51 protein-coding genes (2 of these 51 cut by a window edge) are annotated in these 57,671 nt (G+C 46.1%); 29 read left to right on the top strand and 22 right to left on the bottom strand.

Annotation, left to right across the window (positions count from 1 at the left end; all coding sequences use genetic code 11):
* The 15 genes from G493_RS0108730 to G493_RS28505 form a co-directional block, all read left to right on the top strand.
* Positions 1 to 818 carry the 3' portion of a beta-ketoacyl-[acyl-carrier-protein] synthase family protein gene (locus G493_RS0108730; RefSeq protein WP_028580067.1) on the top strand. The gene continues 430 nt to the left of window position 1, outside the view, so 818 of the gene's 1,248 nt are visible here — the last part of the coding sequence; its start codon lies off the left edge, out of view; its stop codon occupies positions 816 to 818.
* Positions 796 to 1,584: a lysophospholipid acyltransferase family protein gene (locus tag G493_RS28515; RefSeq protein ID WP_051309150.1), complete on the top strand. Its 789-nt coding sequence runs from the start codon at positions 796 to 798 to the stop codon at positions 1,582 to 1,584. The genes G493_RS0108730 and G493_RS28515 overlap by 23 nt, the downstream gene beginning before the upstream one ends.
* Positions 1,581 to 3,068 (top strand): B12-binding domain-containing radical SAM protein, encoded by a 1,488-nt coding sequence (locus G493_RS0108720; protein ID WP_028580066.1) that lies wholly within the window; start codon positions 1,581 to 1,583, stop codon positions 3,066 to 3,068. The genes G493_RS28515 and G493_RS0108720 overlap by 4 nt, the downstream gene beginning before the upstream one ends.
* 173 nt (positions 3,069 to 3,241) lie before the next feature.
* The gene (locus tag G493_RS0108715) at positions 3,242 to 4,267 is read left to right on the top strand and encodes a radical SAM/SPASM domain-containing protein (RefSeq protein ID WP_028580065.1); all 1,026 of its coding nucleotides are present in this window, start codon (positions 3,242 to 3,244) and stop codon (positions 4,265 to 4,267) included.
* 39 nt (positions 4,268 to 4,306) lie between these two features.
* Positions 4,307 to 5,278, top strand: a complete 972-nt coding sequence (locus tag G493_RS0108710) for a DUF2157 domain-containing protein (protein WP_028580064.1) — start codon at positions 4,307 to 4,309, stop codon at positions 5,276 to 5,278.
* A complete protein-coding gene (locus G493_RS0108705) occupies positions 5,275 to 6,333 on the top strand; it encodes a DUF4401 domain-containing protein (RefSeq protein WP_028580063.1) in 1,059 nt (352 codons plus the stop codon). The genes G493_RS0108710 and G493_RS0108705 overlap by 4 nt, the downstream gene beginning before the upstream one ends.
* A 1-nt stretch (position 6,334) precedes the next feature.
* A complete protein-coding gene (locus tag G493_RS0108700; RefSeq protein WP_028580062.1) occupies positions 6,335 to 6,856 on the top strand; it encodes a GDYXXLXY domain-containing protein in 522 nt (173 codons plus the stop codon).
* Positions 6,857 to 7,077: 221 nt separating this feature from the next.
* Positions 7,078 to 7,392, top strand: coding sequence for a 3-hydroxyacyl-ACP dehydratase FabZ family protein (locus G493_RS28510; protein ID WP_035274024.1), 315 nt, complete (start codon positions 7,078 to 7,080; stop codon positions 7,390 to 7,392).
* Positions 7,393 to 7,463: 71 nt separating this feature from the next.
* Complete coding sequence (locus tag G493_RS0108690; RefSeq protein WP_028580061.1) at positions 7,464 to 7,730, top strand: acyl carrier protein; 267 nt, start codon at positions 7,464 to 7,466, stop codon at positions 7,728 to 7,730.
* Positions 7,731 to 8,786 (top strand): radical SAM protein, encoded by a 1,056-nt coding sequence (locus tag G493_RS0108685; protein WP_028580060.1) that lies wholly within the window; start codon positions 7,731 to 7,733, stop codon positions 8,784 to 8,786.
* Positions 8,787 to 8,792: 6 nt separating this feature from the next.
* Complete coding sequence (locus G493_RS0108680) at positions 8,793 to 9,791, top strand: radical SAM protein (protein WP_028580059.1); 999 nt, start codon at positions 8,793 to 8,795, stop codon at positions 9,789 to 9,791.
* Positions 9,792 to 9,802: 11 nt separating this feature from the next.
* The gene (locus G493_RS0108675) at positions 9,803 to 11,053 is read left to right on the top strand and encodes a beta-ketoacyl-[acyl-carrier-protein] synthase family protein (protein WP_028580058.1); all 1,251 of its coding nucleotides are present in this window, start codon (positions 9,803 to 9,805) and stop codon (positions 11,051 to 11,053) included.
* A 13-nt stretch (positions 11,054 to 11,066) separates the two neighbouring features.
* Positions 11,067 to 12,332: a beta-ketoacyl-[acyl-carrier-protein] synthase family protein gene (locus G493_RS0108670; protein ID WP_028580057.1), complete on the top strand. Its 1,266-nt coding sequence runs from the start codon at positions 11,067 to 11,069 to the stop codon at positions 12,330 to 12,332.
* Complete coding sequence (locus G493_RS0108665) at positions 12,332 to 12,808, top strand: acyl-CoA thioesterase (protein WP_028580056.1); 477 nt, start codon at positions 12,332 to 12,334, stop codon at positions 12,806 to 12,808. The genes G493_RS0108670 and G493_RS0108665 overlap by 1 nt, the downstream gene beginning before the upstream one ends.
* Positions 12,808 to 13,626 carry a polyketide synthase dehydratase domain-containing protein gene (locus tag G493_RS28505; protein WP_051309149.1) on the top strand — a complete coding sequence of 273 codons (819 nt, stop codon included), beginning with the start codon at positions 12,808 to 12,810 and terminating at the stop codon, positions 13,624 to 13,626. Before G493_RS0108665 ends, G493_RS28505 begins: the two co-directional genes overlap by 1 nt.
* On the opposite strand, the gene G493_RS0108655 is transcribed toward G493_RS28505, so the two are convergent.
* A complete protein-coding gene (locus tag G493_RS0108655) occupies positions 13,627 to 13,980 on the bottom strand; it encodes a hypothetical protein (protein WP_035274021.1) in 354 nt (117 codons plus the stop codon). It abuts the gene before it with no gap.
* A gap of 127 nt (positions 13,981 to 14,107) precedes the next feature.
* On the opposite strand from G493_RS0108655, the gene G493_RS0108650 reads away from it, so the two are divergent.
* The 9 genes from G493_RS0108650 (at position 14,108) to G493_RS0108610 (ending at position 23,525) form a co-directional block, all read left to right on the top strand.
* Positions 14,108 to 14,830, top strand: coding sequence for a glycosyltransferase family 25 protein (locus G493_RS0108650; RefSeq protein WP_028580054.1), 723 nt, complete (start codon positions 14,108 to 14,110; stop codon positions 14,828 to 14,830).
* An 8-nt stretch (positions 14,831 to 14,838) separates the two neighbouring features.
* Positions 14,839 to 17,883, top strand: a complete 3,045-nt coding sequence (locus tag G493_RS0108645; RefSeq protein WP_051309148.1) for an MMPL family transporter — start codon at positions 14,839 to 14,841, stop codon at positions 17,881 to 17,883.
* Positions 17,884 to 17,887: 4 nt separating this feature from the next.
* Positions 17,888 to 18,694: a polysaccharide deacetylase family protein gene (locus G493_RS28500; protein ID WP_051309147.1), complete on the top strand. Its 807-nt coding sequence runs from the start codon at positions 17,888 to 17,890 to the stop codon at positions 18,692 to 18,694.
* Positions 18,695 to 18,957: 263 nt separating this feature from the next.
* Positions 18,958 to 19,608 (top strand): acyloxyacyl hydrolase, encoded by a 651-nt coding sequence (locus G493_RS28495; RefSeq protein ID WP_051309146.1) that lies wholly within the window; start codon positions 18,958 to 18,960, stop codon positions 19,606 to 19,608.
* An 82-nt stretch (positions 19,609 to 19,690) separates the two neighbouring features.
* Positions 19,691 to 20,122, top strand: a complete 432-nt coding sequence (locus tag G493_RS31980) for a hypothetical protein (RefSeq protein ID WP_051309145.1) — start codon at positions 19,691 to 19,693, stop codon at positions 20,120 to 20,122.
* Positions 20,109 to 21,122, top strand: coding sequence for a BtrH N-terminal domain-containing protein (locus G493_RS0108625; RefSeq protein ID WP_028580052.1), 1,014 nt, complete (start codon positions 20,109 to 20,111; stop codon positions 21,120 to 21,122). Before G493_RS31980 ends, G493_RS0108625 begins: the two co-directional genes overlap by 14 nt.
* Before the next feature lies 1 nt (position 21,123).
* Positions 21,124 to 21,903 carry an ABC transporter ATP-binding protein gene (locus G493_RS0108620; protein ID WP_051309158.1) on the top strand — a complete coding sequence of 260 codons (780 nt, stop codon included), beginning with the start codon at positions 21,124 to 21,126 and terminating at the stop codon, positions 21,901 to 21,903.
* Positions 21,903 to 23,201 carry an ABC transporter permease gene (locus tag G493_RS0108615; RefSeq protein WP_051309144.1) on the top strand — a complete coding sequence of 433 codons (1,299 nt, stop codon included), beginning with the start codon at positions 21,903 to 21,905 and terminating at the stop codon, positions 23,199 to 23,201. Before G493_RS0108620 ends, G493_RS0108615 begins: the two co-directional genes overlap by 1 nt.
* 66 nt (positions 23,202 to 23,267) lie before the next feature.
* A complete protein-coding gene (locus G493_RS0108610; protein WP_028580049.1) occupies positions 23,268 to 23,525 on the top strand; it encodes a phosphopantetheine-binding protein in 258 nt (85 codons plus the stop codon).
* Between the two features lie 154 nt (positions 23,526 to 23,679).
* On the opposite strand, the gene G493_RS0108605 is transcribed toward G493_RS0108610, so the two are convergent.
* Positions 23,680 to 24,297, bottom strand: a complete 618-nt coding sequence (locus tag G493_RS0108605; protein WP_028580048.1) for an NAD(P)/FAD-dependent oxidoreductase — start codon at positions 24,295 to 24,297, stop codon at positions 23,680 to 23,682.
* A 1,038-nt stretch (positions 24,298 to 25,335) separates the two neighbouring features.
* Here G493_RS0108605 and G493_RS31975 point away from each other — a divergent pair.
* The 3 genes from G493_RS31975 to G493_RS0108575 are packed head-to-tail and all read left to right on the top strand — an operon-like array spanning position 25,336 to position 29,908.
* Positions 25,336 to 27,486 carry a PAS domain-containing sensor histidine kinase gene (locus tag G493_RS31975; RefSeq protein ID WP_051309143.1) on the top strand — a complete coding sequence of 717 codons (2,151 nt, stop codon included), beginning with the start codon at positions 25,336 to 25,338 and terminating at the stop codon, positions 27,484 to 27,486.
* Positions 27,487 to 27,510: 24 nt separating this feature from the next.
* A complete protein-coding gene (locus tag G493_RS28480) occupies positions 27,511 to 28,740 on the top strand; it encodes a response regulator (protein ID WP_035274018.1) in 1,230 nt (409 codons plus the stop codon).
* 22 nt (positions 28,741 to 28,762) lie between these two features.
* On the top strand, positions 28,763 to 29,908 hold the full coding sequence (locus G493_RS0108575; RefSeq protein ID WP_028580045.1) for an HD domain-containing phosphohydrolase: 1,146 nt from the start codon (positions 28,763 to 28,765) through the stop codon (positions 29,906 to 29,908).
* A 43-nt stretch (positions 29,909 to 29,951) separates the two neighbouring features.
* Here G493_RS0108575 and G493_RS0108570 read toward each other — a convergent pair whose 3' ends face one another.
* Together G493_RS0108570 and G493_RS0108565 are read right to left on the bottom strand one after the other, a co-directional pair.
* Positions 29,952 to 31,061 (bottom strand): serine hydrolase domain-containing protein, encoded by a 1,110-nt coding sequence (locus G493_RS0108570; protein ID WP_028580044.1) that lies wholly within the window; start codon positions 31,059 to 31,061, stop codon positions 29,952 to 29,954.
* On the bottom strand, positions 31,046 to 31,426 hold the full coding sequence (locus G493_RS0108565) for a hypothetical protein (RefSeq protein WP_028580043.1): 381 nt from the start codon (positions 31,424 to 31,426) through the stop codon (positions 31,046 to 31,048). The genes G493_RS0108570 and G493_RS0108565 overlap by 16 nt, the downstream gene beginning before the upstream one ends.
* Positions 31,427 to 31,586: 160 nt before the next feature.
* Here G493_RS0108565 and G493_RS0108560 point away from each other — a divergent pair, with 160 nt between their 5' ends.
* Together G493_RS0108560 and G493_RS31970 are read left to right on the top strand one after the other, a co-directional pair.
* Entirely contained in the window at positions 31,587 to 32,183 is a 597-nt protein-coding gene (locus G493_RS0108560; RefSeq protein ID WP_028580042.1) for a TetR/AcrR family transcriptional regulator, read from the top strand.
* Positions 32,184 to 32,531: 348 nt separating this feature from the next.
* Entirely contained in the window at positions 32,532 to 34,781 is a 2,250-nt protein-coding gene (locus tag G493_RS31970) for a PocR ligand-binding domain-containing protein (RefSeq protein WP_051309142.1), read from the top strand.
* A 127-nt stretch (positions 34,782 to 34,908) separates the two neighbouring features.
* On the opposite strand, the gene G493_RS0108550 is transcribed toward G493_RS31970, so the two are convergent.
* The 18 genes from G493_RS0108550 to fcl form a co-directional block, all read right to left on the bottom strand.
* Positions 34,909 to 35,184 (bottom strand): PqqD family peptide modification chaperone, encoded by a 276-nt coding sequence (locus G493_RS0108550; protein ID WP_028580041.1) that lies wholly within the window; start codon positions 35,182 to 35,184, stop codon positions 34,909 to 34,911.
* Between the two features lie 177 nt (positions 35,185 to 35,361).
* Positions 35,362 to 37,623: a GumC family protein gene (locus G493_RS0108545; protein WP_161629811.1), complete on the bottom strand. Its 2,262-nt coding sequence runs from the start codon at positions 37,621 to 37,623 to the stop codon at positions 35,362 to 35,364.
* Between the two features lie 152 nt (positions 37,624 to 37,775).
* Positions 37,776 to 38,567 (bottom strand): SLBB domain-containing protein, encoded by a 792-nt coding sequence (locus tag G493_RS0108540; RefSeq protein ID WP_028580039.1) that lies wholly within the window; start codon positions 38,565 to 38,567, stop codon positions 37,776 to 37,778.
* A gap of 159 nt (positions 38,568 to 38,726) precedes the next feature.
* Complete coding sequence (locus tag G493_RS0108535; RefSeq protein WP_028580038.1) at positions 38,727 to 39,998, bottom strand: outer membrane beta-barrel protein; 1,272 nt, start codon at positions 39,996 to 39,998, stop codon at positions 38,727 to 38,729.
* A gap of 4 nt (positions 39,999 to 40,002) precedes the next feature.
* Complete coding sequence (locus tag G493_RS0108530) at positions 40,003 to 41,184, bottom strand: nucleotidyltransferase domain-containing protein (protein ID WP_028580037.1); 1,182 nt, start codon at positions 41,182 to 41,184, stop codon at positions 40,003 to 40,005.
* Between the two features lie 6 nt (positions 41,185 to 41,190).
* A complete protein-coding gene (locus tag G493_RS0108525; protein WP_028580036.1) occupies positions 41,191 to 43,557 on the bottom strand; it encodes a right-handed parallel beta-helix repeat-containing protein in 2,367 nt (788 codons plus the stop codon).
* Positions 43,558 to 43,646: 89 nt separating this feature from the next.
* Positions 43,647 to 44,933 (bottom strand): Coenzyme F420 hydrogenase/dehydrogenase, beta subunit C-terminal domain, encoded by a 1,287-nt coding sequence (locus tag G493_RS28465; RefSeq protein WP_051309141.1) that lies wholly within the window; start codon positions 44,931 to 44,933, stop codon positions 43,647 to 43,649.
* Positions 44,926 to 46,002, bottom strand: a complete 1,077-nt coding sequence (locus G493_RS0108515; protein WP_028580035.1) for a polysaccharide pyruvyl transferase family protein — start codon at positions 46,000 to 46,002, stop codon at positions 44,926 to 44,928. Before G493_RS0108515 ends, G493_RS28465 begins: the two co-directional genes overlap by 8 nt.
* 322 nt (positions 46,003 to 46,324) lie before the next feature.
* The gene (locus G493_RS0108510; protein WP_028580034.1) at positions 46,325 to 47,611 is read right to left on the bottom strand and encodes a hypothetical protein; all 1,287 of its coding nucleotides are present in this window, start codon (positions 47,609 to 47,611) and stop codon (positions 46,325 to 46,327) included.
* A gap of 269 nt (positions 47,612 to 47,880) precedes the next feature.
* Positions 47,881 to 48,990, bottom strand: a complete 1,110-nt coding sequence (locus G493_RS0108505; RefSeq protein WP_084813489.1) for a glycosyltransferase family 4 protein — start codon at positions 48,988 to 48,990, stop codon at positions 47,881 to 47,883.
* Positions 48,991 to 49,059: 69 nt separating this feature from the next.
* Positions 49,060 to 50,022 carry a sulfotransferase family protein gene (locus G493_RS0108500; RefSeq protein ID WP_028580032.1) on the bottom strand — a complete coding sequence of 321 codons (963 nt, stop codon included), beginning with the start codon at positions 50,020 to 50,022 and terminating at the stop codon, positions 49,060 to 49,062.
* A gap of 157 nt (positions 50,023 to 50,179) precedes the next feature.
* Positions 50,180 to 51,556, bottom strand: a complete 1,377-nt coding sequence (locus G493_RS0108495) for an oligosaccharide flippase family protein (protein ID WP_028580031.1) — start codon at positions 51,554 to 51,556, stop codon at positions 50,180 to 50,182.
* Positions 51,556 to 52,740, bottom strand: coding sequence for an NAD-dependent epimerase/dehydratase family protein (locus G493_RS0108490; RefSeq protein ID WP_028580030.1), 1,185 nt, complete (start codon positions 52,738 to 52,740; stop codon positions 51,556 to 51,558). Before G493_RS0108490 ends, G493_RS0108495 begins: the two co-directional genes overlap by 1 nt.
* A gap of 54 nt (positions 52,741 to 52,794) precedes the next feature.
* The gene (locus G493_RS0108485; RefSeq protein WP_028580029.1) at positions 52,795 to 53,835 is read right to left on the bottom strand and encodes a polysaccharide biosynthesis protein; all 1,041 of its coding nucleotides are present in this window, start codon (positions 53,833 to 53,835) and stop codon (positions 52,795 to 52,797) included.
* A 438-nt stretch (positions 53,836 to 54,273) separates the two neighbouring features.
* Positions 54,274 to 55,383 carry a glycosyltransferase family 4 protein gene (locus tag G493_RS0108480; protein ID WP_028580028.1) on the bottom strand — a complete coding sequence of 370 codons (1,110 nt, stop codon included), beginning with the start codon at positions 55,381 to 55,383 and terminating at the stop codon, positions 54,274 to 54,276.
* The gene (locus G493_RS0108475; protein WP_028580027.1) at positions 55,380 to 56,396 is read right to left on the bottom strand and encodes an NAD-dependent epimerase/dehydratase family protein; all 1,017 of its coding nucleotides are present in this window, start codon (positions 56,394 to 56,396) and stop codon (positions 55,380 to 55,382) included. Before G493_RS0108475 ends, G493_RS0108480 begins: the two co-directional genes overlap by 4 nt.
* A 203-nt stretch (positions 56,397 to 56,599) precedes the next feature.
* On the bottom strand, positions 56,600 to 57,355 hold the full coding sequence (locus G493_RS28460; RefSeq protein WP_051309140.1) for a WecB/TagA/CpsF family glycosyltransferase: 756 nt from the start codon (positions 57,353 to 57,355) through the stop codon (positions 56,600 to 56,602).
* A protein-coding gene (gene fcl / locus G493_RS0108465) for a GDP-L-fucose synthase (RefSeq protein WP_028580026.1) crosses the window boundary here: on the bottom strand, positions 57,355 to 57,671 show its end. 619 nt of this gene lie beyond the right edge of the window; only the last 317 of its 936 coding nucleotides appear in the window; its start codon lies off the right edge, out of view — the gene reads right to left on this strand; the stop codon is at positions 57,355 to 57,357. The genes G493_RS28460 and fcl overlap by 1 nt, the downstream gene beginning before the upstream one ends.

Here is a 57,671-nt window from a genome sequence, read left to right as displayed (position 1 = left end):
ACACCACAGCGGTGAACATCACCCGCATGTTTGGTATCACCGGCAGGGTCATTGCCTCATCCACAGCCTGTACCACAAGCAGTCAGGCCATAGGTTTTGCCTATGAAATGATCAAATTCGGCATGCAGGACGCCATGATCTGCGGTGGCGCAGACGAGTATGACACCACCACCGTGGCAGTATTTGACAATCTGCTTGCCTGCTCAGTCAAATACAACGAGACTCCCCATTGTACGCCGAGGCCTTTTGACGCCAATCGTGACGGTCTGGTCGTGGGAGAAGGCGGTGGGGCCGTACTGCTGGAAGAATATGAATCTGCTAAAAAACGTGGGGCTACCATCCTTGGTGAAATAAAGGGTTTTGCCTGTAACAACAATGGCGGAGATCTTATCCTGCCTAACCTGGACGGCATAACCGCAACCTTGCGTATCGCCCTTCATGACGCTTCCCTGACCCCCGACCAGGTTGATTTTATCAGTGCCCATGCCACGGCCACCAAGATGGGGGATGTCATAGAAGCGCAGGCAATCGAACAGGTCTATGGAGACAAGCCATGGATCACGGGCCTGAAAAGTTACATGGGACACACCATGGGTACTTGCGGCGTCATCGAGTTGATTCTCTGCCTGTATATGATGGACCAGAACTTCATCGCCCCGACTTTGAATCTTGAGGAAGTAGACCCCCGTTGCAACATGCTTCGTCACACCCGTGAGCTTATTGATGCCAGGAGCAGTATTGCGGCTGTACAAAATTTTGCCTTTGGCGGTGTCAATACCTGCCTGCTGGTGAAAAATGGCAGAGATGCACTCGAGTAAGCACCAGCCTGCTCATTTTACGGCCCGGCTGGCAGACTGGTTTGTAACCCTGACCTGCTGGACCTGGTTTACCCTGGGTTTCATTTGCTGTTTTTCCCTGCCCTATGCCTATGCGGCATTCCTGGCAAAGGACTCTGAAACAGCCACCCAAAAACTGAACAGCCTGTTCTTTCGGGTTCTCTTTGCCATCCTCAGGGTTACTGCCCCCTCCCATCGCTTAGACATCCCGCCGGAAATTGAGGCTATCCGCTCCAGTGTCATTGTCTGCAACCACCTCTCGTACCTGGATCCACTGTTACTCATCCGTACGTTTCCCAGGCACAGAACCATAGTCAAAACCCGATTTTTCAGTCTGCCGATATTTGGCCAGGTAATCACCAGGGCAGGTTATATTCCTGCCAGTGGTGAGGGCCACTTTGCACGATTCATGCTGCAGCAACTGGAGACCATGCCATCTTTCCTACGTTCCGGTGGTAATCTTTTTGTTTTCCCGGAAGGCACCAGAAATCGTGGTGAAAAAGCAGCCACTTTTCATCCAGGAGCACTTAAAATTGCCAGATTGTGCCAGGCACCCATTTACATTGTTCACATTGAAAATACAGAAGTCCTGTTCCCGCCAGGTAAATTCCTCTTCAACAGCAGGCGTAAAAATACCATTACCCTGCGTGTAGTTGACCGTATCCAGCCTGATTATCAAAACGCACCGCCATCGGTGACTGAACTTGAAAAACAGGTACTTGAAGCCTATAACCAGGGATCCCCATGAACGTTTTATTGATTTCCATGCCTGATGTGGCTCCGATTATCATCCATGAAACAGCCATCCACCTTCCCAATCACGGTATTGCAAGCATTGCCGGCAATATAGATGAAGGGCACAACGTATACCTTGTTGATCTTGTTCGCAAACGACGTTCCATCACCAAGTACCTTAGCAAAGTCGTCAAAAAGCATGACATCGACCTGATCGGCCTCTCAGCCATGGCCTGGCAATACGATACCTGTATTAAAATAGCCAAATTTCTGAAAACCCTGGCCCCGCATCTCAAAATTGTCATCGGCGGCTACCATGCCACTTTGATGGCAGAGGAGATCGCAGCCACCAAAGATGCCGGTTGGATTGATTTCATGATCCGGGGTGAAGGTGAAGAAGCATGCCGCCGACTGGTAAATGCTCTTACAGGCACAGACGAGATCACAGCCATCCCTTCTCTCTCCTATAAAAAGGATGGAGTTTTCATACACAACCCTAAAGCAGAGAACCTGGACCTTTCAACACTTAAACTTCCGGTACGGGACGAACGGCGGCTGACCTGGGGTTACCACGTCATGCACTCCAAGATAGAACTGCTTGAGACTTCACGGGGTTGTACCCGCGCCTGCAATTTCTGCTCAATGAAACACATGTACGGCCGCACCTTCAGGACATTTCCCATAGAGAGAGTGATCAGGGATATTGACGACATCTACTATAAACGAAAAACCCGTTTCATTTTTATCACTGACGACAACATTGTTCTCGATGCTGACAGGGTCATGGAACTGTGCGATGCCATCATTGCCCAGAACTATACCGGGCTCAAACTGGTTGTACAGGCAGACTGCGTCACCATGGCGCAAAACGAACCTATGGTCGCAAAAATGGCTGAAGCCGGATTCGCCTCTGTTTTTCTGGGTATTGAAAACGGATATAAAAATAATCTCAGCAGTGCAGGCAAAGGCGATATTATTGCCCATTCGAAAAAAGCCATTGAAAATTGTCACAAATACGGCATGATGGTTATTGGAGGCCTTATTTTTGGTTTTCCCGACGACAACGAAGAATCCATTGCTGGCAACTATGCATTTTTCAAGGATATCAATGCAGATGCAGCCTACTGTCAGGTGCTGACTCCGTATCCCAAAACAGGTATGCGTAAAAACCTGCTTGAACAGGGCCTGATTACCAATGAGACTGACTATAAAAAATATAATGGTCTCTGGGCCAATGTGCGCACACATCACCTGGATGCAGACCAGCTGCAATACCAGTTCTGGTACCAGCGTCAGATTGTCCTGGGCTGGTGGGATCCTTCCTCCAAGGTTAGACGACAAGGCTGGGCATGGATTTCCATCTGGCGTTTTTTGTTCAAACCTTTTCTCAAAATGCGCTTTGCAAGAATTATGAAAAAATATGGATGGGAAGGACGGTATCAGCTGGAAGTGGCGCGCTGGGAACGTATGAACCGTTTCCAGGACCTAGAAGGGTAACTGATCACAGATACTCCATCTTTGCACGATCGCGGTTTCCCGCATAGATAGCCTATAGCGAAAAACCGCGCTTGCACAAACCTGAAGCACCTGTGACCAGTTACAACTCAGAACTAATTGAAATATCAGTGTTATTAACCCCGTGATTAGTTACCTGGAAGGATATTGAACTAATGCAATTCTATAACCTGGAATTCACCGACAGTGAAGTTCGGGAGGCTGTTCAGAGCGATAGACTGCTCTCCATGGAAATTGAGTTCAGCAGGGTATGCAATTTCCGTTGCTCGTACTGTTATGTTGAAGGTCAGCCCGCGCCTCACTCAGAACTCTCGCGTGCAGAAATCAAGGAAACCATCCTGCAGGCAAAACAGCTGGGTGCCAGAAAGATTATCATTCTGGGAGGAGAGCCTTCCATTTATCCCCATTTGCCGGAGATGCTCGAGTTCCTCAGTCGGGAAGGTCTGACTGTGGAAATGTTCACCAATGGCTCTGGCATCGACCAGCAGCTGGCATTTCTCCTGGCCAGCAAGAATGTTCGGGTTGCCTTAAAGCTCAACTCCAGAAATTCAGAGATCCAAGATCACCTGGCAGGGAAAAAAGGAGCCTACCAGCTTATTTTGCAAGCCCTGAGCCATTTACAGGCCGCCGGTTACCCGGCCAAGGAACGCTTTCTGGCCATCAGCACAATTATCTGCCGTCAAAATATCGATGAACTCCCAGCCATGTGGCAATGGCTCAGGGAGATGCAAATTGAACCCTATTTTGAGGTACTCACTCCCCAGGCCAATGGTATGAAAAATACCTGGCTCCATGTAAAATCCTCAGAACTGCAGAAACTGTTTCTGCAGCTTGCCACCATTGATACGAACATGTTCGGCCGGAACTGGGACCCTCAGCCCCCACTGGTGGGTAACAAATGCATGCGGCACCAGGTATCCTGTGTTGTAACCTCCACCGGCGATGTCATGCCCTGTGTCGGGGTTACCATCCCTGTGGGGAATATTCGAACCCGCACGCTGGCAGACATTCTTAAAAACAGCGAAATCATTCAAAATCTGAAAAACTACCGGGAACTGATAAAAGGACCATGCAGAAACTGTGAAAAAGCAGCTGAATGTTATGGATGTCGCGGAGCTGCCTACCAGCTGACCGGTGACTATCTTGCCTCAGATCCCACCTGTTGGAGAAATTCGGGCTAGTCTTCAGAGCTACATGGAGTGACAGAGAGGAACACCCCCATGAGTACACCTCGCAGGCAATTGATCGACATTATCGAGCAGGGATTCATTCCACCAGAGAACATTGACGATGCCCTTACCCTTGCAAAGGTCAAACCCAACGGTAAAAACTGGAGAACGTTCATCGACCATCTCCTGCTCTGGCTGGGCGGACTGGCACTGGCATTTGCCCTTCTCTTCTTCATCGCCTATAACTGGAAAGATTTAGGCCGGTTGGCCAAATTCGGACTGGTGGAAGCATGCCTTGTGCTGACCATTGTCGCGTACTGTAAACTTAAGGTAGACACCATGGCAAGCAAGGTATCCCTTCTGGGCGCAACGCTCTCCCTGGGGGTATTGCTGGCCTTATACGGTCAAACCTACCAAACAGGTGCAGATCCCTGGCAGCTGTTTTTCAACTGGGGTCTTTTGATGTTGCCCTGGGCTGTAATCGGACGTTTTTCAGTTCTCTGGGTCGTCTGGATTGCCCTCATGAATACCTCCATTACTCTATATTATTTGACATTCAGGGGCATATTCTGGTTTGTCTTCGGATCCGAGTACACCCTGTTATGGATCGTTTTTCTCTTTAACACGCTTGCCTTTATTGCATGGCAGTTCCTGGCAAAAATCTGGAACTGGCTCTCGGAAAGCTGGGCCATCCGCCTCCTTGCCCTCAGTTCCGGTGTTCCCTTAACCTGGCTGGTCCTGATTTCAATCTTTGACTATCGAGAAGTTAACGTCTATCCAGCCCTGGTATGGGTGATTTGGCTGGCCGCCATGTATTATATTTACCGGAAACTTAAACGGGATATTTTTATGCTCGCCGGTTGCTGTCTATCCGTAATAACAATAACTGTTTCTTTCCTTGGCAAACATATGCTGACCCATATGGAACCGGCCGCTTTTCTGCTGCTGGCATTGATTGTCATAGGTATGGGCAGTGGATCGGCGTTATGGCTGAAAAAGGTTCATCAGGAGTGTCTCTCATGAATAAATCAACCAATCAGACATGGACGCTACTGCAAAAACACGGAATCGTTCAGGGAAAACAGCCTGAACATAAAGCTCCGGATGCCCCCTGGTATGTGAAGGTGCTTTTAGCATTTTCCGGTTGGCTGGCAGCGCTCTTCATTCTTGGCTTTATCGGAACAGCCTTTGCTTCAGTTTTTAGAAACAGCGAGGTGGCCTGTATAGTCGGGGCACTCATGATCGTTGGGGCTTTTGTCCAGCTGCGTCTCTCTGTCAACGAATTCGTTGAACATACAGGGCTGGCCACAAGTATGGCCGGGCAGGTATTGCTTGCATTCGCCATATTTGACTTTTCCGACCATAATAAAGTGATGGCATGGCTACTGCTCGTCGCTCTTCAAGCTGTTCTGGTGGTACTGATGCGCAGTTTTATTCATCGCGTCTTTTCCACCATTGCTGCTTCCGTAGCTTTGGCAATGGCTCTGTATGAGATGCAAATTCCCGATGTAATTGGCGGAATACTCCTCTTCGCTGCATCCTGGTGCTGGCTCAACGAATTCCGTTATCCACAACTGATGCCGCAAATCAGAGCCATAGGATATGGACTGGTCCTTGCCCTTGTATCTCACAAGGCACTGAGCCTGTTCGGGTATAGAAGCTTTGGCCATGAACTGCTGGCAAAACATGCAGCCTTGTCCCATCCCTGGCTCGGAGAAGCCCTTATCGGAGTAGTTACAATCTATGTGGCATGGAGAGTCTTACACAGATATGGTCAGCCATTGAAAAGCCGGCTGTCAATGACGACCTTGCTGGCTACCCTGCTCATCAGTTTGGTATCGTTAAATGTTCAGGGAATTACCGTTGGAATGGTGATTATTGTTTTCGGTTTTTTAGGGGCAAATCGCATTCTCTTCGGTTTGGGGATCGCATCTCTTCTTTTTTACATTTCTTCATACTATTACCTGCTGGACACCACATTACTGGCCAAATCCCAATCCCTGCTCGTCACAGGTCTCATTCTGCTTTTTGTCCGGTGGGTAATGCAATACATCATCCCCACACATAACGAGGCGTAACATGCATAAAAAAATCGCTCTCGGCTCGCTGATCCTTATCTTGATCCTTGTAAATTGGTCCATTGTTTGCAAAGAGAACCATCTGACTGATGGAAGAATAGTCTACCTTGAGCTGGCTCCTGTTGATCCACGCTCTCTTATGCAGGGAGACTATATGGCTTTGCGTTTCCGGTTGGCAGACGAAGTGTCTAGATCCCGTATAAACAGCAAAGATCGCAAAAACATGAAGCATGACGTTACATCTTCTGACGGTTTCGTGGTAGCCAGCCTGGATGAACAGAAAATCTGTACATTCAAGAGCCTTTATACAGGTCAGCCTCTTTCCGGCAATGAAATTCTTTTATACTACCGTATTCGTAACGGTTTGGTAAAATTTGCCACAAACGCCTACTTTTTCCAGGAAGGCCATGGCAAATATTATCAACCTGCCCGATACGGACAGTTTCGGGTGGATAAAAAGGGTAAGTTGTTGTTGGTAGCAATGTACGATAATGACCTGAACAAACTGGAACCAGAGAAATAACCAATCATATCAACCTGTTTTACTCACACAACAGGTGACTGCAAATCTGCAAGGTACAGGTATAGCAGAACGTAATGTTCAGCTACAGAATGACAATGGATATCTATATATTGAGTTTTTTAAATCTGGTGGTATGTTGTCCATCTTGAAATTATTGTTTTGCATCACCTTGCAAAGCTGGAAATACTCTCCTGCAAGGCTAATGCTCGGATACCAGTACAATGACAGCAACCGATTTAACCTCATCAGTCACCATCTCTCCGGACCTGCCATGGTTTCAGGGGCACTTCCCCGGCGATCCCATTCTTCCGGGTATCGTTCAATTGAAAATGGTTGCTGATATTGTCGCAGGTTCCGAACAGCAGAACATCCACATGACAGGGATGAGCCGGGTGAAATTCAGAAAAACGGTGAGACCAAAGGACCACCTGGATATTCGGATCACCTGCGAGAAAAGGTGCCAGCAATACCGCTTTATGATAACCTGCGGAGCTGAAGAGGTCTGCTCCGGCAAGATGTATTTTACCAATAACTGAAGGTGGCTGTGTTATCACAAAAACAGTAGCCAGGGTAACCACCCCTTCAGAACAGCATACGACAATTTTTTATGAGTACAGATATACAACAGACAATTCAACGAATCGCAGAAATCATCATTGACGAGTTGAAACTTGAAGATGTCACCCCGGAAACCTTTGATCCCGATCTGGACCTGGTGGATGAAGTGGGTATAGACTCTATGGACCTTGCCACGGTTGCCCTGGTATTGCGGGATGAATATGGCATACGGATTGATGAAGATGACTATCCACGCCTCACCACCGTGAAAATCATTGCGGAATACATTATCGAAAAACAAAGCGAAAACGAGTAAATGACAGCACCAAAGCAGGCCTTCAAATTCTCTGATATCATTGCTGATCCGAAAATCAGAGAACGCTGGGAAAAGGTACGCCGCTATTTTTTCCTCCGTGAATCCACCTACGACATGACCAGTCGCTGCAACATCAAATGCGATGGCTGTTACTATTATGCCGGCGAAAAGCAGTTTGCAACTGCCAACACCAGTCCCGAATACTGGCGAGGTCTGATGGAGTCGGAAAAAGAACGAGGCATAACCTTTGTGGTCCTTGCCGGTGCTGAACCGGCACTGGTTCCAGAACTGTGTCAGGTCTGTTTTGATGTCATGCCCCTCGGGGCCATAGCTACAAACGGCTTAAAGCCCATCCCGCGAGAGATAGACTACCAGATCCATATTTCTGTATGGGGAAACGATCAGACCAGTCTCGCTGTTCGTAAGGCACCGGATATGCTGGCCAGGCAGATGAACAATTACAAGGATGACCCCAGGGCTGTCTTTGTTTACACCTTTACTCCCAATAATATTGAAGAGGCTGCCGAAGTCGTCAAGCAGGTTGCAGACCAGGACATGAAAATCACCTTTAACATGTTCTCTGCTCCGGTAGGCTATACAGGTCCCCTGTGCCACGACTCCGCTTCCCTGCTCAAAACCAGGGAAGCCATGGATGCACTATTGACCAGCTACCCGCAACATGTGCTGTTTTCCAAATACAATATCGTCTCCCATACCCACCCAAAAGGGCTGCACGATCTTTTCTCCTGCCCCTATCCCCGTCGAAATCCATCTACAGACATTGGACTGGGCCGTTCTTTCAGGCAATACAGAACAGATCTCCAATGGGATCGTGAAGCGGCCTGCTGCGTACCGGATACTGATTGTGATGACTGCCGGCATTATGCAGCAGGCAGTGCTGTGGTGACTGCCCGCATGTACAGACACGCAACAGACCCGGATACATTTTCCGCCTGGCTTGATTACGTAGACACCTATCTGGCGGTATGGGTCCGAGGTTACGAAAAAGGCCAGAACCTCTGCGATCATTTCATTACTCCGCCTCCAAGTGCTTAGTTAATTATGATAACCGTCAGTTCCCTTCTTGATAGCCATTGGTACGAACGCTATAAAAAAATTTCAAAGCTCAATATCCGCAGTTCCATCTACGATGTTACCAATAGGTGTAACCTCAGATGCAAAGGGTGCTTTTTTTTCTCTTCTGGCGAACATGAAGTCGCCAGTGAGGAAACCGATATAGAAAAGTGGCATGCATTTGTACAAAAAGAGCAGGAGCGCGGGGTTAATCTCGCTATCCTTATCGGAGGTGAACCCACACTCTGCCTTGATCGCATAGAGGCGTTTTACAAAAGGTTGCCTACGTTCTGCGCCACCAACGGACTAATCAAGGTGCCCAGGGATCGTTTCCCCGATATGATGGTGGGCATCTCTTTGTGGGGAGACGACAAAGATGAAAAAACCCTGCGGGGAAAAGACACTTTTGCAATTTCCAGCGCGAATTATGCCGGCGACCCCCATGCCTACTACCTGTACACCATCACGCCAAAGCAGCTGGGAAAATCTGAACAGATTGTACAAAAAATCAAGGATGTGGGACTAAAAGTTCACATGCAGCTCCTCTCAAATGATGAAGGTGTTGATGGTTTTTCCTGGAAACCAGAAGAACTCGTTGCAGTTCGTCAGGAGATGGACGCCATGCTGGATGCCTATCCTGAAACGGTTATCTCATCCAAATATTATCACCAGGTGATCACCACCGGCACCATGCTTGGTCGCCCCTTTGGCTGGCAGGAGTGTCCTTCGGTCACCGATCCCCTTGATAAACGCACCCCCCGCCCCAAACGTCTGACCAACTTTATCAGATGGTCTTCGGATCTGGAAACCATGCACAGGTGCTGCACCTCGGAAACCAGGGATTGTTCCACCTGTAAGGACGGCGCAGCGCACATGAGCTGGGTAATGGTTAATAAACGCGCCCATATCAAAACAGCTCAGGATTTGCAAAACTGGATTGAAGTCTACGAGATGTTTGCCAAGCTGTATCAGTTTATTCCCTGGTAATCGCAGTACAGATGTATGATAAAGACGCCGTTATTATCGGCTATGATGCTGTTTCTCCCCTTGGAACAGAAATTGAAGAACAATGGCAGAACGCCCTTCTTGGTAGAAGTGGTATCGGTCCCCTGACCCGCTTCCCTTTGCCCCAGGATTTTCCGGTCAATATTGCCGGCCAGGTTGCGGATATTACCCAGAAAGACTATCCCTTTCTTTCTGCCCGGCACCGGGCGGCATGGAGTTCGCCGGTATTCAGCCATTCTCTGCTCACAGCTGTTCGTGCCCTGGAACGAAGCGGTGTGGAAATCACGCCGGACATAGCCCCAAGAACCGCCCTCACCTATAGTTCAGCCATTGGCGGACTGGATGCTGTTCTCAAGGCAGACCGGCGCCTGCAGACGGAAAACAAGCTTCCCCACCCTTACGCCAACCCCAATTCATGCATTAACATGATCGGTGGTAAAATTGCCATTGCCACCGGAGCACAGGGGCCCATTACTTCCACCATTTCCGCGTGCGCTACAGGCCTGACTTCTGTTATTATCGGAGCCATGTTCCTGGCCCAGGGCGTTGCGGACATCGCCATATGCGGGGCTGTTGATTTTGCTCTGGTTGAGCCAATACTTGCAGGCTTTTACACCATGAACGGTATCTATACCCCAAAGGATGGTCAGGCAGATGGCCCTCCGGAAGCGGCAAGCAGGCCTTTTTCCAGCAACCGCCGCGGTTTTGTTGTCTCAGAAGGAGCTGCGGCCATCATTCTGGCAACCAGGGAATTTGCCCATGCCCATGGACTCTCCTATGCCACAGAGCTTGCAGGCTGGGGGATGACCTCTGACGCTCACCATTTTGTGGCCCCACACCTGCCTACGGTCAGCCGGTGTATGCAGAATGCCCTGGATCAGGCGGCGATTCAACCCCAGGACATTGATGTGGTCAATGCCCACGCAGCATCCACCAAAATAGGAGACCAGGTGGAATTTGAGGCCATGCAGACTGTCTTTAAGGGTAAACTTCCGCCGGTCAGCGCCAACAAGTCTCTCATTGGCCATGCCATGGGAGCCTCAAGCGCCATTGAGAGTATCTTTGCGCTACAGGGAATGGAACAAGGTCTCGTTCCTCCAACCATTAACTATACCCCTGATCCCGCTATTGCCTTAGACTGTATTGCCACAGGAAAGCGGCACATAGATCAGGACTTTGTACTCAAAAATGCATTTGGATTCGGTGGTTGTAATGCCTGCGCCGTTTTCAGGAGAGCAGTTTAAGTAACAGGAAAACATGAAGGCGCCAAAAAATAGAAAGGTTTTTGTGGTTGGATATGCAGCAGCTTCTGCTTTGGGAAACACCTTTGCCACAACCTGGCAGGGAGCCCGGGACGGCCGTGCAGGATTTCGAAAACTGACCCGTTGCGAGTCGCCCAGCCGCTCCAATGTGGTTGGTGAAATCCCAGAGTGGAATCCGGCTGAACTCCCATACGTTACCCGCAAGGAACAGTCTCTGTGGAACGCAGATTACGTTTTTCTGACCATGGAAATGTGTCGGCAGGCGTTGGAGCACGCAGGGCTTGAAGTAACCGAAGAAACCGGACCCCAGATGGGCTGCCTGATCGGCTCCGCCCTGAATGGTACCGACTCCTATCGTATAGCTGTGGACAACTTCGTCAACCGGGGCCCGTTAAAGGTCAGCCCATATCTGCTGCCCAATGTCTGCGCCAACCTTCCCGGCGGTAAAGCCGGCATGCTGCTTGGCTTCACCGGACCCATCATTTCACCCCAGGGTGCCTGCGCATCAGGCAACCATGCCATCGGCATGGGGGCACGAATGATACGTGACGGTGAATGCGATTTCATGCTGGCAGGTGGTGTGGAAACCTGCCTGGTTCCAGAGATTATCCAGGGATTTTCCAACATGCTGGCCACCATTAAGGTAGGCCCCAAAGACAGGGCAGCAGAAGATCCCACCCAGGCATCGCGCCCTTTCAGCCTTGACCGCAAGGGATTTGTGCTGGCCGAAGGTGCCGGAGTACTGGTTCTTGCGGCTGAAGACGCCGTCCGGGCCCACGGCCTGACTGCCAGGGCTGAGATAGCTGGAATAGGATGGAACTCAGATGCCCACCATTTTACCCGTCCCAATCCCACAACCATTGTCCGGGCCATGCATGACGCCATCGACGATGCTGAAATTCTGCCCCGGGATATCGGTTCAATCAATGCCCACGGCACCTCCACGCCTGCCGGGGATGCGGCTGAGGTAAAATGCCTGCGCACGGTATTTGGAGAAAATCTCCCTGATATCCCGATTTCCGCCAACAAATCACAAGTGGGGCATTCCCTCGGTGCGTCCGCTGCCATTGAAGCAGCTCTCTCCATAGAAGCCATGCAACAGGGAATTGTTCTGCCAACTGTCAATCACATCCCAGACCCGGAATTCAGCGACCTGGATGTGGTTCCCAACCAATCCCGTGCCCATTCCTATGAATTTGTTTTGTCCAACTCTTTTGGATTCGGCGGCACCAACTGCTGCATTGTATTTCGAGGACTCTGATGCGACCAAAACCATTTATACCCGAATTCCTGGAAGGAACCAGTTACGTCCGAGATGCCAACAGCGGCCTTGTCTGGCACCGCTGCGAACTGCGCACCCTGTATGTGGACACTGACCGTTCCCAGGTTGTATACCATGCCAATTATTTAAAATATTTTGAATTTGGCAGGGCCTCCCTGATGCGTGAAGCCAACTATCCGTATAAGGAAATTGAAGAAAGCGGATTCATCTATCCTATCATCCAAACCGGGCTCAACTACTATTCGCCTCTGTTTTACGACGACCTGATGTACATTCAGACCAGACCAGCTCAAATGGAGATGGTAAAGTTGCAGTTTGATTATATCATCACCAGGGCTGACAACGGAGAAATCTGCTGTACCGGTTTTACCAAGCACTGTGCTGTGAATGATAAGCTCATTCCCGTGGAGATTGATGAGAAAACCATAAATCTCTGGAAATCTTTTCCCGAGTAATGGAAAAACAGCGCTTCGAGCAGAGCATCAGGGTTCAGCCGTGGTTCAAGGATCACTGCTTTCAGGGCCGCGTTGTGCTGCCGGCAGTGGAAACCATGCAACTGCTGGCAGAGCAGGTTGCCGAAACATATACGGCTTGCACGGCCCAATCCATGCACGATGCAGTTTTTGCCAAATTTCTGGTTCTCCCCCAAGCAGGTGAAAAAGTCGACGTTGTCGTTGAACTGACAGAACCTGCAGCAAAAACCGTTCACGCCAAACTGCTCACACGGGTCAAACTCAAGGCCATGACCCGCATGATTGAGCATGGTTCAGTTGGATTCTCCACAGATACAAATGCCCCGGATCCAGGCTCTCCCATGACATTGCCCGGCAACCACTTTAAGGAAGTCGACAGCAGACATATCTATAGTCGCCTGGTCCCCTTTGGTCCATCCTATCAGACACTTACCGGCACCCTTCGCCTTGGTTCCGGATGGGCTCTCGGTGAATTGCAGGCACCTGATTTCCCATTATCCAGAGAAAGACGACACCGACTTGGCTCCCCTTTCCCACTGGACGGTGCACTCCACGCAGCCTGTGTCCTTGGCCAGCAATCAGTTGACTACATCCCCTTCCCCGTGGGATTTGCACAGCGCATTATTTATCGCCCTACACAACCGGGCCAGCGCTATACGACCACAATCCATCAAGTGCAAAGTCATGGGGAAGAACTCCTCTTTGATATACATATCATGGATGAAGAACAAAAAGTCTATGAAGCCATTCACAGTGTGCGTATGAGGGATGTGAGCAGCAGCCTGGCTATAAAGAAATGATCAGGATAGGAGTTTTTCCATAGTCAGTCTGGTCAACCATCGAAAAAAAATCATAGTATACTCAGCCCCGGCAAGATACATCCCGAGCATAAAGACCAGATGTGACAGCCCATAGGTCAGTGGTCCGCCGATGGTGGCTATCCAGTGGTTATGAAATTTGACGGCAAGAATGCCCAGGGCTGTCACCGCAGGCCAGCCTATGAGATAACTGAAACCAATGGCTGATACGCCTGCAATGATTCTTGGTGTAGGTCGTTGCTTGAAGGCAGAAAGATCGGCCTGTTCTTCCATGGCCGAACGAACATAAGCTGTTTCTGCAAGACGTTGTACAGGTGATGTGATCCAGCGAGTCATAAAAAAATGTAACGTTTAATTTACAGGCACGCCCTTTGCGTAAGCATTCCTTGCAGGGCCAGCAAAAGATAGCGTACTTGAGAAAGTTTACACCAAAATAGTCGCCCCAAGCAATAGATATAACACCATGCAATCTCCTGAGGACCAACAAACCGACAGCTGGTCATTTTTTGACTCTATCATATGCATCACTCTGCAGGAAAGACCGGATCGATATCATAAGGCCCATGAACAGTTCTCTGCCGTCGGTCTGGAAGATCGTGTGGAATTCCTTGTGGTGGACAAACACCCGAAAAACAGAGAGCAAGGTATTTTTGAATCCCACCGCCAATGCATCCTCAAGGCGCTGGAAAGTGAAGCCCGAACGCTGCTGATTTTTGAAGACGATGTGTTCTTCAAAAACTTTTCAGCAAAAACGCTGCAAGCTGCCTGCAATTATCTGAAAACCATGCCAACCTGGGACATGTTCCTTCTTGGTGGCATAACCTCAGGCAGCAGGAAAACAGCTTCCAGCGAACTGGTTACGGTGCAGTATCGCTGTCTGGCCCATGCCTATGCGCTTAACCGTTCCTTTGCCGAAACTCTGGCAGACAAAAAATTCGACGGTACCCCCTGGGATGAGATGTTGCGGAGAACCTGCCGCAATGCCTTTGCCATCTATCCCATGTGTGCGTACCAGGGCCTGCAAGGCTCGGATAACCAAACCGTTATCATCACCTGGCTGCGCCAGGCATTGGGAGGCCTGCCATTTATCCAGCGGGCCAATGAACTCTACCAGAACCACAAGCTCCTGTTCACAGCCTTTCCGCTCATCGTGCTGCTCTTGTTAACAGTCAGCTTTCTTGTATAATACTATCTATGTCACGCCTTCGTTATCTCCTGCTCTTTCTGGTTGCCACCCTCGTATGTACGGGGATTGGTGTTTACCGTCTACATATCGACACAGATGTGATTCGTTCTTTGCCTGCCAATGACACTATCATTACCAACGGGCTTTCGGTTTTTGAACATCACCCCCTCCAGGATCAGATTGCCATTGATGTCATGTACGAAGGCCAGGATCCTGACCTGTTGGCAGCAGTCTGCACCATGCTGGAACAGCACCTGACCGACAGCGGGCTCTTTGCCCAGGTGGGTTCTTCCGATTACGCCCAGCTCATTCCCGGTCTTGCCACCACCATTGCCAAAAACCTTCCCCAGCTCTTCACTGCCGCAGAACTCCGAGAACAGGTTGCCCCGCTCGTGCATCCTGCCAGCATAGAGCAACGTATCGCTAAACTCCATAGCGATCTGGCATCCATGGAAGGCATGGGGCAGGCACGCTTCATAGCCCTGGACCCCCTGGGCTTTAAAGATCTGGTCATGGCCAGGCTTGCTCCTCTGGCTCCGACCCTGAATGCCAGAATTTACAAGGGACGCCTGCTCTCAACCGACCGCCAGCACATGCTGGTTACAGCCAGGCCCCTGGCCAACGGTACGGATACATCCTCAGCCCGCCAGCTCACAGAACATATCCAACAGGCAGCCCAGGCAGTTCAGCACACATTCAGCTCAGATAAAAAAATCACTCTGACCCCGGTTGGCGCTTTTCGTGCAGCCCTGGACAATGAACGAATTATCCGCCACGATGTCAACCGGGCACTCCTGCTGGCAACAGCTGGCATCTGCCTGTTACTTTTCATTTCTTTTCCCAGGCCGCTGATAGGCATGCTCAGCCTGCTTCCCGCCTTTGCCGGTATGGGTATTGCGCTGTGTGTGTATTCGCTGTTCCATGATTCCATCTCCATCATGGTGCTTGGTTTTGGCAGTGCCATCATATCCATAACCGTTGATCACGGGGTCACCTACCTGCTTTTCCTGGACCGCAAAAAACAGACAACAGGCAATGAAGCATCCAGAGAGGTCCGCAGCGTTGGTATCATGGCTGTAATCACTTCCATAGGGGCGTTTCTTCTGCTCAGTTGCGGTAACTTTCCCATATTCACAGAGCTTGGCCAATTTACCGCCCTGGGAATTTTCTTTTCCTATGTTATCGTGCATTGGATTTTTCCCGCTGTGTTTCCGGCTCTCAAGCCACTATCCCGGCGTACGCAGCCGCTGCGCAGCTTCATTGACAGGCTTTACCACACAGGCAAATTCGGCAGCATCACTACCGCTGTACTGGCCCTGGGGCTACTCTGTTTTGCCAGACCCGAATTTCATGTGAGCCTCAGCAGTATGAACACAGTCAGTGAAGCAACCATGGAGGCAGATAGCCTGTTTTCCTCTGTCTGGGGAAATATGGATCAGCAGATATTCTTCATGCATACGGCACCTACATTTGCACAACTGCAAAATCATAACGACCGTGTGCTGGAAATGGTTGAGGCTGATAGAGGCAACAACCAGCTGGAGAGCACCTTTGTGCCTTCCATGGTTTTTCCCGGAAAAGACAGAGCAGAGAAAAATCTCCATGCCTGGGAAAATTTCTGGACACAGGAAAAAATTCAAGAAGTCACCACTACCCTACGGAGAGTTTCAGCAAACTATGGCTTCACAGCTGATGCATTCACAGAATTCACCAAACTTCTGCACCCCGGTAATGCTGTACAGGTACAACCGATTCCCGCAGAATACTATCAGATGCTGGGTATCACCAAACAGGAAAAGGGGTATGGCCAATACATCAACCTGCACCCTGGAACAACCTACGACAGCGCTGCCATATTCTCCCGATACAGTCAGGAAGGCAGCCTGTTCGACACCAACCTGTTCACCAGCCACCTGGCAGAGCTGCTCTTTTCTACGTTCAGGTTCCTTTTTTTTGCCATTGCCTGCAGCGTTGCCCTGCTGCTTTTTCTGTTTTACCTGGACATCCGGCTGACTCTGCTGACCCTGCTGCCACCTGCTTTTTCCTATATATGTACCCTAGGCACGCTACATCTGCTTGGACGTCCGCTGGATATCCCCTCCCTGATGCTCTCCATCGTCATCCTGGGCATGGGGGTTGATTACTCGATTTTCTGTGCCCGTGCCCACCAACGCTACAGAGACAGCTCACACCCGTCTTACTCCCTGGTGCGTTTGGCGGTTTTCATAGCTGGCACCTCCACCATGATTGGTTTTGGTGTTCTCTGCCTTGCTGAACATTCACTCTTAAAAAGCATCGGCATAACCTCCCTGCTTGGCATCGGGTATTCCCTGGTTGGAACCTTTTTTCTTCTGCCACCTCTGTTAGAGGCATATCTGCGGCCTTCACCCTCTTTCACAGGCAGGAAGGCTGCGACTGCTGAACAGCGGGTTGATCGCCGCTACCGTACTCTGGAGGCCTACCCCAGACAATTTGCCCACTGGAAAATGCGGTTTGATCCCATATGCAGGGATCTTAGCGGTTTTCTGGCCAGAGAACAAAACATCCGCACCATCGTTGACATTGGTTGCGGGTATGGTGTTCCGGCATGTTGGTGCCTGGAACAATACCCCCAGGCAAAGGTATATGCCCTGGATCCTGATCCTGAGCGTGTTCGGGTAGCTTCTTTTGCCTTTCAGGACAGAGGGAAAGCCATACGGGGATTTGCACCAGACCTGCCGCAGATACCCGGAAAAGCCGATTGTATTCTGCTGTTGGATATGCTCCATTACCTGGATGAACAATGCCTGAAGCAACTGCTGACCAACTGCAGACACATACTGCGTGACCACGGTATTCTGGCCATCCGATTTGTTATCCGACCACAGGGTAAACGCTCCTGGTCATGGCACCTGGAAGATATTCGCATCAGACTGCACGGCGGACAGGCCCACTACAGATCCAGGGAACATATTGCGGATCTTTGCAAACAAGCGGGATTAACGGTTTCTGTCAGTGAAGTTTCAGGCAATAACCCTGAACTCATCTGGATTATCTGTGAGGCTATCAACTAAGCCCATGAAGATGTTACCTCACCCACAAAATCCCCTGACCCTTGCCGAAAAGACCGGCATGCTAAGTATCGGCTTGGCCATGGTGCTGGCATTCCTGCATCCTTTCTGGTCCCTGATCCCCCTGTGTTTGTTTCTCCTTGTCTGCGCATGGGCACCATTCCTCTCCACAGTGGGATTTTACCTGCCAGTGATCAGCCGTGGTTCCAGGCAGGCACGAGATATTGCGCTCACTTTTGATGACGGCCCCTCTCCTCTTTCCACCCCTGTGGTTCTGAAACTCCTTGCACGCCACAATCTCACTGCAACCTTTTTCCTCATAGGTAAAAAAGCACAGCAATACCCGGAGATAGTCAAAGAGATTTTACGTCAGGGGCACAGCATCGGCAACCATTCCTGGAATCATGATTATACGCTCATGCTGCGGACACAGCGAACCATCGCAAGCGAAGTAAGAAAAACCCAATATGTACTGAGCCAGCTTGGTTCCAGGCCGGTCTTTTTTCGCCCTCCTGTCGGTATCACCGGGCCACGCTTAACAAAAGTACTCGTCCGAGAACAACTTACCGCTGTCTCTGCCAATTGCCGTGCGTATGACAGGGGAAACAGAACCGTACGTGCACTTGCGGCAAAAATTACCAGATGCCTCCAACCTGGCTGTATTATCCTGCTCCACGATATCGCGCCAGATGAAGAGGACCGTTTCCTTGAATGGCAAACAGAACTGGACCGTCTGCTACAGGTGGTGAGCACAACCCACACGGTTGTTCCCCTTGAAGAACTTGTAAATTCCTCTACGGAAAATAGATGCTGACCCAAATATTTCAAATACCGATACCCTGTATTTGTCTGCAGGGTATCTTGAATACTGAGATTTTTCGTTCAAGGTCAGGTAAACGCAGGCTCCGAGGCATGAGAGAAAAATTCCGCAGACATATAGTTGATATCGGAGTCTACGCTTACCTTTGAGGATGTTTTTTTAAGTATAACCCCTGAGATTGGACGAAAAAGCAATTATTCAAGATGGCCTGTAGATTGTCTGTGGTATAGTCATGTATGCTGAGGGTAAGGACATTGATGGGAACCTTGAATAAAACAGCCAGGAAAAACGTGAAAAACACCATGAAACAATATCTACCTGTTATACAGGCCAACTGGTCCTGGAAAGCCGTATTCGCCATGCTCAATCTCACCTGTTGCCTGTATTCTCCGGCAGCCCATGCCGCCTTCGACACATCAAAAGATAACTGGGCTCTCCTTGGAGGATATGGTCAAAGCGTTCCCGACTGGGGCCAAACCACCCAGCGCGTGGAAACTCTGGATATTATCCCTCGCTACAATCACATCATCTTTGACAATATCGGCTCAGGATGGTACAGGGGCTTTCACTCCATACTGTTGGAGTTACCTGTTTCTGTTGTAGTCAGCCCGGATACCTCCGCCATGGTGGGCATGAATTTTCTGGCCACCTACACCTTTACAGCAAACACCGTCTGGAAACCATACCTGTTCGGTGGTGGTGGGCCGGTGTATAACTTTGCAGATATCCCTGGCATGGGAGCTGACCTGAACGGCAATTACCAGTTTGGAGCAGGTCTCAAATACCACAGTATATCTGAACATGATTTACTATTTGAAGTTCGCTATCACCATATTTCCAATGGCGGCAGTGAGGAACCCAATGATCCGCTGAATTCGTGGAAAGTTTTATTCGGCGTTTCGTTTTAATCTAACGACTCATAGAGCAAGTGATTCAGCAGAGAACTTCCCAGTATTTATACCTGTTTACAGTTTTAACAGTATTTGTATTATGACAGAGCAAGAACAAAGCGTCACCAACGGCATTGCCACTGTCAGCTACCAGGCTGGCAACGACGGCAGGCAACAGTTGATATCCGGAGATATGTGGCAACCGGTAAATATAGTCAACCGGCAAGCCTGGGACGCAATCGAAAAACAGATTCAGCACACCAGAGAGAAAATCCATCGTGGCAGCTGGAGTTGCCTGCGCTATTACATGGTTATCAACCACATGGATACAGGATTGTTGGCCAAGTACAGCAATCAGCTCCGAATTGTCGTCTACCTGCACACCCTGCCCCTGTTTTTTAAACGACTGGGAACCGGTACCCTGCAAAAATATGCTGACATCTTTGATGTCACGGTCGAAGATCTGCAGCAGGGAAAACTGCGAGCACCAGTTTATGGCACAGAACAGGGAGAGGAACATGCAGCCTGTTGATTTTACCCATTCCCAATCTGCCCATTGCGAGAGCGGCGTATGCAGCAACCTGCTTACCCACAAGGGGTTGCCCATGTCCGAAGCCATGGCCTTTGGAATGGGGGGAGGCCTCTTTTTCGGCTACCTGCCCTTTATCCGCCTGCATAACCTGCCCCTGGTAACCTACCGTGCTGCTGCCGGAGGCATCCTGAAACATTTCGCCAACGCTCCCGGGTTCACCATGCACCAGAAGCAATTCAGGGATAAAGAACAGGCAGTGGCTGAGCTGGATGCAGCCCTGGCGCAATCCATTCCTGTGGGCCTGCAGACAGGGGTTTTCTGGCTTCCATATTTCCCAAGGGCACTCCGCTTTCACTTCAATGCCCACAATCTGGTAGTGTATGGCAGAGAGGGCGACGATTACCTGGTAAGTGACCCGGTGTTTCCCACGCCTGTTCGCTGTCCCGTCGCAGACATGACCCGGGCCCGTTTTGCCTCTGGAGCATTGGCTCCCAAAGGGAAAATGTATTACTTCACTCAAACGCCGCAAACCATTGATCACCATCACTTCATCACAGAAGGTATCCGCTTTGTCTGCAAGCTGATGATTGGCTCACCTTTTCCTCTTATCGGTGTTAAGGGAATTCGTTTTCTGGCCAAGAGACTTGAGAAATGGCCACACAAATTAGGAAAAGAAAGAGCTGATCTGCACCTGGGCCATGTGGTACGCATGCAGGAAGAAATCGGCACAGGTGGCGGTGGATTTCGCTTTATGTATGCGGCCTTTCTCCAGGAGAGTGCAACGCTTCTCCAGGACCCGTATCTTGAACAATGTGCTGCCCTGTTTACCCAATCAGGCGATACCTGGCGTGCATTTGCAGCATCTGCGGCAAGGGTTTGCAAGGACCGTCCACGGGAAGAAGACACTTATCAGGCCATGGCTGCCACATTGCGGGAATGTGCGGCAAAAGAAGAACAGGTTTTCTCCAACCTGCGTACATGGCTGGATGATCAGCAATAATATGCGGCCCAGAAATACCTCGCAAGAACAAGGGAACCCTTTACCGGCTCTTGAGGCCAGAGAAATATGCAAACAGTATCGAGGAACCAGCTCCCCTGCACTGGATAACCTTACACTCACCATCCAGCAGGGTGATTTTTTCGGTCTGCTGGGAGTCAATGGCGCTGGCAAGACCACTGCTGTGTCCATTTTTTCAGGCCTTGCCCTGCCTGATACAGGTACAGCCACGGTACTGGGTTATGACGTAGTATCCCAGGCCGGAAAGATCAAACAACTGACAGGACTGGTACCTCAGGATATAGCACTCTATGACCCCCTGACCGCCTGGGAAAATCTCTCCTTTTTCGGAAAGCTCCAAGGGTTGCGTGGTGCCACCTTGCAGCAGCAGATCGAACGTTCCCTTACCGTTGCAGGGTTGGTTGAACGTGCCAGGGATCAGGTGACATCGTTTTCCGGAGGCATGAAACGGCGCCTGAACCTGGCTGCAGGCCTGATTCACCAACCACAGGTTCTGATCCTTGACGAGCCCACTGTCGGTGTGGATACCCAGTCCAGACACATGATCCACAATGCCCTGCTGGAATTGAACAGCCAGGGAACCACTATCCTGTACACCGGCCATTACCTGGAAGAAATTGAAAAACTCTGCAGTCGCATCGGCGTCATAGATCACGGTAAAATGATCGCCATGGGCACGCCACAGGAACTACTCCACAACTCGAATCATAAAAACCTGGAAGAATTGTTCCTCCAGCTCACAGGCAAACAGGTGCGGGATTGATGAAGTTGTTTGTTGTTGCAGCCAAGGAATTACTGCTGCTGCGCAGGGACCGGGCCGGCCTGGTGGTCCTGTTTCTCATGCCTGCCATCCTGGTGGTTATCATTACCCTGGTGCAGGAAAATGTGATGGCCCTGACAGGCCAGAAACCAACCACCATGCTCCTGCTGGACATGGATCAGGAGCAACTAGGCAATATTATCCGGCAACGATTGGAGTCCCTGAACATTGCACTCACCTCCTGGTCAACCACCGAGCATACAAGGGAAGACCTGGTTACAGCAGTACACTCAGGAGACTATCAGTTTGGACTGATCATACCACAAGGCACATCTGCTGCTCTCCAGGAAAAGGCGAGGCAGATAGCTGGCGCCGCAGGTTCCACGCAACAACCGGTCACTGATGACCCCGTACAACTCTCCATGGTGATTGACCCTACCCTCCTGCCGTCGCTGCGCAACGGGGTTACAGCACAGCTTGACATGGCAGCGGAGCTGTTATCCCTGCAATATACAATGGCATGGATACAAAGGAGTTTAGCTGAAGGCGTGCCATCGTCCACCGATTTGACTCCTCCTCCCCCGCAACAAGCAGAAACAACCAGCCAGCAGAATAATCCGGCACAGCCCCTGCTCACCTTTACCGAGACCTCCACCCTGCAGGAACAACAGCTCCCGGCATACAGCCCGACCCAACAGAATGTTCCGGCCTGGGCCCTGTTCGGCATGTTTTTCACAGCCATCCCCATTGCAGGCAGTATTCTCCAGGAGCGTAACTCCGGAATCATGGCCAGACTGGTATCCTCACCGGTTTCCCAGGCTTCGTTTCAACTGGGTAAGGTGGCAGCATATATCGGGATCTGCCTCAGTCAGTTCATGGTTATCTGCCTTATCGGTATGTATCTGTTTCCGTATATCGGGCTTACCCCTTTTTCCCTTGGCGAACAACCATTGGCAGCCCTGCTCGTCGTCCTGTGTAGCGGGCTGGCAGCCTGCGGATACGGGTTATTGCTGGGAAATCTCTGTTCAACGTATGAACAGGCATCCACGGTTGGCGCTACCACCGTTGTGGCTGCTGCCGCGCTGGGAGGTATCATGGTGCCTGTATATGCCATGCCCAGTACCATGCAACAGGTAAGTCAGCTCTCCCCCCTTAACTGGGGTCTGACAGCCTTTCAGAATCTGCTTGTCCGGGGCAATCCCCTCACTGCGGTCGCTGAAGATCTCGGTAAGCTCGTAGCTTTTTTCATCCTCTCGAGTTTTCTCTCCTGGTTGATCAGCTCCCGAAAAAGACTGCGTTAAGAAGTATCCGTCTAAAAAAGAAATGCAGGTCAATGGACCTGCATCTGTATATTGAGCAAAAATGTAATGGAATCTTTTGAACAAGAACTACTTGAATTGATCTGTACCACCTGTAACCTGGAGATGCCGGAGATACAATACTTCAACACACATGCCCCACTCATCGGCCCGGAGTCCGTGTTAGGCATAGACTCCATCGATGCCCTTGAAATTGCTGTAACCGTCCAGCAGACTTACGGGGTCCGCATGGACAATGAAAACTCCAGCCGAGATGTATTACAGTCGCTGGCTACCCTGTCTTCATATATTCAAAAAAACATCTGAGCATACATGATGCGTGTGACGCACCCTACCTGCTTACGTGATACATAGAAACACAGACGGGAGGCCGGCTGTGTGTAAACAAAGAAATTATCTACCAAAAAGTCTGCTGATAACGAGACAGTAGGGTGCGTCACAGGCACCACACCTCGCAGCGTTACACTTCAGGATACGGGAAATCCTCAAGGTCCATCAACTTGGCGAAACGCTGTTTTTTTATTGTTTTTTCATCATGGTATTCCACCAGCTTGGCCATAATCTCCAAAACCTGTTCATCGGTTAAATTTCTGCCGATTCTTTTACCGATTTTAGGATATGGTCCACCTTTTCCACCAACAAAAAATTCAAATCCATCCCTTGTGGCAACTATTCCCATGTCTGTGGTTTTAGGACTGGAACAGCACATATTACAGCCTGCAATGGCAATCTTGAATTTGCCTTTGGTTTTCTCTCTGCCTGCAAAAGCTGCAGTTATCTTCTCACTCATTGCCAGGGTATCTGCCACCCCGAGATTACAATGATTCATGCCAACACAGACACGGGGCAAAGGAAATTTGCCAGGTCCTTTTAACTGCAGGCCCAAATCAAGCAGACGCTGTTTAATGGACTCCAGAGATTCTTCAGGTACATCGATCAGTCTCAGGTTCTGCGCAGTGGTCAGGTAGATACCTAAAGAAAAATCCTCTGCAATTTTCTGAATCTCTTTCATCACCGCTGGACGAAGACGTCCGCCTGGAAACATTACAGTTACACTTGGCTGAACTTTGGTTGTCATTTTTTTCTCCTCTATGATACGGCCCGACTCAGTCAAACTATAAATACAGGTCGGGTGTGCCGACATTTTTCTTTGTGGTCAACAGTTACTCGCTGGGAGTCTCGCTCCTCGCTTACCTACCCAATTTTTGCTTTGTGTTCAAATCTTTATCCTCGAAGGTAAACGCAGACTCCGATATCAACGCTATGTCTGTGATAACATTAATCGCAGATCTTAGGGCCGCTGAAAATAATAATTCTCCGAACTTTTACAACACGCCTGCTCATAAAGAAAAGAAAAAAAACCTCTATAGCTATCGAAAAATATACGAGATATGGCATACTATTACTACAAACAAAAGTTACTGCTCAGTTTTGCTCAATAAGCAACAGTATCTCAACGATCAGGTATCTGTTGTTTGGTGGATTGCTCCAGGAGCAACATATTCTCCCGGAAACGAAGCTGCTTCACATGTAATCCCGCTGGAGACTTTATCATGACGTCAGTCTTACCATTTATCTCATGGCAGCACACATACTGCTATCAACCATTTTCTTACTTCAGTACATTGATATCTCCATTCGTTGCATGTTTCCTGATTCCAAGGACTGCTACTCAAAGGATGAACATAAAACCACAACTCAAAACTAATTGAAATATCAGCGTTGTTGACCCCGTGATCAGTTACGTGAAATTGACACGATTATTGAACGACAGGCAAACCGTACCATGGGAATTACAAAAGGCGGATCAGATAATCTGCTTCGTTCCATTGTGCGTAATAAAACAGGTTATATGTATCTGGCCGGATCGAAAAAATATATAGCGAAAAAAAACATCTCTATCTTGTGTCTGTCCACAAATGAAGATTTTTACTCAAATTTAGATCAACGAGGAACGAGACTCCGAAAAGACCCATTTATAGACAGGCACTATCTAGGTCTCTTGAGTTACTCAACGTATCCGGACATCGCCAAAAAATACATGGATTATGCAATTTCAGTCCAAAACCAGGCGATCGCTCTCAAATATGTGTTTTTATAAATCGGAACAGGATCCATGCTAAAAAAATACTTTTCAGAGTCCATCATACGAATGATGGCCTACCTTATAGGTCTCATCATTATTGTAACTCTAATTAATGGATATGGCAGCTATTATCTCAACCGTTTTCATTCAAAAATAGTTATCAGCACCATTAAAAATGAAGAGAACAGACAAAGAATTACAAATATAATTTTTCGGGAATTACTGATTATACAGAATGAATACAACAAGATGCTTATTACTGACTCAAAAAAACATATAGAGTTACTGCAAGATAGCATTACTTATCGCCTTAAACACGCGCAAGATGCATTATCCACTCTTAATACAGGAGGAATATTTACAGATGAAATCAAAGCAAACTCCTACAACATAGATGAATACGTAGAGACAATTGAATACACAAAAGAAAATAAAGATCACGAAGAAATAGATATTGTCAATACTGAAAAAAAATTCAAAGAACTTAAAGGGATTTTTTCACAAACTTTTGATTTAATACCGATAAGCATCAACGTAACTAACAAAAAAATACAACATGAACTCTCAATTTTATCAGAAAAAATTGAAAATTCTTTAAAGAAGATACAAGAAGATGCTGCAAAAATATACTTCCAAAGCAATAAAACAAAAAACAAAGCTGAAAAAAAACTTTATGACACAGAAAATTTTATTGGTAAAACGACGTTTTTCTTGAACATCATTTCCTGGATTGCAGTTGTTATCTTTTCCTTTTTCATATCTGTTAAAATATACAGAATAATCAAAAGACACAAAGAAATCGAGAGAGAAAACCTGAAAGCCTATGAAGCTCTTCTCGCCATAATTGACGGAATACCTGTTGGTGTAGTATTAGTAAATTCAGATAAAAGCGTTATGCAACTCAATGAAAAAGCAGCAAATATACTACGATACGACAGCTTCGAGCAAGCGAAGCAAGCCCTGGTCGGAAAAGAATGTGACAACATTTTTTACAACACTGATATCAATTTATGGCCAATCTCTTCCAACAGTGCCACAGAGAATCAATTCGAAAAAGAATATAGCTTTGAACCTAACCATGAAGATGACCATACCATAACCATATTACTAAGTGCCATCCCTCTTATCCTTGATACTGAACAGGTACTCATGGTAGTATTTATTGATATCACCGAAAGAAAAGAGAATGAAACCAAATTGAAAAGGGAAACCGAGCGCGCCAACGAAATGGCAGAAAAAGCCATAATTGCGGAAGAAAAACTGAAAGCATACACAGAAAATCTTGAAGAGATTGTTTTTGAGCGTACCAAAAAGCTCCAGGAAGCATTGGATAATTTGCAAAATACCCAGATGCAGCTCATACAATCGGAAAAATTAGCTGCCATTGGCCAGCTCGCAGCTGGCATAGCCCATGAAATAAACACACCTATTCAGTATATTGGAGATAACGTACGTTTTTTTCAGGACGCATTTCAAGATATCTGCACATATACCAACGCATGTCGTCGTTTGTCTCAAGAACATGAAAACCTTACCATTGATTCACTTGTCAGTCAGCTCGAACAGAGTATGGAAAATGCAGATCTGGAATACCTGGAAGAAGAACTCCCCCAAGCAATAGAGCAAACTCTGGAAGGAGTGGAACGGGTCTCTAAAATCGTTCTCTCCATGAAAGCATTTTCCCACCCAGGTGCAGACGACAAAACCCTGGTCGACATCAACAACGCTCTGGAAAATACCATTACCGTATCGCGCAACGCCTGGAAATATGTTGCAGAAATGGAAATCGACTTTGACAAGAATCTTCCATTGGTATCCTGCCTGCCAGGGGAGTTGAATCAGGTCCTGCTTAATTTGATAATCAATGCTGCACAGGCCATAGAGGAAGCCTCTGCAAAAAAAGAAAATTACAAAGGCCGAATCCACATACAAACCAAAACAGAACAAGACCATGTGATCATCTCCATCAGTGACAATGGATCAGGAATACCCGAGGCAGTGCAAACCAAAATTTTCGATCCGTTTTTCACCACCAAGGAGGTGGGCAAAGGTACCGGACAGGGACTGGCCATATCCAGGTCTGTTATCGTTGATAAGCATCATGGCAAGCTATCATTTGAAACAAATGAAAACGGCACCACCTTTTTCGTTCAACTTCCAATACATTTGGAAGCGATGTAATCAGTTACAGTTAAGGAGTACCCAGTGACCAGCGACGCAAAAGCCTGCACAAATCGCATTCTGTTTGTTGATGATGAACCTCATATCCTGTCTGGATTAAAACGCATGCTGCGCAGCATGCGCCGTGAATGGGACATGCACTTTGCTGAAAGCGGGCAGAAGGCATTGGAGCTTATGGAGCAATACACCTTTGATGTACTTGTAACGGACATGAGAATGCCGGGCATGGACGGCCCGGAACTTCTCTCAAGGGTGATGGAACTGCATCCAGATGTTATCCGTATTGTGCTTTCCGGTCACTCAGACCAGGAAATGATCCTAAGGTCTGTGTATCCTGTTCACAAATACCTTTCCAAACCTTGTCCGCAGGAGGCACTGATATCCACAATCCAACGGTCCTGCGCATTGCGCGATCTGCTGGACAATCCCCAGTTGAAAACAGTCATCTCAAAAACAGGTACTCTTCCCAGTCTTCCAGACCTGTACATCAAGGCTGTTGATGAAATCAATTCCCCTGAGGGTTCTATCAAAACTGTTGGCAAGATCATAGAGCAGGACATAGGCATGTCTGCAAAAATTCTGCAGCTGGTCAACTCTTCGTTTTTCGGTTTACCACGACATATCTCCAGCCCCGCTGAAGCTGTTGTGCTGTTGGGATTTGACATTATCAAAGCCATCATCATCGGCATTGATCTTTTCTCCAAATGGGATAACGCCGACATCACCCTATTTAAAATTAATGATATTTACAGGCACAGTCTCAGTACAGCTGCCATAGCAAGAAAAATTGCAGCTTCAGAAGAGATGGAGCCCCTGTCAGTGGATTGTGCGTTCATGGCAGGTTTGCTGAGGGATGTGGGGAAGCTGGTGATAGCGATGAACTTTCATGAACTATTCACCCAGGTTACCGATCTCTCAACCCAAAACGAAACACCTTTCAGTGAAGTGGAAAAACAGATACTTGGAACTACCCACGCAGAAATTGGCGCCTATCTCCTTGGCCTGTGGGGATTACCAGACAGTATCATCGAGGCGGTTGCCTATCACAACAATCCTGAATATTTATTAACCAATGAAATCAATGTGCCACTTGTTGTATATCTTGCAAAATTTGTAGATAAATATGCTTTGGACATCGAGGAAGACGAGCTCTATGCCAAACTCCAGCAAAAAATTGACATCAAATTCGACATTCGAGCTCAATTCCCCCATTGGATACAGATTGCTAAAGACGTGCAGCGTGGAGCCTCCTGAGCCTAAGGAAAAAAGCAAAACAATGGAAGAAAAAATTCTCTTTGTCGATGACGACCCCAACATTCTCCATGCCATAAAACGTCAACTACGCAAACGTTTCCCCCTGGAGATTGCCACTGGTCCAAAAGAGGCGTTGCAGATACTTAAAGAGAAAGGGCCGTTTGCTGTCATTGTTTCCGACATGCATATGCCGGTAATGAATGGCATTGAATTACTCACCAAAACAAAAGAACTGTACCCGGATATGGTTCGCCTGATGCTCACAGGCAATGCAGATCTGGAAACAGCAATGAATGCCGTAAACAATGGTCATATTTTCCGATTTCTATTGAAACCGTACAATCAGGCAACGTTTATAACATCACTGGCGCTGGCGCAAAGGCAATACCGACTGATTACAAGCGAAAAAGAACTCTTACAGAAAACACTCAAGCAAAGTATCAACGTACTTTCTGAACTCCTTGGCGTTGTTCACCCCCTGGCCTTCAGTTCCGCTGGCAGGATAAAAAAATATGTAGTCCATATTGCAGAGCAATTACATCTCCCCGGCCTCTGGCAATATGAAGTTGCCGCCCTGATGTCGCAGATTGGTTTTATTACCATCCCCTCAGAGATCTTGAAAAAGCATTACAGAGGACTGGAACTGACACAGGAAGAACAATCCATGATCAATGCCTGCCCTGAAATTGCTTCAAAAATGCTGGAAAAAATTCCCAGACTTGAACAGGTCACACAGATGATAGCCATGCAGCAGCTTCGATACGATAACTACAATGACGATATTCGCGAGAACGAATTTGACGAAGTCATCATGGGGGCCCAGACACTGAAGGCAGTCATTGATTTTGACATTCTCCTGTTCAGGCAATCCGACATAGCAGAAACGATTAAATTGTTGCGAAAACGGAAAGGAGTCTACAATCCGAACATCCTTGATATACTTGCTACCGCACCTGTTGTACAGAGTGAACGAACCATTTCTGTTCGCATCAAAGATATGATACCAGGCATGATCCCGGTGGATGATGTCTTTGCAAAAAATGGAACCCTTATCATCCCCAAAGGCCAAGCTATCACTCCAGCGCTTTTGCAGGGATTAAAAAATTACGCTGCACAGTCCGGTATTGTCGAACCTATAAAGGTAGAACTGGAAGCCGACGCAGAATAAAGATCGCTTAGAAAGACTATCTAAAATTGCACAGGATATCGACTCATTCTTCAAGCAGGTCAATTATTTGGGCAAGCAGCATTCCGGTAAACCCTGTAAGACTGCTGTTGGAAAGAATAACAACAGTACGTTGCTTTTCCGGATGATGATACGCTTCGGTAAGATAATAATCAGTATCACCGGAATGGCCCAGGTATCCCCGATAGTCAATCATCCCAAAACGGTAGATATACTCCGGCGCATGGGGAAAAGGTGTGCCGCTGGAAAGCACTTCCACCATGCTCTGCGGCTTTATCAACGTACCGGCTGCGAGAGCCTGCGCCCACGTGCGTAACTCCAGAAGCGTTGAATATGCATTGCCGCAGGCATATTCGGGCGAATAATCCATCTTGTCTGTCCAATTTTCCAGGGTGTTGGGATGGTAGCTGTTTGCCATGGGGGCTGGCAGATATGACCCGGAGTCAGGGGCTCCCGTCTTCGCCAGGCCCAAGGGGGTATACAGCCGATTCTGCAATACAGTTTCCAGCTTGTCCCCTGTAATCTTCTCGATAATCTGCCCCAATAACACCGTATTGGTATTACTGTAATTAAATCCATGGCCTGGAGGATATTCCATGGGGTGAGCCATGGCCACAGCTATCATCTCCCGAGGCGTTGCTGTGAAATTCGGAAGATTATCAAAGTTATCCAGAAAGGCCTCATCTTCAAGGTAATCAAAATATCCGCTGGTCATATCACCCAGCATACGGATGGTTACATGCTCGGCCTTGGGAAGATCCGGATAAAACGCAGCAACAGGCGTATCAAACGAGAGTCGTCCCTCTTCAATGAGCTGTACGATTACAGTAGCAACCATGGTTTTGGTAACACTGGCTATTTTAAAGCTGTGACCAATGCCCATGGGAATTGCTGTTTCCTTTTCCGCCAGCCCGACCGCATACACAGTGGCTATGTTCCGGGGAACATCCCAGACGCCTGCCACCACACCCGGCACATTGGCTTTACGTGCTTGTGCCTCGGCATACCCGGCATCGACTATTGCTTTGATCTTCTGATCAAACGCAGCAGCGGAAGACAGACAAAGAAACAGAGACAATATTGCAGAAATACCAATTTTTTGTATTGAACGGGTTATTATCAGCCGAAAAGCCACTGCACCTCCTCATCCTTAAGCTTGACCCCGCTGTCAGGATTGAGATCTTCATCTGTAAGAATTCTTTCCCAGGTATTTTCGGAGACATCTGCCAGGGAAGCGTCTTTGGGAGGAAAGATGAGATAATCTTCTGCTAAATTGAGAAAGAGAGACGATATATACTCCTCTCTCAATGCCCACCAGGGGCACTGGGGACATCTGTACAAAAGAGTGAATGCATAAATATCTGGTGCCGTATCACGAATCTTCTGTGCATAGGCAGTCGGCCCCACTTCGCTTTGCTGTAACTCGCTTCTGCAATTCGGGCAACGGAGGAGTTCTGGTCGCTTGTCAAAGTTTTTTCGCAGATTTCTCCATTTCAGCATGTGTATACCCTCCAAAAAAGGTTTGTAAGGTACAACTCATGCAAAGAGTATATCACGCCTGGCCCACCTTTACACACATAAATATACAAGGCTGTATTGCCCACTATCACTCTAAATACCACTTGCAAAACAAAACGACTGATCATATGATCCGTCTACCATGAAACAGCGCGACGAACAGAAACAATACATTACCCGTATGGGTTTAAAGGCACTCTACCACAAGGGCTATAATGCCACCGGGGTGCAGGAGATTGCCAATGCGGCAGGTATTCCCAAAGGATCGTTTTACAACTATTTTAAAAACAAGGAGGACTTTGCCATCCAGGCCATGCGTCTTTTTACAGAGCGCGAACTTGAAACCATGGAGCAAATCCTTACAGACACGGGCAAACCACCGCTGGAGCGGATCAAATCCCTCTATCAACACAAAATAGCATACCTCTCCACCAAAGGCGGCTTTTCGCTGGGCTGCCTTCTCTGCAACATAACCCTAGAAATGGCCGATGTGAGCGAAGCCATTGCCGGAGAAGCATCCCGCTGTTTCATCAAAGAATACGCCCCACTGCTTGCCTGCCTGGAGCAGGCACAACAGCAAGGCGCCATAGCGCCAAATAAAGACCTTACCCTGTTAACCAGCCAGATACGCAACAACTGGCTCGGCGCACTGGTGATTATGAAAGCCAATAAATCCGACGCCTCACTCTGCGAGTTTCAGCTTCTTCTGGACGACATACTCAATGCTGCAGCAGGGTAGAGATTATTATTCCTTTCCGGCAACCTCCACACATGCACAACCCTTCGTTAAAAAATGAATCGTCATTCATCCAATCCATTTTCTTTGCTTGTATTAACTCGTTTTTCCACATACGATATCTGTAGCCAACATTCATACAATTCGATGTTGCTCAGCAACGTCAGGGTCGCGGAAGATAATACATACCCAAAAATTGCGTAGGATCTCGGTTTGGTAACGTCGTCGCGTCAATGGTCCCATACTGGCCGTATTGAGCCATTGTGGCTACGACGTTACCGAGTTGAGAGACAGCAAGATTGGATAATATATTTTTTCCATGCCCCTTATATCGCATGAGGAGAAGCACACATGCCGGCGTCCCCCTCCAGGTTATCTTATCTGGAAAACCGCATACAAGAGTTGGAACAGACCGAGGAAAAACTTCGCAAAGAAAACAATAACCTCAAACGGCAGCTCAGTACCTTAACCTACCAGATAGAAAACAAAGACGACCTGCAATTCGAAAACCTCTTTGACCTCGAAGTAATACAACGTCTTCAGGATCAATTTGCTGCTGCCACCGGTGTTGCCTCCATTATCACCACACCCAGTGGTACCCCCATAACCAAACCAAGCAACTTTCGCCGCCTGTGCAAAGATATCATCAGAAAAACAGAAAAAGGCAGACAAAACTGCTTTTATTCTGATGCTGTTATCGGAACGCTCAACCTGCAGGGCCCCACCATTCAACGTTGCCTGAGCGGAGGCCTCTGGGACTCGGGAGCAGGTATTGCGGTTGGCGAAAAACACCTGGCCAACTGGCTCATGGGTCAGGTCAGGGATGCCAACCAAACCGATGAACAAATTCGGCTTTATGCCAAAGAAATAGGTGCTGACGAAGAAGAAACCGTAAAAGCGTTCTACGAAGTACCTTCCATGTCCAGGGAACAGTATGAACGGATTGCCGAATTCCTCTTCAGCCTTGCAAATCAGCTCTCCCTGCTTGCTGTTCAAAATGTCCGCCAGGCAGGCATTATTAAAAACCTTGAACTTTCAGAACAAAAACTCCGTCAATCTGAAACACACTACAGAACCCTAATCGAAACTATCCCAGACCTTATCTGGGTAAAAGACCCTGAAGGGAGATATATTTACTGCAACCACGTTTTCGAGCACTTTTTCGGGGCTACTGAAGCAGAGATTCGAGGTAAAACAGATTATGACTTTGTAGATAAGCAGCAGGCTGATTTTTTCCGCAAGCACGACTTGAACGCCATTGCCCGGAATACTCCCTGTAAAAATGAGGAAACCCTGACCTTTGCCGATGACGGCTATCGCGGGCACTTTGAAACCCTGAAAACACCACTCCTGGATTCCGATGGCAACCTGATTGGTGTGCTGGGAATAAGCAGAGACATTTCAGATCGCCTCAAGGTTGAAAAAGAAAAAGAAATCCTGCAGGAAAAACTTGCCCACAGCCAGAAAATGGATGCCATCGGTCAACTGGCAGGTGGCATTGCCCACGATTTCAACAACATGCTGAGTGGTATAAAAGGCGCTACAGAACTGCTCGAACTTGTTGTGCAGGACAACCCCAAAGCAGAAAAATATCTGGAGATCATACACACTGCCACAGACAGGACAACAAGCCTTATCAAAAAGCTGCTGGCATTTGGCCGAAAAGGCAAGCAAATTTCTTCACCGGTCAATCTGCATACGGTTCTTCGCGATACCCTGACCATCCTCAAGAGTAGCATTGATAAACGCATAACCATTGAGACCCAATTCAATGCCAAACAGATAAAGGTTACAGGTGACCCGGCACAATTACAGAACAGTTTTCTCAACCTATTCATCAATGCCAGGGATGCCATGCCGGATGGCGGTGTCTTGTTCATCTCCACCAGCAACATTGACCTGAACAATCCCTCACCCACGAAACACGACCCCCTCAAAAAGGGAACATATCTGGTTATCTCCATACAGGATTCCGGCCACGGCATTCCTGAAGATATACAGCCCAACATTTTTGAACCGTTTTTCACCACCAAGGATACAGGAAAAGGCACAGGACTGGGGCTCGCCGCCGTATACGGCACCATTAAAGATCACCATGGAGACATCAATGTTACCAGTACCCCCGGACTGGGAACGATTTTCACCATCCTTCTCCCCATTGCAGCCTCAGAAAAATATACACTCACCTCACGCAATGAAGAACATGTGGTCCAAGGCAAAGGGACGATACTGCTGGTAGATGATGAAGATATCATCAGAACCACGGGCACGCTCCTGCTGGAGGAAATAGGCTACCAGATCCTTCTGGCGGAAAACGGTGAACAGGCGGTAAATATGTATCGGGAATTGATGGATACCATAGACCTGGTAATTCTTGATGTGGTCATGCCGGTCATGGATGGCAGAGATGCCTATAGGCAACTCCGGGCAACGAACCCGGACATACCCATCATCATCTCATCGGGCTTTGCCAAAGATATCAGCATGTCGGAGATCCTGGCAGACGGCCGAACCTCCTTTATCATGAAGCCCTTTAATTTTGCAGAATTGAGCAAGCTTGTGGCAGATTATATTGGAAAGGAAGATAACGAAACCAAATAGGCAGTGTTGGCAAAATAACGCCTTCATCTTGCAGGCAAAAAAGTTGTGCTTTACAAGCAGCATTCACATCTGGCTAAACCGTAGGGTGCGTCATACGCACCACACATCCCGCAATAACAAATCAAGATTAACAGTTAGCCTCTATCAATCCAGCCTTCTGTAACTCGTTAACAAAAGCGCCTACATGCCGGCTACAGGTCTCTTCATCAACATCATACTCTTCAAGAAGTGCACTCTGAATACCTTTGGTCGTCTGCCCTTGCTCTATTAAGGCCCAAATACGTGAGCCAATCTCATCAATACCGAAATACTCCCCTGATTTAGTATCCAGGAGAACCATCTCACCATCCAGCTCCTGGTAGATAACATCAGGAGCAACGGAAAATGTACTCTGCAGTCCCATACTTTCTCCTTCAGCTCAGCTTGCTGCCGCAAATGTATTTTGTGCTCCAGATAATTCATACGAACAAATCAAGATGACGCGTAACACACTCCACCTACGATTAAACCCTATACAAACCATCCCAGAGCACAAATATTCTCTCACTCACAGGTAAAAGCAACAAGCTGCCTGTACCATCTACGCCTGTTCTTCTTTGCCGGCTGAATAATACTGATAATAGCCATAGTACGAATAATAATTAGACTTCTTCATATCCATACAGTTAATCACCAGGCCGATTATTCGGCTATCGATATCTTTCAGGGATTTCAGCCCTCGATTCAGGCGCTCAAAGGTTGTTTCGGCAAACCTGGTAACAACCACAACACCGTCGACATGTTTGCTCACAATTAATGCATCTGTTGCACTGAGAACAGGTGGAGAATCGATGATAATCATATCATACTGTTGGCTTAACTGATCCAGCATCTCCCCAAAACGTTGCGTATCTAACAATTCAGACGGGTTGGGTGGTATGGGGCCGGCGCAGATAACAGAAACATTTGTTTCAGGCACTTTTTGAATATCAATGGTGTCATGGGCTCCTGAGAGGTAGGAACTCAAACCGTTGTCATTCTTTACCCGCAACGCTTTATGCAACCGTGGTCTGCGGAGGTCAGTATCAATGAGCACCACTGAACGCTCTGTCTGAGCAACGGCAAAGGCCAGGTTTACGGCATTGGTTGTTTTCCCTTCTTTGGGCGACATGGATGTCATCTGTACCCGTTTGGGAGGCTGATCAGCCGAAGACAGCAGCAGGGCGGTACGCAGGGATTTAAAGCTCTCAGCAAAGGATGTGGTTCCATCCAGCCTGGCAAAGGTATCAGGATCTTCCTTGGCCAGCATCTCCACCACACCTATAACGGTATGGCCAAAACGCCTTTCCGTATCTTCTGGATCTTTGATGGTGTTATCGAGATACTCGATAAAAAACGCCATCCCCACGCCGCCAAACACCCCGAGCATAAGCCCAAGCAACAGGTTACGTTTTACATTGGGTTTAATGGGAGATTCCGGCAACTCTGCCTCCTGGGTCAGCCAGACATTGACTTTCTGGGTATTTTCAGTGAGGTCTTTTTCCTTAGCCTGCATCATCAACGCTTCATACAGTGCCCGGTTGGCATCCACTTCACGCTTTAGCCGGTTGTACTCCATCAACCGCTCATTCAGCCCCATGGCCTCCTGTTTCCCTTCAGCCAGGGCTTCCTTAATTGCAGTTTCCTGCCCCGTGGCGACGTCGTACTCGTTTTTTATGGACGCCACTATTTTGTCCATCTCACTCTTCTTCTGACGCTGCAGGTCCTTGAGCTGACTTTTGGCATCTATCATTACAGGATGCTTATAGCCGTATTTCTGGCTTAACTCTACTATCTGCTGCTCTGCCTTACGAATGGCCAAACGAATTTCCACCAGGCCGCCACTTTTATTGGCAAGTAGCAAGGATTCCAGATCGCCCCCGTTCTGCTTTGCCTGCTGAACCTTTTTATAAATATTTTCCAGATTGCTTCTATTTGTCTGCGCCTCGGCAAGCTGGTTGGTCAGATTGGTCAGTTTCTGCGGTACAATTGAAACTTTATCTTCAACAGTAACAATATTCTGCTGCTTCATATATGCCTGAAGCGCAATCTCAGACTGGGTGAGTTTTTCTTTCTCCTCTTCAGCCTTTTTGGTCATCCATTGCAGGGCATAGCCCGAAGAGTTCATGTGAATGGCCATGATCTCTTCTTTGTAGGCTTCAGCAATAGTATCTGCCACCACTTTCGAATAATAGGGGTTTTCCGACTGAAAGCTGATATTGAGCAGCTTACTTTCCTGCACAGGGCTTACCACAATGCCATCCTGCACCATATCTGCCAGGATGGATTCCCGAGATTTTTCCTCAACCACCTTTCCCGGAGCGGCAATGGCATCATCCGACGAAGGTTTCAAGGCTGCCATCCAGCCTTTCACGGTATCTTTCATTGTCCGCACAAACGATGCATTCTCTTCCTGGTTAGGAAAATAAGTCGCATAGGTTTCAGTGAGGTTCAGCAGTTGTACCACTTTGCGGGCAACATTCTGGCTTTTTATCAGCTGGTGCTGGGTTTCATAAAACTCCGGGTCATACACATTGTAATACCCATTCCCCATGAGCGAGGTACTTTCGTTCTTTTCCACCAGCACCTGGGTGGAAGCCTGATAAATTGGCACCATACGCAAGGTAGCTATGGTGACGACCAGGACTGTAATGACAAAGAAGGCAATGATAATCGACTTTCTCTTTTCAAGAACACGCAGGTAACTCCTGAGATGAATTTCCCGCTCTTCAAACATGATTTCGTTATTGTTTTCCATTTTCCTGCCGATACCTCCGGTTAACCAAACAGGTATTACGCGAATATCCTCTACGATGCGTTGCACGCACCACATGCTCTAGCAATGACGAGGGTTTGGCTTCAATTTTTGGTACGTTCGACGCACCCTATCTTTACCACCAAGCTTTATTGGCCAAGGAATAAAATAAAAAGATTCAGACAGCCAGTTTTGCAGGGTACCTCACACGCACCGAACCACTAAAAAAAGCTCTCAGGCACCACTATCACATCATTGGGCAAAACAGGTTCATCCATTTCAATCCGTTTCAAGACCTCTTCCTTTCCATTAATCTTGCGCACAATTTTGACACCGCTGGTGGAAGCAATATCCGTAAAACCGCCAGCCAAAGCCACAGCCTTTATCAAGGTCAAATCATCCTGATATTTATATGAATCCGGCTTTTTCACTTCACCGGTCACATAAAAAATCCCAGCCTTGACAATGAACACCTTGTCGCCATCCATCACCTGAACATTCAAACTGGTATCACCCTGGTCCACCAGCTTCTTCAGGTCTATTTTCATTTCATGCACCCCTTCCTTGGTCTCACGTTTCAGGGTTGCAAGATCCCCGGCTTCGGGGGTTAACCCGCCTGCCTGGGAAATCAATTCCAGGAGGGTTGTCTTGGTACGCAGTTCATATAAGCCGGGCTTCAACACCTGCCCGAGTATTACCGCCTTCTGATCGCGGAAGGTCTTCACAAACACGTTTACCTGCGGATTGATAATGTACCCGTCAGCCAACAAATCGGTGATCTTTTTGGATACTGCGCCAATGGTCAAACCTGCCACTTTCACTTCATCCAATAGGGGTAAGATAACCATTCCCCTGCCATCCACCCGAACGGTTGAGGTCATCTCCGGATGATCATACACTGATACATCAAGCACATCTTCCGGTCCGACCACATATTCACTAGCCGCGAATGTGCTATAGCACGATGCAATCAAGATGAACAACAATATGGCTATAACTTTATGTACCTGCATTTCAATCCTTTTTTATGTAGTAAATCCAATAAAACCCATACTCTGCGACTTCCGCATAACTGATCACTCTGCACTCGATCTCTCCGCGTTCAGCCTGGCTTACCGGAAGATCAAGCACCCTGTGCCCGATTACCTTTTGAATCTTGCCTCAGCACACACTCAGAGAGAACAGGTAACCCCCAGCAGGAATCGATTATCATCATAGGATAATCCATCTACATTGGTATCCCGTCTGTAATACTTATATTTCAACTGGGTGGATAACCAATCCTGAATATTGTACTCAATCAGGGCTTCCATGCTATACTCGTCATCCTCCCGTTCATAAGTGACATCGTTATACACGTACTCGCCGTTGTAGGAGGTAGCAATATATTCCCCAGAAAGCCTTGTTTCAAATTTGGAGGTCAGCTGATGGCTAAGAACAAGTTTACCGCGTGTAGAAAGCTTGCTTTCCACAGTATAGGAACCAGGCTCCTCATAAATGCGATCCGCCAACAGTCGCAATGCAGTTTTTCCGGTTAACTCATAATCCATCCAGGCAGAAAGAAAAAAATCTCCGTCACTGTTATACCCAGAATCTGCATAATCTTTTGTCTGGTACCCTGCCTTGACCTCGCCCATGGTTTTTTCGCTTGCTCGCCAGCGAAAACCGCCAAACATATAATGCTGCTTGGAATTGAGGGATTCCCACTGGTCGTAATCGACATCCAGGAAGTCATAGCCGACAAGAGCCGATTTTTTAGGGGATAACTTATAGTACAACCGCGTGGACAGTTTATTATCCTGCCTGTCGCGAGTAGCATTATAATCCTGGTCGTACCCTACAGTATAAACAGAATATGAGGCCCTCACCCTGAAGCGGGCACCAATGTCATATGTGGCTCGGCCACCCACCAAATTACTTGTAAAGGTATCAAACCCATCGGAAATACCTTCGCCCCAGTCATTATGACCATCCAGGTAAAAATCCATGATTTCCAAGGTCAGTCCGCCTTTGGTGTTGAAAGCAAAATACCCTTCCACACGATGATCATCGCTATCTGTATCAGTGGCTTCATTAAATCGGGTGAATGAACCTCCATAATGCAGATATCCCTGCATTCTCCTGAACCGTTGCCCTCTGTCCTGCTGCATGCGCAAACCACCAGGTGTCAGGTTGGTTGTCTCGACCTTCATTACCTGTTTCCTGGTTGTTGGAAATGCCACCCATATACCAGGGGAAACGATAATAGCGGTGTCGCTCTGTGTATCATCTTCGCTTTTGTATACATTATCATCGTACATCCCGGTGGTGCTGATGTAGGGGTGAAAGTATCCTCCGCCACCAAAGAAAGAAGAATCCACTTCACTTTGCTCTGCATGACCGGAGCAGGTAAGTGCACCACTGCAAAACAGACTTATTGATGTTGCGATTACTAGATTTTTCATATGACTATATCTTAATCCAGCTTTTGCGGTTCAGCATTTTCCTGATAAAAAATCGAATACGCACAGAAAAATGGCCCTTGCCTCCTGTATAGCAGACATTTTGCCAGCTCCAAACAGGTAACGTACTATAATAATAGAGTTTATTCAACAACAGCCAGCTTTTTTCCTGTAAAGTCAGCGATTGTACCAGCCAGGAATTATGTGCTGCAGGACCAAGCACCGTACCGTACTGTAAACGCATAGCATGCAGTTTGCCGATGGTTGACGGTGTATCTTCTAAAGGCCAGGGCAGCCCCATCAATTCCTGAGCAAGTAATAACCATGCATGAAAAGCAGTTTTGTACTTCCCTCGTTCTCCAGCCTCTATCCACACCTGCCAATCAATCTTATTCTGGTATCGAGAAACCAGATAGCCGAACTCCAGCAAGTGCCACATACGTATATCTCCTTTGATAAAATCCCGGGAAGGAAGCAGCCCATGGACGGTATTGTGAAGCAGCCGATATGTAGGGTTAAGCACAAGGCATGGCACACCGTCGACCTCTGTGGGCAGTGTATTCTCCCAGGCCACATCCACAGGCAGCACATACGCGCCATGCCCATAGGAGACATGGTAATGCAACTCTATTACCACTGGAGTTCCGGGTTTGGCATACTCGTTTATGTGTGCGTGCCGGGCATCAGTGGCCAGGCCGTCACGCTCTTTGTCCGGGTCTACCACCTCCTGGTAGCCAGCTGCGATCAATATCTCCCTGGCCTTGCCCAGGAGATTCTCTCGTATCAGAAGGTCCAGGTCCACCATCCACCGGGCACCAAGTTGAGGATATAAACCATCGCTGAACGTTGCAGCACCTTTCAGCAATACCACCTCAATTCCTTGCTCATGAAAGGTGCGCAAAAGCTCGGTTAAAGCTGTTTTCAACAGGCTGTTACGGAGACGGTTTGCAAGGCACTCTTTGCGTAATCTGTCTTGTAATTCCTCTGTCAATCCATAAATGGCTGAGGTTTCCCGTAACCGCTCATAACAAAAAGCGGTAACCCAGTTCACACTGACAAAGTCGACGAAATCCGGCCCTATTTCTTGACAATCATGGTCAGTTAGCTCTTCATTACAGGGTGAAAGCAATTTCCATACATAGTGTGCAGTACGTTGAACACTGTATTTACCAACGATATCCTGAGACACAACTATCTATTCAACTGGGCTTGGTTTAGCATTTTTTCCAGGTCGTCTCTCTGGTATTCCTGGCAACGGCGTGATTTTGTGGGTCACTGGCCATCTTGCGCGGGTATCATCCTGGTAAAGCCCGATTGTTTCAAAAGGGATTGCTTTGAATCCGATCTTCCAGGCAGGGGAGTCATTTCTGAGCTGAAAATCTCCACTCTTCTCATCGACAAATTTTGGATCCTCATCAATCAGGTTGTTTTCGATACTCACAAGATCCCACACGCTTTTATGGATATGAAACCACCACTCTTCCTGTCGCCACCTTTTTTTTGATGGCAGTTTTTTCCTGTTTAATCGCTGAAGATTTTGCCTGTCACCTTGCCAAAAAATATTCCCTCGCAGTATGTTCCCCATGGGCTGAGTCGGCTGGTTGTCCATCATCTTCGCCAGTTTGGGAAAATAAACGCTGTAAGGAGGCTCGCTGAATCGGACGCCATTGAGAATACCCGTTTTGCGAGCCTTTTTAATTCGTTTATCGCCGATTCGCGCAGCCCAGTTTCCAGGGGCATACCGGCCATCCATATGAAAAGCCTGCGGGCAGTCGATAAAGATATTATTTTCAACCAGGTTATCGCGTCCACCACCGATAAGAACCGGACGTCGAAGTTTGTGAAATACATTTCCCCGAATTGTTGCACCGGAATTGCCGTCGTCGAGGTAAATCCCATTGCTGGCTCTGCCGCCCTTGCCACAGATGTGGTGGAGATAGTTGTATTCGAAAACATTGCCACGCATACACCAGCTCCTTCCACCATAGATCGCACCGCAATCGTGCGATTCCTGGCAGACATTATGGATCTCGTTGAAATCGATTCGATGCAGTGGTCCGCCGTAAATGATCGCTGAATGCGGAGCGTGGTGGATCAGATTGTGCGAAGCTCGGAGCCCGACACCTGTCATCAGGATACCAGGGCGATAGGTCCGGTCCCAGCGTGCAAAGTGGTGGATATGACAATTTTCGACGGCGTGACCGGCCGAAACCAGTTGCTGTCGATCTCCGCCAGCCATAAAAACCCCACCGCCACCAGTTGCGGAGATGTCGCAGCCAATCACAGAGCAATTCTTCCCATCGACAATGGTAACGCCATAATTGGTTGCGTTTCGAATCACGCAGCCGGTTACTCTGCAGTTTTCGCTGTTTTTTATCCGCACCGCAGTGCCGCGAATGGTTTCGAGGTTCAACCCATGCAAGGTGATGTACCCTGTGTCATTCAGCCGAAAAAGCCCGTCAGTGACAGATACCTCTGTCTTAGCGTTTTCCAACGGCTTCGGTGGCCAGAAATAGAGCGTGCCATTCTCACGATCAAGATACCACTCGCCGGGCTTGTCGATTTCACACAGCATATTGAACCCAAAAAACCACATGCCATTTCGGTACCCTTGCAGGTGATACGGCTCAGCAAGTGTAATTATTGGTTGTTCAGGATCGATTGAAGCGATCTTCTGAGTCTGGACAACCCAATCGCGAAACCAATAGCCACGAACCATAGCGTTTTTTTCGTTTATCCACCGGCTGGGATAGTTATCGCCGCACCTCCCCTGCCCCTCATGGCATCCACTCAGCCTATGGACACTAAAAATCCCCTCACGACGACCTTGCAGACGACGGACATGAAATTCTGTCTTTCCGAGTGCCTTGTCGATAGAAGCAAAGCGACTGTTTGGCCAACGGGAAAGCGTCATCGGTTCATTGTTATAGAATAACTCGAGTCGTGGTTCGATTTTTCTGCCTGTACGCTCAACTTCTTGTTTTGCAGCCAATGCGTCGCCAAAGATTGCTTCTCGCTGGTTGTCATCCTTACTGTGGCGGTATTGTATTTTCCACTCGGCGTCATACAAAAGATCACCATACTCGGTAATCCCAAGTTCTGTCAGTTCAGCCTGATAAACTTTGCCCTGGGCCGAGGGATCCAGTTGTTTATAGCCGGTTGGATTGTTACGCATGGTAACTTGCTGCCAATTTGTAACAAATCGGCCACCGGACAAAACCACTTTGTCTCCGCCCCGAGCTCGGTAGACAATCGGTGCCTCAGCAGTGCCGGAATCTTCTGATGTGAATTCAATAGGCTCCATCAATTGATACCATCCGCCAAAAATCTCAACTGTGACTCCACCTCGAGGTAAACCTTTTAAACTTTTCCACTCACGAATCTTCCGCTGTGCTGCAACAATAGATGCCAGCGGTGAAGCGATCGAACCGTCGCCACTATCGTTGCCGTGAGCAGCAACATAGATCACAGCTCCAGGAGCCTGTCCTCTATCAGCTTGAACAGGAAAAACGCAAACACACGATAAGGCGACAATGAACACCACCGCTTGAGTGATAATCATCCTATGAGCGTAATACCTCTTCAGCTGAGCATGGGTACTACAAGCAAACAATATTATCTTGCCGAGAGCCCACATAAGGAATGCATCAATCAACGAGTTGATGAATTTTTAGATGTAATTATATCCAGCCAATGAATCATAAACCACAAAGAGCGTGTTTTTCCAATTACTCTAAAAATAGCATTCTGTATTTCCCGTAGAACATATTTAAATTTTAGATATAACTTCATATCTACATCGTACTCCGGCACCGTCTTTCCCAGCATTTTTCTTAATTTGAGAGCGGTTGCAATACCTGGACCTTTTTTGTGCTTATAAATAAAGAGTTGGGAATCGTTAACTGTTTTCTTATCGATCTCATTGAGAGTAATACTTCCTTCACTTTGTGCCTGAATAAGCAATCGTTTAAAATACGGTGAACGAACTACCAAGGAGTTTACCCCCACTTTATCATCTCTATATTCACCCACATGTATATCACCAAAACAGACATCGGCAAGTTCTCCATAATAATCTGTGCACAGCGTACACCTGACAGGTGTAAAAAATCCTCTCATCGAACGATAATAATCCAAGTAATTAATTTTCTTTACAGAATCATCATTATACTCAGCTCGCATGAACCCAAGACAGCCGTCATCTCTATAAGCAAATTTCTTTAATTGAGGTTTATCAATATTAAACCGTTGAAAGAGGAAGTCCTGAGAAAGAAAATTCTTTGTTCCACTACAATATATTGAAAAATATCCCAGCACTTTTTCCTGTAACCAATTATGGATATTTTCGTATTTTCTAAACGCGTGAATATGGCATGGAAGCCCAACTACTACATATTTCCCACCTCGCTCCTTGAGTTGAGGCACAATCGAATTATAAGAAACAGGGCAATATTTTGAACTTTTTCCTTGCAAAACATCTTTTTTATTTTCAGCTATATAAACTTTCGGCGCAGTAACGTCTTTATCCTGAAATCCAACAACCACTGCTCCGTCAATTATCTTCTTTTCCAGGAGATAGACCAGAAACTGAGTCACAAGTCCGCCTGATGCACTATGATATCTGATATCGTAATCATTGCTATACCCAGAGTAACAGTTCAAATATCTGCCAATATATGTATCTTGCAAAATATTCTCATCGCTAAAGAGTTTCTCAGAGTAATCATGCAGTGCTATTCCTGCGCCAGGGCATATGTTAAGACAAAGCCCACAATTATTACACGTTTGCTGATCTACTTCCGGCACATGTAGGGTAGCTGTACGTACAATCGTAATTGCCTTGTGTGTAGAGCAAACATCTTCGCAAATACCACATCCGACACACAGGTTATTTTTGACGACGAACGAGATGTTATCTTTCTTCATATTTTCAACCATAGCTCTCTGCAATTTCCTTACAGAATTCGAAGTGTGATTCACTCTCTTTGATCATTGTAGAAAGAATTGATTCATCAAATTGGCGGAATAATTCCTCCCGAGATTTAGAGAAAAAGTTATTTTTCAACTCTTCAAAACGGATATTGTCATTAACTATTGCCCAATCGCCACCTATTGAATGCAGAAACGATTTAGTTTTACCTGGCCCTCGATAACTGATAAATGGGGTACCTACTGTTAATCCTGTCATACCTAAGTGCAGCATTGAGGTGATGAATATATCCATTGAACCTAATACACCCAAAAGTTGATCGGGATATTCATATCGCGCGATCTTTATATTTTTACTTTCTTTTGAGGGTACATATTGATAATCAAGGCCGACTTTCTCCATATGAGAGGTCGTAAAATGAAATTCGATATCATCATACTTTTCTGCATACGTATGGATATCTGACAGAAGTTGCTTATCCAGGTATTTACCCTTTTTAAAATTAATCCCAACACGAAATTTTTCTGTAGGCTGCAGTTTTTGGCATTCGAAATAATTCGGGGCTTGAAAGAGCATATCGGGATAATATTTAAATATTTTCCCAAATCTTTTCATCTGTTCAATATCTCCTGCAAGCCGTACGGTGCCATGTAAAAAGCTATCTGATTTAAAAAAATTGATGCGAGATTTGGAATAATACAACTGAGGTATCCGAAGCTGCCCGTCACCGCCCATGGAAATGGCACAAAATTTTACAGGATAGCTCTTTGTGGCATTGTAGAGATCTTTAAAATCGTTTTCATACTCAATAGCTGCTTTATGCAGACAGCGTTTAGCGATATTGAACGGCGTCAGGAGTGCCCCACCGGCAATAATGCAGAGCTTGACATCTTCACAGAGTTTTTCGATTGTTGGTGCAGATTCCAGATTATATCTCTCTGCCAATCCTTCTTCCAGTTGATATAGTTTGACTGAATATCCAAGCGCAGTGAGATATTTCGCAAGTATAACAGCTTGCATATCGTCACCATAATTTGCATAGCGCAGTGGTGACCAGATTGAAATTTTATTACTCATATATACCCTTCTTAAAAAATCTGATTATGTCCAAGGGAGCATAATTTATAATCAATGCATGCTCACATCGTAACTAATTGAAATATCATTGTAGATAACCCCGTGATCAGTCACCTCACATCCTTTTGCCAACGTTTGTTCGTCGGCCAGCCTGAAATGATGCCTGACTGATGTCGGCATTAGCATAACGACGGATGTAGTATCTAGACCGCTCACGATACTGACATCAACGATCAGCACATCCTTCACCCTACAGCCATTGGCATGCAGGTGTGTATCAAAGGTCGAAAAAAGCTGTTCAACAACAAATTTGTATCTACTCTCAGACCATTCTTTTTCTTAGAGTTAAAACAACAGACCAGGTGAAAAGTACCCAAAAAAGTAAACCTGTTGAATAATGCTCTGTAAGCTTATTTAAGAGACAACAGAAAAAGAAAGTAAAACCAATAAAGAAACAATGCAAACCTGACGAATACATATATTTAATAATGTATGTCCATGGGATAAGAAAAAACAAGATTGTCCCAATGAGACCATATTCTACCAACCATACATTTAAAGAGCTTCCGCCTACAAACAACCTTCCACCATCAATAATTCTATTAACTACTGATCGATACAGTGGAGCATTGAGGACTTTTGCTGTACGGGAAGCGTAGCTTCCAGGTCCTGTTCCAATCCATACTTTCCCTTTGGATTGAACCAGATGATAATTATAGATAAGAAATGATATTTTAGTCGTTGTGTATGCCTTTTTTTTCAATGGTCGTGTATGTTGGTCAATCAGGACTGGGAGATCAATGGCTGCGCCTCCATGCTGAGAAGAGAAAGCGTTATAATAGGTGAACATTGAAGGAGTCAAAACGGCGATCAAGACTCCCAAAATCGCCAATCTTCTTCTCATCTGATATGATATGCTGTTTTGTCGAAAGTAGACTAACACATATATCAGGCCACAACTGGCAAGAGATACCACTATTGCGCCACGAGCACTTGCGAGAAAAGGGATAGCCAGAGCGAGTACAAACCATTTCCATTGCTTCAGATATACTAATACAGGTAAACACATTATTATTGAACAAGAGAGGGCATGTGACATCCCGAATCCTAAAGAACCTGTGACATCATCTTCTAATAAAATTGATCCAGTTGTCCCTAGATGATATACCTCTTGAAAACCAACAAAAAATATTTCAAGTATAACGAAGTATTTCACACACCTAAAAATGAAATGTTGCGTTTTAAGAAGGTAATACTCAGTATTACCTCTACCTTGAATTACTAAAAGAAAATATACAGGTATAATTGCGTGATAGTAATTATCCCTTAAAGTCCAAAATGCGTTATTATATACAAGACTTGAGCCAAAAAGACTCTGAATGAAACAGTATACAACAACACTCAACACCATTCCTACAAACAATCTTACTTCTCTTGGGATACGCTTTCGCTTTGCGATAATAGCAATGGTTAATACATACAGAAATATTAACAAGAGGTCATCAAAATACCTGACTTTCAACGAACTATTAAAAGGATACCCAGTAAGAACATCTTTTAGAACGGCATCAGCAAGCAATAATGCTACAATGTTGTAAAATAGTTTCAAGAATTTTGCCTATATTTTTCCTGTTTAAAGGTAAAGGATCACCTCGAAACCTCCTATACCCTCTTTGGCGCATGCGAGATTAAAACGACCATGCCATAACTGATCATACCCCCACTAAGTCTCCTGCTGGCCGCTCACCTCTTTGCACGTAACTGATCACAGGTGCTCCATCTTTGCACGATCGAGGTTTTCCGCAGAGACAGCCTACCGGAGTCTTCGCTTACCTGCGAAAAAACGCGCTTGCCTCAACCTGAAGAAGCTGTGATAAGTTACGACTCTGAACCAATTGAAATATCAGCGTTGTTAACCCTGTGACCAGTCACCGTTAACACCTTCTCATAACTTGGCAGCACGATACGGGAAACAATTGATTGCCAGCCCCAAATTTCAACACTTTCCCTCGCAGCTTTGCTCATATGAGGAACATTTGACGAGTTCACCATGTCTCGAATCCCCTGAGCATATGATTCAATATCATCCTGTGTAATGACACCGTTTTCACTGTTAACAAACATCAGATTTCCAACCGTATTAGTAGCGACCACTGGCATATGAAAAGCAAAATACTCCAATGTTTTTAATGGGGGGCCGCCATCCAAAATACCTTTTGGTACATACGACAAACCAACATCGTACTCTACCAGGTTCGAAAACAGTTTCTTCCTCTCAACAGCCCCATGAAACAGTATTCTATCGCTAAGCTTAAGAGACGCAACCAGCTGCTCAAGAGACTCTTTGATATTGCCATTGCCATAAATATCCAGGGTGATATCTTTGTTTTCAGCAGCAACCTTAGCAAAAGCCCGCAGCATAGTTCCAAGCTCTCTTCCTTCATTGAGCGATCCAATATACACAAATTTTCTAGCTTCTGTTTTTATTGGAATAGTCGGAATTGACAGCAGATCAACACCAGGAGGTACCACTGTGACCGGCACCTCTTTTCCAAATACTGTTTTCGCAGACAACTCACTATGCGAAAAAATGAGGTCATATCCTTTACGTTCAAGATTCGATTTAGACTGTATAATTTTTCTCATAATCCCTTTCCACACAAGCGGGGACCTAATGTCACATACATATTTTGGCCTTTTTATACCCAATGAAAGAAACGGGATGAGACCAAAGCCTGCAAAGGTGAAAACATGGACAATATCAGGGGAAAAAGATTTGAGAACCCGGCGTATTGTGTAGAATCGCTCTAAGGGATTGTTAGCATAATACACAGTCACTCCATTTGATTCGAGGAGATCGGTACTACCTCCACTGGCCGCCACCATGCTTACTTGATGTCCCTGTTGAGCTAAAGTGCAAGGGATATAATTCACTGTAGCCTGTTCTGATCGACCTAACTCGACTCTGTGTATAAAAAGTATTTTCATAGTTCAAAATTTATTTGATCCAGGTTTGATGTAATAGTGGTTATTCTACACAATAGCAAACAGTGATTATTATATTACCTTGGACTTAACATGACCTAGCCATCTCCACCCCCACTCTGCAACCATACAACTATACAAATTCAATCTATTTGCAGTTGAATCGCAAACACTCTGAAGATATTCTTGTTGAGAAATATAATTGAGCGAGAATAAATATTCAGCTAAATACAGAGTTATGTTATTAATCTGCTTTTGTGTGAGGTCTTTCTTGAAACGTCCTATCGACTTTGAAGAGATAGGTTTATTAAGAGATTGATGATGGGTATGCTTTTGCATTTTTTTTGCATCGTCCGTTGCATAGAACTTCAGCATTTCATCTTCAAAATCTATACCAAGAAAATCAATTATTTTTTTGACAGATTCATTTGTGTTGAGTACCAAATTTTCATATTTAAGCAGCATAACCCTGCCTGCACCATACTTCTCCCTCGCAGATAAACTATAGGCTAACGCCTGTTGCCAATCAATTGCAATCCCTATTGGAGTTTTTCCTTGAAATTTAAGTTTCAGTGCAGAAGCAACAACATCCCTAGGATCTCTAACCATCACAATAAATTTGCATTCAGGGAATAAAATATTGAGAAGTTGCATGGAACCAACGTACTGTGGTGTATTATCTCCCCAGTATAATAGCGACTCTCTTTTATTAGAATTTAACTCAAAAAGTGCCACTTCCTGTATGAAATCAGCGTAGGAGCAGTAGTCTTTATCAAATAAAACAGAAAGATCTTCTTTTGTAGGAATTTTTTCCCACCCTTCTCGTAGTAAATACGCACGAACAGGTTCAATAATTTTTGTTAAAGAAACTTGATCGAATTGGGTAAATTCATTTTTAATTTTTCCAAAAACATTAGCAATGTAATGTGTTTCCTGTGAAATATAAATACTTGAATGCGAACTTAATATTAAACGCAACAACGTGGTCCCAGACCGATAACATCCAACAACAAAAACAGGCTGTAATCGTTTCATTTTTATCGTTCTATAATTCAATAATACCGGCTACACGCCGGCGATTTCATAAACGTAATACGTTTGCAAAGGCGAGAATTCTATAAAAAGCTCTTTTGTATAATCAGCTAATACACACGCATTACCATTGCTCTTCGAAATGAGCATTCCAACGTATTTATAATAACTTCTTTATTCCAAAGAAGTTAATATGCATAGATGTCCAGATACCAACTTTTGCCTTGCCAACAATCAAGAGAATAATATTTTGTATAGATATCCCTGTTGCGACAGCAATAGCTATACCCACTGCACCATATTGTACCAGTAAAATTGAAAGAGCTACAGTGAGCAAACCGACAATAACAGAAGTAACAGTGAGCACCTTTTCGTTACCGGTATGAATAAGAAGCATACCGCAGGATCCCGCCAGAACACTGAGTATTTTTCCGGCACACAAAATGATGAGTAAATCATTTGCATGTCTATACTTCTCGCCAAAAACAACAGCGAGCACATCAGCTGAAAAAAACATAAAGACAAACAAGAGAATTAACGATGGAACACCTGCAAGAGTTGCACAAGAACGTAGCATTCTTTCCAACTCAGCATGTTTACCTCTAATATGCATTTCGGAAATTTTTGAAGCAACAATAGCGTTAACTATCAGGAGGGGCATTGTAATAGGTTGAACTAATCTCAAAGCTGCGCCATAATAAGCGACAGATTCTTCAGATAAAAACGAACCAATAATCCATAATGGAGCCTGATTTACGGCAAATATCATAAGGCTATAAACAAGAAGCGGATAGCTAGCAGATAATATCGCCTTATAATTTGCCACAGTATTGCATTTTTCGCTTACTGCATGTACTTTTTTCACGAACAAAGCGAAAGAAATCACAACGGAGACAACCGTAGCAATTAATGTAAAAACAAGAGCTTGGGACAATGTCATTCCAGCTATACAAAAAAAAGCCCCCAAGAGAAAAGACATAAGAAGAGCATTAGTAGATACCCCCCCAAAGACTGTCGCTTTTGGTATATCATCAAATCCTCTATGTCCTTCAGCTAAAATAGTTTGCAATGCTAAAAATGGTACAGTGAGAAAAGGAATGAATATATTGCTATTTATCGTTTGAGACTGGAAGACAGCATGAATTATTTTCCCCATCCATGCTGTTTGCCCAATAAAAAAAACTACACAGCTTATAATTACGACGACAAGCAGAATGAATTGAATATCAGGTTTTATAGATGCACAATCTTGCAAACCACGAGCAGAGGAAATTTGGCGGACAATTACCTGTCCCAATCCTAATTGAGCAACTAAAGCCGCCATCCCAACAATACTGAGCAGAATAAAATACACCCCTAATTCTTCCGGGGTGAGCATCCTGGCGAGCAAACCGTTTATGACCACTGTTGCAATAGCGGAAAAGAGTTTTCCAGCAAAAACCCATACCGCACTACCAAACAATCGGTTTGCAAACAGATTTTCAAAAAACGTATATTGTGGAATACGCTTCAATTGTTGTATTTTTTGAGAAGGCATTACCATTTGATGCCTTTAAAAATTACATCCTTACGGATAGCATCTTTAAAGGGAGCAATAAGTAAAAAAATCTCCTTCATTACTTCTTCAGTTAAGTAATGAGGAATTACACCTATATCTAGCAATCCATGATACACAGGGTTGTAATAATGCTCTTCAGCTTCTTTTCTCGGATTTTCAACAGATCGTATTACAACATCATACCCGAGGCTTCTTCCGACAGTGCACGTGAGTTCTGCCAGTTCTCGCACTGTGAATGTTTCCATTATCTGGTTGAAAAATCGAAACTCACCCTGCTTTGCAGGTGTTTGCACAGCCTTGCCAACACACTGCAGAGTATCCTTTATATTCAGATAGCCTCTTGTCTGCCCCCCTTGGCCATAGACGGTTAGCGGATAGCCAACGATAGCCTGGGTAATAAAGCGATTAACCACTGTCCCAAAAATTTCATCGTAATTAAAAATAGTCTTCAAACGTGAATCAATCTTTGATTCATCGGTCTCAAGTCCATACACCGGCCCTTGCATCAAGTTGGTAATACGAAGCTTCCATGTGCGTACGGCAAACCACATAAGATCCGTATCCATAATTTTAGATGTATGATAGATGGAAGATGCTTGACGAGGAAACAGGAAGGTATCCTTACGACCTTTATGCTCAACTTCAAGCCACCCTTCTTCAATATCTATGTTTGGAGTGCCATACTCTCCCATGGTGCCTATGTGAATAACATGGGTATCCGGCTTTAAGTCCTTCAAAGCAAACATGAGATTGTTCGTGACCAACAGATTGTTGGAAATCGTAGTATTTGCGTACTTATAATTAAGAAGAGAATATGGCGCGGAAGGTTGTTCCGCATAATGTATTACAGTATCTGGAGGAGCACAAACGGCTCCGTTACTCGGCCATTGATATGTAACATCCCCTGTAAAAAATGAGCGCATTACTTCAGGATCTGTCAAATCACCAATGACTACCTGGATAGTGTACCCGGTTTTTTCTTGCCAGATAGCGGCACGTTCCGATAACGAGGGAACATGGAACAATGTGCCACAGTCCAACTCCGTACAGGCATTCCGACGAAAATAATTGTCTACTACGGTAACGTCATGTCCCTTGCCAGAGAAATACATGGCTGTTGGCCACCCTAAATAGCCATCTCCGCCCAAAATCAAAATGTGCATAGCACTACCTCGAGAGTATCGATAATACGTATTTTACTATTCCTGAAAGAGGACTTACTGAGAATCAGAAAGAAGATTATTTTCATGTAGAAAGGATGCAATAGCGGATTTATCTAAATACGCTTCCTGCGCTGAATTATATGGACGATCAACAGTTGTAGAAACAATATCATGATATTCATATCTAATTTTTCTATACAACCCTCTGAACGCTGGTATAATGGCAAAATATTGAGGCAATTCGTATGTCCGGCGAGTCTCTTCATGGCTCAACAGCTCCTCATACATCTTCTCACCAGCTTTACTGCCAATAATATTTATAGGAATATCCGTCGGCTCATATCCATGCAAAGGCGCCAGCTCTTGAATCATCACTTCTGCAAGATCTTTAATTTGAATTACAGGCATTTTAGTGACAAACACTTCGCCGCCCTGCGCTAATTGCGCAGAGTCAATAACTAAACGTGCCGCTTCTGCAATGCTCATAATAAAACGGGTCATTCCTGGATCTGTTAATGTTACAGCCTCTCCCCTCATAATCTGATTTCTAAAAATCGGTATTACAGACCCCCTGGATCCCAACACATTACCAAAACGTGTTGATGCAAAAATCGGCCCCTTACCCCTCACGGTACTATTGGCAGCTGTAATCAAACGCTCTCCCATTAATTTAGAAGTACCCATGACATTCGTGGGGTTTACCGCTTTATCAGAACTCGTAAAAATAACGCGCTCCACTCCACTCTCGCAGGCCGCATCAATGACATTTTCTACACCTAGAATATTGGTTTGAACGGCCTCAAAAGGAGAGCGTTCACTTAAAATAACATGTTTGAAAGCAGCAGTATGAAAAACTATATCTATTCCTTTAAATTTTCGATGCAACTCTACACTATCACGAACATCTGCAAGAAAAAAAGAAGAATTAGGATGATTTATATATTTTTGTTCAAGAAAAAATAATTCAGATTCATTATTATCAATACCAACTAGCTCTTTTACTACATTAGAATCTAAAAACTGTCTAACAAGCTCCTTCCCAACCGTACCGCAACATCCTGTAATAAGGACAGATTTATCCTTGAAAAATAACATATACTATTGCCTCCATAATTTATACCTCTAACATAGACTCTACAAGTAAGCTACCTTATTACTAAAGTAATTTCTCGTTTTTTTATTATTAAATTTTACATACAGTCTCAACGAAATCGTAATGACTTGTCAGCAGTGAAGCACTGCTATGACGTAAATTTTTCCAGGATACATCTATGCATCATACATTTATCATGCCAAAAGCATATATTAAATATCGAGATAACATAAGTAGAATTTCGAATATGCTATCAGTTCTTCTCCACTATATGCTTATTGCACAGTGAAATACCTGGCGTACCTTTACACTAAAAAAGAAAAGTAATTCAACGCAATACAGGTAACAACAAACTATATCATTCAACTGTAATGTGTCTATTACCTGTTGTTGTTACAAACGTAACACTCGATGAGCAGGATACACTGTAAAACAATACATTATGCGCCTTCGAGTATTCTGCATAAACCTTCAGTAAATTTCTCTTGCGTAAAGGATGAAATATATTTACTGCGTGCGGCTTCCTGCATAGAAGGTACACATCCCTGATCCAGCAGGTGACAAATCTTTTCAGCATAGAGTTCAGGATTGTGCGCCGGCAAGATGGCCCCGTTTTGACCATCATCAACTATGGTTGCAAGGCCTCGCCAATTAGAGACAACTGCAGGGATTCCCATGGCCATTGCTTCGATCACAGCAAGGGGTTGAGTCTCAGCTCGAAAAAAAGTGGGAAACAAAAAAAAGGTTGTCCGCCTGAGCATGTCGAACTTCGGCTCCCCTGACACTATACCGCGACGAAAAATGTTGCTTTCAAGACCATACTTTTGGACGAGTTGATCTAATTTCTCGACTTCATCTGCAGTACCCTGACCGATGAGATTTACCGTGAAATCCTTACGCCTCTCTTTAAGATGCCTTGCAATTTCAACAATATCAAAGACACCTTTTTCTCTCGTTAATACCCCAATATAACTCAACACAAGGTGCTCTTCAGGATCACGGTAGGCAGGAGCGTCACCGTTTAGTGGATCGGGAATACCATTAAACAAAATGACATCTTTTTGAGACTCACACATTTCTGAATCATTGGGACTCACATCCGCACAGCGTACAGTTATATCAGGTCGAAAAAACACCCGGCGCGCCCAGGCCCGAACAAAACCAGGCATGTGAATGAGTTGAGCCATTCCGCCGGTTCCGTGAAAATGATACACCCTTGTTCGTGCTTTTCGTCGGAGAACAGTCAACAGGAGAAGATCCTTCAGCAGACCTATGGTACTTGGCCCAGATGGACAATAATACAGTACATCATATGGAGCTTGAAACATCGTCTTTCGCAAGCTTTCAATGATCAGCCTGGCCAAGCTCGTCAGCTTACTGAAAGACAGCGAACCACTTTCACCAATATTTTTTTGAACCTGAAGATCAATCACCTCAACGTCATGCTTCCTTTGAAGCTCCTCAACGGCCCATTGAAACATCAGGGCCTGGCCGCCTAGAGGAGGAGGAAGCATGCCCACAGCAAGGATACGAAGCTTGTGATCTTTCATATAGCTTTTGCTCCGATTTTCTGGCAGAAGTCTTCATCCTGACACGCCCACTCAATCATTTTACGTGCGGCGAGAGAATAATCTGTCGAACATCCGGTTGCTTCAATTGTGCGCTGAATTGGAATCGGGAAATTTGTTGTCAGTTCCCGTGCCTGCATGCTGTTAATCGGACGTGGAAGACTTACCTTACCCATTATTTCTCCAGCCAGCCCCAGACATTGGATGACAAAAGACGGTGCATACCAGGCACCTCCTACCCCAAGCGCTGCGGCCAGATGACTGCAAAAGGTATTCATAGAGAGAGAAGCGTCGGATATGTAATACACTTTATGCGGTAGTGCCGAGAAGGGCATTTTTGAAAAGGCAATTGTCTGTGCTGCAATTGTTTCAACATAGCCGTAATACCGTTTGAATTTCTTATCACTTGTGATAAGGAATTGTTTTTTGGCCAAACGATACAATAGACCATCACGGAAACGTTCGAGTCCAGGCCCCCAGATATAAGAAGGGCGTAAAATCAACCATTGCTCTTCAGGAAGATTTTCGCGGATGTACTTTTCGGATATGACCTTTGACGCGCCGTAGCATTCCGTCGGCTTATAATCTACCTCATTTTTTGGGGCTTGACCTTTAACACGATGAACAAACTGCGTTGAATAAAATATGTATTTGGGCGTTGAATAATTACGTACAAGCCTAACCATTGCATGTGTCTGGTCTACATTGCACTGGTACTCATCCATGGTTAGCCCAACTTCAGTGTAAGAGGCCAGATCGAAAACACATGAAAAATCATACTGAGAGAAAACCTCCTCCATCTTCCTGACATCGCGAATGTCTGCATCCAGTTGAATAGAACGCGGATGTGCAGACAGATTTCCGTTGGCAATGTCTACAGAGACAACCCTGTAACCTTGCTCACATAGAAGCGAAACAAGGTGGCTTCCGATAAAGCCGCGACCTCCGGTAACAAGAACGGTTTCGACATGTGGTGTGTTTGCATCAATTGTCATATGACTCATTACTCATCAAATATTCTAATAAACCTATAATCCCGCTTCCCTCTGCCTGAACATTCATCACCATGAACAATAACTTCCTCAACACTTGCACCAGCACTTCTGGGAATCTGGATAACAATGGATGTAATTTCGAGTAAAAATATACATTCCTTTAAACTCCAATGGATAGCCTTACTGTTTTTGCCGTAATCCTTTTACCTGGAAAATTGCTCAGCCCAATAGGCCTGAAAATATTTTGTATTATAATATAGATACCGTTTATACAGTCGCCTTGGCTCTTTCCACAATCTATAGAGCCATTCCATACCACATTTACTCATCCACGCCGGGGAACGCTTAAGGATGCCCGCATGGAAATCAAAAGCTGCTCCAACACAAAGCATAGGGGCATGTATTTTTCCTTTGTGGTTTACAGCGAAAAGCTCTTGCTTGGGGCAGCCAAGACCAATAAAAACTATTCCGGCTCCACTGTTGTTTATCCGTTCTATAACACTATGATCTTCATCAGCCGTGAGAGGCCTGAAGGGAGGGGATTCCATACCGACTATCTGTAATGCCGGCAATTTTTCCGTGAGATTCCGTCGCAAAGCATCTAGAACGTGTTCTGTACTTCCATAAAAATACACAGGCACTCCTTCATGTGAAGCAGCCTTACATAATTTCCAGGTTGTAGCTGGCCCACACACGGTATTTTTAAGCCTTGTTCGATGAAAATGATTAAGCGCCCAACGCACAGGTTGGCCATCGGGACAGGTCATATCAAATTGCTTGCTGGCTTCAAAAAACGCCTTGTCTTCTGTGGCTAACATGAGACCATGCACAGGCATGAAATCGATAACTGCTGATTGTCGCTGCTTGGCAGCATCAATTATCAGGGCTATCGTTTCTTCATAGGTCGTTGGAGTAATCGAAACACCAAAGATTTCTTTTTTTTCAGGAAATGTAACCATTATGACTCGACAGTTATTTTTTTGTAATCGTTATAGGCCAGTTCAACGCCTTTAATTAAAGGTGTGGTGTGTTTCCAACCCAGCTGATGAAGTTTTGAACAATCAAGGAGTTTTCTAGGTGTACCGTCGGGTTTAGTGGTATCAAAAGACAAGTTACCGGCAAATCCGACCACCTGTTTTACCGTTTCAGCAAGTTCACGAATAGTTACTTCTATCCCTGTTCCCAGATTGACATGCTCATCACCACTATAATTTTCCATGAGAAAGAAGCAGGCATCTGCCAGGTCATCTGCGAACAGAAATTCCCTCTTGGCTG

It is taken from the genome of Desulfogranum japonicum DSM 18378, from assembly GCF_000429945.1.
GTDB classification, from domain to species: Bacteria; Desulfobacterota; Desulfobulbia; order Desulfobulbales; family Desulfobulbaceae; genus Desulfogranum; species Desulfogranum japonicum.
Note: the sequence above shows the minus strand (reverse complement) of the source record. Positions and strands in the feature narration are given on the sequence as shown.

What these genes read in the sequence shown, in the direction of transcription:
- G493_RS0108655 (WP_035274021.1), bottom strand. Translation starts at nt 13,980, where the DNA reads ATGACTCGCTGGATCACATCACCTGTACAACGTCTTGCAGAAACAGCT.
- G493_RS0108610 (WP_028580049.1), top strand. Translation starts at nt 23,268, where the DNA reads ATGGAATCTTTTGAACAAGAACTACTTGAATTGATCTGTACCACCTGT.
- G493_RS0108540 (WP_028580039.1), bottom strand. Translation starts at nt 38,567, where the DNA reads ATGCAGGTACATAAAGTTATAGCCATATTGTTGTTCATCTTGATTGCA.
- G493_RS28465 (WP_051309141.1), bottom strand. Translation starts at nt 44,933, where the DNA reads ATGGTTGAAAATATGAAGAAAGATAACATCTCGTTCGTCGTCAAAAAT.
- G493_RS0108675 (WP_028580058.1), top strand. Translation starts at nt 9,803, where the DNA reads ATGTATGATAAAGACGCCGTTATTATCGGCTATGATGCTGTTTCTCCC.
- G493_RS0108550 (WP_028580041.1), bottom strand. Translation starts at nt 35,184, where the DNA reads ATGGGACTGCAGAGTACATTTTCCGTTGCTCCTGATGTTATCTACCAG.
- G493_RS0108700 (WP_028580062.1), top strand. Translation starts at nt 6,335, where the DNA reads ATGCATAAAAAAATCGCTCTCGGCTCGCTGATCCTTATCTTGATCCTT.
- G493_RS0108475 (WP_028580027.1), bottom strand. Translation starts at nt 56,396, where the DNA reads ATGACAATTGATGCAAACACACCACATGTCGAAACCGTTCTTGTTACC.
- G493_RS0108650 (WP_028580054.1), top strand. Translation starts at nt 14,108, where the DNA reads ATGCAATCTCCTGAGGACCAACAAACCGACAGCTGGTCATTTTTTGAC.
- G493_RS28510 (WP_035274024.1), top strand. Translation starts at nt 7,078, where the DNA reads ATGACAGCAACCGATTTAACCTCATCAGTCACCATCTCTCCGGACCTG.
- G493_RS31975 (WP_051309143.1), top strand. Translation starts at nt 25,336, where the DNA reads ATGCTAAAAAAATACTTTTCAGAGTCCATCATACGAATGATGGCCTAC.
- G493_RS0108665 (WP_028580056.1), top strand. Translation starts at nt 12,332, where the DNA reads ATGCGACCAAAACCATTTATACCCGAATTCCTGGAAGGAACCAGTTAC.
- G493_RS0108670 (WP_028580057.1), top strand. Translation starts at nt 11,067, where the DNA reads ATGAAGGCGCCAAAAAATAGAAAGGTTTTTGTGGTTGGATATGCAGCA.
- G493_RS28495 (WP_051309146.1), top strand. Translation starts at nt 18,958, where the DNA reads ATGGGAACCTTGAATAAAACAGCCAGGAAAAACGTGAAAAACACCATG.
- G493_RS28500 (WP_051309147.1), top strand. Translation starts at nt 17,888, where the DNA reads ATGAAGATGTTACCTCACCCACAAAATCCCCTGACCCTTGCCGAAAAG.
- G493_RS0108525 (WP_028580036.1), bottom strand. Translation starts at nt 43,557, where the DNA reads ATGATTATCACTCAAGCGGTGGTGTTCATTGTCGCCTTATCGTGTGTT.
- G493_RS0108705 (WP_028580063.1), top strand. Translation starts at nt 5,275, where the DNA reads ATGAATAAATCAACCAATCAGACATGGACGCTACTGCAAAAACACGGA.
- G493_RS0108515 (WP_028580035.1), bottom strand. Translation starts at nt 46,002, where the DNA reads ATGAGTAATAAAATTTCAATCTGGTCACCACTGCGCTATGCAAATTAT.
- G493_RS0108605 (WP_028580048.1), bottom strand. Translation starts at nt 24,297, where the DNA reads ATGACAACCAAAGTTCAGCCAAGTGTAACTGTAATGTTTCCAGGCGGA.
- G493_RS0108485 (WP_028580029.1), bottom strand. Translation starts at nt 53,835, where the DNA reads ATGTTATTTTTCAAGGATAAATCTGTCCTTATTACAGGATGTTGCGGT.
- G493_RS0108505 (WP_084813489.1), bottom strand. Translation starts at nt 48,990, where the DNA reads ATGAAAATACTTTTTATACACAGAGTCGAGTTAGGTCGATCAGAACAG.
- G493_RS31980 (WP_051309145.1), top strand. Translation starts at nt 19,691, where the DNA reads ATGACAGAGCAAGAACAAAGCGTCACCAACGGCATTGCCACTGTCAGC.
- G493_RS0108680 (WP_028580059.1), top strand. Translation starts at nt 8,793, where the DNA reads ATGATAACCGTCAGTTCCCTTCTTGATAGCCATTGGTACGAACGCTAT.
- G493_RS0108490 (WP_028580030.1), bottom strand. Translation starts at nt 52,740, where the DNA reads ATGCACATTTTGATTTTGGGCGGAGATGGCTATTTAGGGTGGCCAACA.
- G493_RS31970 (WP_051309142.1), top strand. Translation starts at nt 32,532, where the DNA reads ATGCCGGCGTCCCCCTCCAGGTTATCTTATCTGGAAAACCGCATACAA.
- G493_RS0108535 (WP_028580038.1), bottom strand. Translation starts at nt 39,998, where the DNA reads ATGAAAAATCTAGTAATCGCAACATCAATAAGTCTGTTTTGCAGTGGT.
- G493_RS0108615 (WP_051309144.1), top strand. Translation starts at nt 21,903, where the DNA reads ATGAAGTTGTTTGTTGTTGCAGCCAAGGAATTACTGCTGCTGCGCAGG.
- G493_RS0108690 (WP_028580061.1), top strand. Translation starts at nt 7,464, where the DNA reads ATGAGTACAGATATACAACAGACAATTCAACGAATCGCAGAAATCATC.
- G493_RS0108500 (WP_028580032.1), bottom strand. Translation starts at nt 50,022, where the DNA reads ATGAAACGATTACAGCCTGTTTTTGTTGTTGGATGTTATCGGTCTGGG.
- G493_RS0108495 (WP_028580031.1), bottom strand. Translation starts at nt 51,556, where the DNA reads ATGCCTTCTCAAAAAATACAACAATTGAAGCGTATTCCACAATATACG.
- G493_RS28515 (WP_051309150.1), top strand. Translation starts at nt 796, where the DNA reads ATGGCAGAGATGCACTCGAGTAAGCACCAGCCTGCTCATTTTACGGCC.
- G493_RS28505 (WP_051309149.1), top strand. Translation starts at nt 12,808, where the DNA reads ATGGAAAAACAGCGCTTCGAGCAGAGCATCAGGGTTCAGCCGTGGTTC.
- G493_RS0108710 (WP_028580064.1), top strand. Translation starts at nt 4,307, where the DNA reads ATGAGTACACCTCGCAGGCAATTGATCGACATTATCGAGCAGGGATTC.
- G493_RS0108685 (WP_028580060.1), top strand. Translation starts at nt 7,731, where the DNA reads ATGACAGCACCAAAGCAGGCCTTCAAATTCTCTGATATCATTGCTGAT.
- G493_RS0108720 (WP_028580066.1), top strand. Translation starts at nt 1,581, where the DNA reads ATGAACGTTTTATTGATTTCCATGCCTGATGTGGCTCCGATTATCATC.
- G493_RS0108625 (WP_028580052.1), top strand. Translation starts at nt 20,109, where the DNA reads ATGCAGCCTGTTGATTTTACCCATTCCCAATCTGCCCATTGCGAGAGC.
- G493_RS28460 (WP_051309140.1), bottom strand. Translation starts at nt 57,355, where the DNA reads ATGGTTACATTTCCTGAAAAAAAAGAAATCTTTGGTGTTTCGATTACT.
- G493_RS0108645 (WP_051309148.1), top strand. Translation starts at nt 14,839, where the DNA reads ATGTCACGCCTTCGTTATCTCCTGCTCTTTCTGGTTGCCACCCTCGTA.
- G493_RS0108480 (WP_028580028.1), bottom strand. Translation starts at nt 55,383, where the DNA reads ATGAAAGATCACAAGCTTCGTATCCTTGCTGTGGGCATGCTTCCTCCT.
- G493_RS0108575 (WP_028580045.1), top strand. Translation starts at nt 28,763, where the DNA reads ATGGAAGAAAAAATTCTCTTTGTCGATGACGACCCCAACATTCTCCAT.
- G493_RS0108620 (WP_051309158.1), top strand. Translation starts at nt 21,124, where the DNA reads ATGCGGCCCAGAAATACCTCGCAAGAACAAGGGAACCCTTTACCGGCT.
- G493_RS0108560 (WP_028580042.1), top strand. Translation starts at nt 31,587, where the DNA reads ATGAAACAGCGCGACGAACAGAAACAATACATTACCCGTATGGGTTTA.
- G493_RS0108715 (WP_028580065.1), top strand. Translation starts at nt 3,242, where the DNA reads ATGCAATTCTATAACCTGGAATTCACCGACAGTGAAGTTCGGGAGGCT.
- G493_RS0108565 (WP_028580043.1), bottom strand. Translation starts at nt 31,426, where the DNA reads ATGCTGAAATGGAGAAATCTGCGAAAAAACTTTGACAAGCGACCAGAA.